Source organism: Rhizomicrobium sp., assembly GCA_037200985.1.
Classification (GTDB): Bacteria; Pseudomonadota; Alphaproteobacteria; order Micropepsales; family Micropepsaceae; genus Rhizomicrobium.
In genome coordinates, this window is sequence record JBBCGJ010000001.1 from 1574150 (window position 1) to 1631820 (window position 57671).

Annotated in this window: 52 protein-coding genes (1 of these 52 cut by a window edge); 16 read left to right on the forward strand and 36 right to left on the reverse strand. The window is 63.5% G+C overall.

Annotated elements, in window-relative coordinates; genetic code table 11:
• Both WDN01_07695 and WDN01_07700 read left to right on the forward strand, forming a co-directional pair.
• Positions 1-296, forward strand: the 3' portion of a protein-coding gene (locus tag WDN01_07695; protein MEJ0025894.1) for a type II toxin-antitoxin system RelE/ParE family toxin. 49 nt of this gene lie to the left of the window's left edge; the window shows 296 of its 345 coding nt (coding positions 50-345); the start codon falls outside the window, past its left edge; its stop codon occupies positions 294-296.
• A 38-nt stretch (positions 297-334) separates the two neighbouring features.
• Positions 335-598: a helix-turn-helix domain-containing protein gene (locus WDN01_07700; protein ID MEJ0025895.1), complete on the forward strand. Its 264-nt coding sequence runs from the start codon at positions 335-337 to the stop codon at positions 596-598.
• Between the two features lie 8 nt (positions 599-606).
• On the opposite strand, the gene WDN01_07705 is transcribed toward WDN01_07700, so the two are convergent.
• Positions 607-1185 carry a DUF4145 domain-containing protein gene (locus WDN01_07705; GenBank protein ID MEJ0025896.1) on the reverse strand — a complete coding sequence of 193 codons (579 nt, stop codon included), beginning with the start codon at positions 1183-1185 and terminating at the stop codon, positions 607-609.
• Between the two features lie 56 nt (positions 1186-1241).
• Complete coding sequence (locus tag WDN01_07710; protein ID MEJ0025897.1) at positions 1242-2873, reverse strand: CTP synthase; 1632 nt, start codon at positions 2871-2873, stop codon at positions 1242-1244.
• A 277-nt stretch (positions 2874-3150) separates the two neighbouring features.
• On the opposite strand from WDN01_07710, the gene WDN01_07715 reads away from it, so the two are divergent.
• A complete protein-coding gene (locus tag WDN01_07715) occupies positions 3151-4776 on the forward strand; it encodes a hypothetical protein (protein ID MEJ0025898.1) in 1626 nt (541 codons plus the stop codon).
• Here the strand turns inward: WDN01_07715 and secG are convergent.
• The 4 genes from secG to WDN01_07735 form a co-directional block, all read right to left on the reverse strand.
• Positions 4773-5111 carry a preprotein translocase subunit SecG gene (gene secG, locus WDN01_07720; protein MEJ0025899.1) on the reverse strand — a complete coding sequence of 113 codons (339 nt, stop codon included), beginning with the start codon at positions 5109-5111 and terminating at the stop codon, positions 4773-4775. The genes WDN01_07715 and secG overlap by 4 nt on opposite strands.
• Positions 5112-5261: 150 nt before the next feature.
• A complete protein-coding gene (locus WDN01_07725; GenBank protein ID MEJ0025900.1) occupies positions 5262-6221 on the reverse strand; it encodes a response regulator in 960 nt (319 codons plus the stop codon).
• Positions 6222-6291: 70 nt separating this feature from the next.
• Positions 6292-7017, reverse strand: coding sequence for a triose-phosphate isomerase (tpiA, locus tag WDN01_07730; protein ID MEJ0025901.1), 726 nt, complete (start codon positions 7015-7017; stop codon positions 6292-6294).
• A 7-nt stretch (positions 7018-7024) separates the two neighbouring features.
• Positions 7025-7534 (reverse strand): hypothetical protein, encoded by a 510-nt coding sequence (locus tag WDN01_07735; protein ID MEJ0025902.1) that lies wholly within the window; start codon positions 7532-7534, stop codon positions 7025-7027.
• Between the two features lie 57 nt (positions 7535-7591).
• On the opposite strand from WDN01_07735, the gene WDN01_07740 reads away from it, so the two are divergent.
• Positions 7592-9454: a SurA N-terminal domain-containing protein gene (locus WDN01_07740; protein MEJ0025903.1), complete on the forward strand. Its 1863-nt coding sequence runs from the start codon at positions 7592-7594 to the stop codon at positions 9452-9454.
• Positions 9455-9461: 7 nt separating this feature from the next.
• Complete coding sequence (trpE, locus tag WDN01_07745; GenBank protein ID MEJ0025904.1) at positions 9462-10988, forward strand: anthranilate synthase component I; 1527 nt, start codon at positions 9462-9464, stop codon at positions 10986-10988.
• Between the two features lie 4 nt (positions 10989-10992).
• Here the strand turns inward: trpE and WDN01_07750 are convergent, their stop codons facing one another.
• The 4 genes from WDN01_07750 to WDN01_07765 form a co-directional block, all read right to left on the reverse strand.
• A complete protein-coding gene (locus WDN01_07750) occupies positions 10993-11982 on the reverse strand; it encodes a divergent polysaccharide deacetylase family protein (protein ID MEJ0025905.1) in 990 nt (329 codons plus the stop codon).
• Positions 11983-12260: 278 nt separating this feature from the next.
• Entirely contained in the window at positions 12261-13346 is a 1086-nt protein-coding gene (locus tag WDN01_07755) for an HlyD family secretion protein (protein ID MEJ0025906.1), read from the reverse strand.
• Entirely contained in the window at positions 13343-13789 is a 447-nt protein-coding gene (locus tag WDN01_07760) for a PaaI family thioesterase (GenBank protein ID MEJ0025907.1), read from the reverse strand. Before WDN01_07760 ends, WDN01_07755 begins: the two co-directional genes overlap by 4 nt.
• Positions 13786-14400: a TetR/AcrR family transcriptional regulator gene (locus WDN01_07765; protein MEJ0025908.1), complete on the reverse strand. Its 615-nt coding sequence runs from the start codon at positions 14398-14400 to the stop codon at positions 13786-13788. The genes WDN01_07760 and WDN01_07765 overlap by 4 nt, the downstream gene beginning before the upstream one ends.
• A gap of 62 nt (positions 14401-14462) precedes the next feature.
• Between WDN01_07765 and WDN01_07770 the strand changes: the two genes are divergently transcribed.
• The gene (locus tag WDN01_07770; protein MEJ0025909.1) at positions 14463-16046 is read left to right on the forward strand and encodes a DHA2 family efflux MFS transporter permease subunit; all 1584 of its coding nucleotides are present in this window, start codon (positions 14463-14465) and stop codon (positions 16044-16046) included.
• Positions 16047-16078: 32 nt separating this feature from the next.
• Here WDN01_07770 and WDN01_07775 read toward each other — a convergent pair whose 3' ends face one another.
• From WDN01_07775 to WDN01_07785, 3 genes are all read right to left on the reverse strand, one after another.
• Complete coding sequence (locus WDN01_07775; protein ID MEJ0025910.1) at positions 16079-16291, reverse strand: GreA/GreB family elongation factor; 213 nt, start codon at positions 16289-16291, stop codon at positions 16079-16081.
• 308 nt (positions 16292-16599) lie between these two features.
• Positions 16600-17079, reverse strand: coding sequence for a CinA family protein (locus tag WDN01_07780; protein MEJ0025911.1), 480 nt, complete (start codon positions 17077-17079; stop codon positions 16600-16602).
• Positions 17080-17277 carry a hypothetical protein gene (locus WDN01_07785; GenBank protein MEJ0025912.1) on the reverse strand — a complete coding sequence of 66 codons (198 nt, stop codon included), beginning with the start codon at positions 17275-17277 and terminating at the stop codon, positions 17080-17082. It lies immediately after the preceding gene.
• Positions 17278-17459: 182 nt separating this feature from the next.
• On the opposite strand from WDN01_07785, the gene WDN01_07790 reads away from it, so the two are divergent.
• Positions 17460-18770 (forward strand): M23 family metallopeptidase, encoded by a 1311-nt coding sequence (locus WDN01_07790; protein ID MEJ0025913.1) that lies wholly within the window; start codon positions 17460-17462, stop codon positions 18768-18770.
• Here WDN01_07790 and WDN01_07795 read toward each other — a convergent pair.
• The 12 genes from WDN01_07795 to WDN01_07850 all read right to left on the reverse strand — a co-directional run bounded on the left by WDN01_07795 (position 18764) and on the right by WDN01_07850 (position 31647).
• Entirely contained in the window at positions 18764-19987 is a 1224-nt protein-coding gene (locus tag WDN01_07795) for a dicarboxylate/amino acid:cation symporter (GenBank protein ID MEJ0025914.1), read from the reverse strand. The two genes, WDN01_07790 and WDN01_07795, sit on opposite strands and share 7 nt — an antisense overlap.
• Before the next feature lie 225 nt (positions 19988-20212).
• Complete coding sequence (locus tag WDN01_07800; protein MEJ0025915.1) at positions 20213-21265, reverse strand: phosphotransferase family protein; 1053 nt, start codon at positions 21263-21265, stop codon at positions 20213-20215.
• Positions 21262-22071: an SDR family oxidoreductase gene (locus WDN01_07805; GenBank protein ID MEJ0025916.1), complete on the reverse strand. Its 810-nt coding sequence runs from the start codon at positions 22069-22071 to the stop codon at positions 21262-21264. Before WDN01_07805 ends, WDN01_07800 begins: the two co-directional genes overlap by 4 nt.
• Before the next feature lie 204 nt (positions 22072-22275).
• The gene (locus WDN01_07810; GenBank protein MEJ0025917.1) at positions 22276-23436 is read right to left on the reverse strand and encodes a cystathionine gamma-synthase; all 1161 of its coding nucleotides are present in this window, start codon (positions 23434-23436) and stop codon (positions 22276-22278) included.
• 11 nt (positions 23437-23447) lie between these two features.
• The gene (locus tag WDN01_07815; GenBank protein ID MEJ0025918.1) at positions 23448-24830 is read right to left on the reverse strand and encodes a pyridoxal-phosphate dependent enzyme; all 1383 of its coding nucleotides are present in this window, start codon (positions 24828-24830) and stop codon (positions 23448-23450) included.
• Between the two features lie 184 nt (positions 24831-25014).
• Entirely contained in the window at positions 25015-25323 is a 309-nt protein-coding gene (locus WDN01_07820) for a UBP-type zinc finger domain-containing protein (protein ID MEJ0025919.1), read from the reverse strand.
• On the reverse strand, positions 25323-26972 hold the full coding sequence (locus WDN01_07825; protein ID MEJ0025920.1) for an FAD-dependent oxidoreductase: 1650 nt from the start codon (positions 26970-26972) through the stop codon (positions 25323-25325). Before WDN01_07825 ends, WDN01_07820 begins: the two co-directional genes overlap by 1 nt.
• Positions 26973-27116: 144 nt before the next feature.
• Positions 27117-28004 carry a 3-hydroxyisobutyrate dehydrogenase gene (gene mmsB / locus WDN01_07830; protein MEJ0025921.1) on the reverse strand — a complete coding sequence of 296 codons (888 nt, stop codon included), beginning with the start codon at positions 28002-28004 and terminating at the stop codon, positions 27117-27119.
• Entirely contained in the window at positions 28001-29041 is a 1041-nt protein-coding gene (locus tag WDN01_07835) for an enoyl-CoA hydratase/isomerase family protein (GenBank protein ID MEJ0025922.1), read from the reverse strand. Before WDN01_07835 ends, mmsB begins: the two co-directional genes overlap by 4 nt.
• Before the next feature lies 1 nt (position 29042).
• Complete coding sequence (locus WDN01_07840) at positions 29043-29882, reverse strand: DUF2971 domain-containing protein (protein MEJ0025923.1); 840 nt, start codon at positions 29880-29882, stop codon at positions 29043-29045.
• A gap of 3 nt (positions 29883-29885) precedes the next feature.
• Complete coding sequence (locus WDN01_07845) at positions 29886-31385, reverse strand: CoA-acylating methylmalonate-semialdehyde dehydrogenase (protein MEJ0025924.1); 1500 nt, start codon at positions 31383-31385, stop codon at positions 29886-29888.
• 4 nt (positions 31386-31389) lie between these two features.
• The gene (locus WDN01_07850; protein ID MEJ0025925.1) at positions 31390-31647 is read right to left on the reverse strand and encodes a hypothetical protein; all 258 of its coding nucleotides are present in this window, start codon (positions 31645-31647) and stop codon (positions 31390-31392) included.
• An 86-nt stretch (positions 31648-31733) separates the two neighbouring features.
• On the opposite strand from WDN01_07850, the gene WDN01_07855 reads away from it, so the two are divergent.
• Complete coding sequence (locus WDN01_07855) at positions 31734-33059, forward strand: tyrosine-type recombinase/integrase (protein ID MEJ0025926.1); 1326 nt, start codon at positions 31734-31736, stop codon at positions 33057-33059.
• 556 nt (positions 33060-33615) lie between these two features.
• Here the strand turns inward: WDN01_07855 and WDN01_07860 are convergent.
• From WDN01_07860 to WDN01_07880, 5 genes are all read right to left on the reverse strand, one after another.
• Positions 33616-36198 (reverse strand): TonB-dependent receptor, encoded by a 2583-nt coding sequence (locus WDN01_07860; protein ID MEJ0025927.1) that lies wholly within the window; start codon positions 36196-36198, stop codon positions 33616-33618.
• Positions 36199-36566: 368 nt separating this feature from the next.
• Positions 36567-38750 carry a prolyl oligopeptidase family serine peptidase gene (locus WDN01_07865; protein MEJ0025928.1) on the reverse strand — a complete coding sequence of 728 codons (2184 nt, stop codon included), beginning with the start codon at positions 38748-38750 and terminating at the stop codon, positions 36567-36569.
• A gap of 93 nt (positions 38751-38843) precedes the next feature.
• Complete coding sequence (locus tag WDN01_07870) at positions 38844-41432, reverse strand: TonB-dependent receptor (protein MEJ0025929.1); 2589 nt, start codon at positions 41430-41432, stop codon at positions 38844-38846.
• A gap of 126 nt (positions 41433-41558) precedes the next feature.
• Positions 41559-42572, reverse strand: a complete 1014-nt coding sequence (locus WDN01_07875) for a FecR domain-containing protein (protein ID MEJ0025930.1) — start codon at positions 42570-42572, stop codon at positions 41559-41561.
• A complete protein-coding gene (locus tag WDN01_07880; GenBank protein MEJ0025931.1) occupies positions 42569-43120 on the reverse strand; it encodes a sigma-70 family RNA polymerase sigma factor in 552 nt (183 codons plus the stop codon). Before WDN01_07880 ends, WDN01_07875 begins: the two co-directional genes overlap by 4 nt.
• Positions 43121-43233: 113 nt before the next feature.
• Here WDN01_07880 and WDN01_07885 point away from each other — a divergent pair.
• Positions 43234-44297, forward strand: a protein-coding gene (locus tag WDN01_07885) for an IS630 family transposase (protein MEJ0025932.1) whose coding sequence is annotated in 2 segments (ribosomal slippage) — positions 43234-43714 and positions 43714-44297 — 1065 coding nt in all. Because the reading frame shifts where the segments join, the coding sequence is not laid out codon by codon here.
• 106 nt (positions 44298-44403) lie between these two features.
• On the opposite strand, the gene WDN01_07890 is transcribed toward WDN01_07885, so the two are convergent.
• The 4 genes from WDN01_07890 to WDN01_07905 form a co-directional block, all read right to left on the reverse strand.
• Positions 44404-44730: a DUF736 domain-containing protein gene (locus WDN01_07890; protein MEJ0025933.1), complete on the reverse strand. Its 327-nt coding sequence runs from the start codon at positions 44728-44730 to the stop codon at positions 44404-44406.
• Between the two features lie 11 nt (positions 44731-44741).
• A complete protein-coding gene (locus WDN01_07895; GenBank protein MEJ0025934.1) occupies positions 44742-45020 on the reverse strand; it encodes a DUF2274 domain-containing protein in 279 nt (92 codons plus the stop codon).
• Positions 45021-45025: 5 nt separating this feature from the next.
• Entirely contained in the window at positions 45026-45517 is a 492-nt protein-coding gene (locus WDN01_07900; GenBank protein ID MEJ0025935.1) for a TrbI/VirB10 family protein, read from the reverse strand.
• 514 nt (positions 45518-46031) lie between these two features.
• Positions 46032-47051, reverse strand: a complete 1020-nt coding sequence (locus WDN01_07905; protein ID MEJ0025936.1) for an IS110 family transposase — start codon at positions 47049-47051, stop codon at positions 46032-46034.
• A 476-nt stretch (positions 47052-47527) separates the two neighbouring features.
• Between WDN01_07905 and WDN01_07910 the strand changes: the two genes are divergently transcribed.
• From WDN01_07910 to WDN01_07920, 3 genes are all read left to right on the forward strand, one after another.
• Complete coding sequence (locus WDN01_07910; GenBank protein ID MEJ0025937.1) at positions 47528-49405, forward strand: ATP-binding protein; 1878 nt, start codon at positions 47528-47530, stop codon at positions 49403-49405.
• Positions 49406-49673: 268 nt separating this feature from the next.
• Positions 49674-50126, forward strand: a complete 453-nt coding sequence (locus WDN01_07915) for a hypothetical protein (protein MEJ0025938.1) — start codon at positions 49674-49676, stop codon at positions 50124-50126.
• A 371-nt stretch (positions 50127-50497) separates the two neighbouring features.
• Positions 50498-51034 carry an Lrp/AsnC family transcriptional regulator gene (locus tag WDN01_07920; protein MEJ0025939.1) on the forward strand — a complete coding sequence of 179 codons (537 nt, stop codon included), beginning with the start codon at positions 50498-50500 and terminating at the stop codon, positions 51032-51034.
• 15 nt (positions 51035-51049) lie between these two features.
• On the opposite strand, the gene WDN01_07925 is transcribed toward WDN01_07920, so the two are convergent.
• Complete coding sequence (locus WDN01_07925) at positions 51050-51556, reverse strand: DUF2285 domain-containing protein (protein MEJ0025940.1); 507 nt, start codon at positions 51554-51556, stop codon at positions 51050-51052.
• A 493-nt stretch (positions 51557-52049) separates the two neighbouring features.
• On the opposite strand from WDN01_07925, the gene WDN01_07930 reads away from it, so the two are divergent.
• Positions 52050-52580: a hypothetical protein gene (locus tag WDN01_07930; protein ID MEJ0025941.1), complete on the forward strand. Its 531-nt coding sequence runs from the start codon at positions 52050-52052 to the stop codon at positions 52578-52580.
• A 101-nt stretch (positions 52581-52681) separates the two neighbouring features.
• Positions 52682-53932, forward strand: coding sequence for a type II toxin-antitoxin system HipA family toxin (locus tag WDN01_07935; protein ID MEJ0025942.1), 1251 nt, complete (start codon positions 52682-52684; stop codon positions 53930-53932).
• A 100-nt stretch (positions 53933-54032) separates the two neighbouring features.
• Here WDN01_07935 and WDN01_07940 read toward each other — a convergent pair whose 3' ends face one another.
• Entirely contained in the window at positions 54033-55295 is a 1263-nt protein-coding gene (locus WDN01_07940) for a hypothetical protein (protein ID MEJ0025943.1), read from the reverse strand.
• A gap of 378 nt (positions 55296-55673) precedes the next feature.
• Between WDN01_07940 and WDN01_07945 the strand changes: the two genes are divergently transcribed.
• Positions 55674-56030 (forward strand): helix-turn-helix domain-containing protein, encoded by a 357-nt coding sequence (locus tag WDN01_07945; protein ID MEJ0025944.1) that lies wholly within the window; start codon positions 55674-55676, stop codon positions 56028-56030.
• Positions 56020-57297 (forward strand): HipA domain-containing protein, encoded by a 1278-nt coding sequence (locus WDN01_07950; protein MEJ0025945.1) that lies wholly within the window; start codon positions 56020-56022, stop codon positions 57295-57297. Before WDN01_07945 ends, WDN01_07950 begins: the two co-directional genes overlap by 11 nt.
• Positions 57298-57671 lie beyond the last annotated feature (374 nt).

Here is a 57671-nt window from a genome sequence, read left to right on the forward strand (position 1 = left end):
CGCGAAAGCTGATGGGCGAGGAAGAGCGGATTGAACTTGTCGACTACTTGGCAATCAATCCAACTGCCGGCGACCTCATTCCCGGCACGGGTGGCGTGCGAAAGCTGCGCTGGGCACTCGAAGGGCGTGGCAAGCGTGGAGGCGCAAGAGTGATCTACTACTTTCACAGCCTAAGACTGCCGCTGCTGCTGTTGGATGCGTATGCCAAGAACGAGAAGAGCGATCTCAGCTCGGCAGAGAAGAACGAACTCAGACAGATGGCGAAACTTATGGCCGAGAGGTACGGAAAACCGTGACGAAGAAAACAGCAGTCGAGAGCAGTATCCTTCGGAGTATGAAGCAGGCGCTTGCCTTCGTGGATGGTACTGCCGATTACAGCAAGTACCGCGTCCATATTCCGCACGAGATAGATGTTAAGCGCATCCGCACCAAGCTCGGCATGACACAGGCGCAGTTCGCGCGGGAGTTCGGCTTCAGCGTGGATACGCTCCGGCATTGGGAGCAAGGAAGGCGCATGCCCGATGGCGCGGCGCGGGCTTATCTCAAGGTGATCGACCATGCGCCGAAGGCGGTGGCGAAGGCGTTGAAGGCGGCGTGATCGCAGCGCTAAAGCCACGGAACGATTTCGCCCCTACGAAGCATTACCGCACCAGGAAGCGAAAAAAGATATCGCAAAACCATTTCGCTGAAATTGCGAAGATCTTCGAGTTCATCGCGCGATATCGGCGCCTCTTCGTGGGCCGCGTCGTTGCCGATGTCTCGTATGCTGTCGGACCACTCGGCGATTTCTTTCGTGAGTTTCCCACTTGCCGCGAGCTTCTTAATCTTTTGTCCAAGCATGCCGGCTAAAGCTGGGTCGATCTTTTTCAAACTCACATCAAGAGCTTTTCGATACATTATGCCGGAGGCTTCTTCATTGCCTTCAACCGGAAAATTTCGCTCAGCCTGCAAATAGACTCGCTCAACGTCCGGTGGCAAATATTCCGGAACGTTTGGCGCGGGGGTCTCCGGCCAAAAGCGCGAAACGGTCCATCTGGCGTCGGTTACATCACGGCCAGATTTCAAGAGGTCATTCCAATTTCCGATGCCAGGAAGCAATGCCGCGCCAGAGGGCAAGCCACATCTGGGGCAAGTCAGGTGCACAACTTTGAAGCCGTTGGTGTCGTTTGATGCGACGATTTGCAAGCCAATGTGGTCCGTCAAACAGTGTGGGCACTTCGTCGCGATTATTGCCATCTTGCTTAAACCAACCGGCTCTTCGCCACCGCCGCGGCCACGAAGCTGGTGAACAGCGGGTGCGGCTCCAGGGGGCGGGATTTCAGTTCGGGGTGGAACTGCACGCCGATGAACCACGGATGGTCCGGGAATTCCATGATCTCGGGCAGGCGCCCGTCGGGGGACCAGCCGCTCACCTGGAAGCCCTGCGCGCCGAGCAGCTTGGCATATTCGGTGTTCACCTCGTAGCGGTGGCGGTGGCGCTCGCTGATCTCGGTGGCGCCGCCATAGACTTCCGAAACCCGGCTGCCCGGCGTCAGCACCGCCGTGTAGGCGCCCAGACGCATTGTGCCGCCCATGTCGCCGTCGGCGCTGCGGCTCACCGTCTCGTTGCCCTTCACCCATTCGGTCATCAGGCCGATCACGGGATGCTTGGGCTTGCCGATCTCCGTGGTGCCGGCGCCGTCCAACCCGGCCAGGTCGCGCGCCGCCTCGATCACCGCCATGTGCAGGCCGTAGCAGATGCCGAAGAACGGCACCTTGCGCTCGCGGGCGAATTTCACCGCGTGGATCTTGCCCTCGGTGCCGCGCTCGCCGAAGCCGCCGGGCACCAGGATGCCGTTGACGCCTTCGAGGAAGGCCGGCGCGTCGGGGCGCTCGAATATCTCGCTGTCGATCCAGTCGAGATGGACCTTCACATTGTTGGCGACGCCGCCATGGACCAGCGCCTCGCTGAGCGATTTGTAGCTGTCCTTGACCTGCATGTATTTGCCGACGATGGCGATGCGCACCTCGCCTTCCGGATTCTTCACCCGGTCGACCACCTGCTGCCAGCGCGCGAGGTCGGGCTCCGGCGCGTCGTCGATGCCGAAGACCTTCAGGAGTTGGGTGTCGAGCCCGGCCCGGTGGTAGGCCATGGGCACGCGGTAGATCGTGTCGAGGTCGAGCGCGGGGATCACCCGCTCGGTCGGCACGTTGCAGAACTGGCCGATCTTGCGGCGCTCGTCGTCCGGGATGGGATGGCTGGCGCGGCACATCAGGATGTCCGGCTGGATGCCGATGGCGCGCAGCTCCTTCACCGAATGCTGGGTCGGCTTGGTCTTGAGCTCGCCCGCCGCCTCGATATAGGGCACCAGCGTCAGGTGCACGAAAGCGGTCTGCTTGTCCGGCAGGTCGTTGTGGAGCTGGCGGATCGCCTCGAAGAACGGCAGGCCCTCGATATCGCCGACCGTGCCGCCGATCTCGACCAGGAGGAAATCGAGGCCCTCGATGCCGTCGAGGACGAACTCCTTGATCATGTCGGTGACGTGCGGGATCACCTGCACGGTGCGGCCGAGATAGCCGCCGCGGCGCTCCTTCTCGATCACCTGCTGGTAGATGCGGCCGGAGGTTATGTTGTCCGACTTCAGGGCCGAGACGCCGGTGAAGCGCTCGTAATGGCCGAGGTCGAGATCGGTCTCCGCCCCGTCATCGGTGACGTAGACCTCGCCGTGCTGGAACGGCGACATGGTCCCAGGATCCACGTTCAGATAGGGGTCGAGTTTCCGCAAACGGACTTTGTACCCGCGAGCCTGAAGAACGGCTCCGAGTGCGGCGGACGCAAGACCTTTTCCCAAGGAAGAGACCACGCCGCCGGTGATGAAGATCAACCGCGCCATGGGAGGCCACCATAAGCAGGTCGCGCCGAATCCCTCAAGCGAAAATATCGGCGATTCGACGCACGCGATTTGTCCTTGGAAACAAGGTGTTGGAGGAACGGCCGCGGCACGCCAATCTCCTGTTCCGCGAAGGGTGATTGCGCCGGGCGACCGGCGATTCGGAGCGCACAGCGGATGACTTTCGGGGCAAACCGTCTTGGGCGTGACGCTGCCGCGGATTAGCCTCGTTTTCGGCCTGGGGGATGCGGCACGGATGCGTTGGATTGCGGCACTTGTCGTGGCTTTGACGTGGTGGCCCGCCGTCGCGGCGGCCGCGGACCCGTCGCTCTATGTCGTGCGCTACGACCATTGGTCCGACGCGGACGAGCGGGGCTGGCGCGATTTCATCGCCGCCATCGGCACCGCCGACTGCCGCACCGTCGATCAGTGCCTGCACGATCCCGCAAATCCGTTCCGCGCCAGCGATCCGCCGGGCACGGTGTTCAACTCGGACTGCTCCGACCTGCCCTATCTGCTGCGCTTCTACTATGCGTGGAAGCGCGGCCTGCCGTTTTCCTATGAGGACGCGGTCGCGCCGATCGGGGCGGCGGCGGACGAGCGCTACAGCCGCAACGGCAACAAGGTGGTGTCGCGCCGCACCGTGCCGAGCGGCACGCTGAGCGCCCTGGCGGTCATCGCCCAGATCGAGGACGCGGTGTCGACCGCGAGCTACCGCATCCATCCCGACATCGACGGACCGGTGGCGCCGGATTTCTATTCGCCGGCGCTCGACGCGGCGTCCATCCGGCCGGGGACAGTGCTTTACGATCCGAACGGCCATGTCGCGATCGTCACCAAGGTCGATGCCAAGGGGCGCGTGTTCTATATGGACGCCCATCCCGACCATTCGATCACGCATGTGTTCTACGATCTGCGCTTTACCCGGGCGGTGCCGGGCGCGGGCGCCGGCTTCAAGAACTGGCGGCCGCAGACGCTGGTCGGCGCGGCGCGGCTGGCGGACGGATCGCTGGCCGGCGGACATGTCGAGATGGCGCGCAATGCGGCCATCGCGGATTTCTCGACCGAGCAGTATTTCGGCAATGGGGCGCGGCCGGCCGATGCCGACTGGGCGGCGGGACGCTTCGTGCTGAACGGCGAGACACTGGATTATTACGACTATGTCCGCGCCAGGCTGGCGGGCGGCAAGCTGGCCTTCGATCCGGTCGCCGAAGTGCATGACATGGTGCTGTCCAACTGCTCCGACCTGCACTATCGCGTGCAGGCGGTGGAGGTATCGCTGGCCGCCGGACTGCAGAATCGCGCCGAGCCGGACCGGCTGCCGCCCAACATCTACGGCACGCAAGGCGACTGGGAGGTCTATTCCACGCCGTCGCGCGATGCGCGACTGAAGACCGCCTTCAAGGAATTGCGCGACACGGTGCAGCGCTTCGTCGAGATGTACGAGATCGGCGACAAGCATCTGTCCTATGCCGGAAGCGACCTGGTCGCGGACCTGACCGCCACCTATCTGCGCGACACCGCCGCCTGCTCGGTAAGCTATGCGCGCGGCGACGGCGCGCGCATCGGCCTTCGCTATGAGGAGGCACGGCGGCGGCTGTTCGCGATGTCGTTCGATCCCTATCAGTGCGTCGAGCGGCGCTGGGGCGCGTCGAGCGCCGAGGAACTGGCGAGCTGCCGCGACGATGCCTCGAAGCAGGCCTGGTACGCGGCGGAGCAGTCCTTACGCAACCAGATCGACCGGACCTATGGCGCGCGGATGGATTTCACGCTGGCGGAGCTGGCCGTGCCGGGCCCCGGCAAGGGTGTCGCGGCGGCGCCGGAGACCGACGTGCTCGCCTATCTGAAGTCCAAGCGCGGGACGATGCGCGGCTATGGCGACGGCTATTGGGCGAGCCGGCCTTAGTGCGGCGTCGGCAGCGCGGGCTTGGCCGGCGCGCCGGGAAGGATCGGCTTGCTGGATACGGGCGGCGGCGCGGCCGGCGCTTCAAGGAACGATTTCTCGTCGCGGCCGTGCAGCGCGAGCAGGTTCAGGCCCAGGCAGGTGACGAAGAAGAGAGCGCCCAGCAGCGTCGTGGCGCGGGTCAGCGTGTCGGCCGCGCCGCGCGGCGAGAACAGGCCGCCGAGGCCCGAGCCGCCGCCGCCCATGCCGAGCGCGCCGCCTTCCGAACGCTGCAGCAGCACGGTGACGATCAGCGCCACGGCGACCAGAAGTTCGACGGCGATCAGAATGGCTTGCACGGCAGTCTCCTCGCGGAATTCCGCGTTCCGGGGGCGCTCAATAGACGAAAGACGGGCCGGAGGGAAGCGGCGCGCGCGCCGGGGCAAATTCCCAGCCAGGCCAGGGACATAGCCGCAGCCCTGCGGGGCTTTGGCGGCCGAAAATCCGCGCTAGCGCGCGGCGGCGCCGGCTTCGGTGCGGTTGCAGGCGCGGATGATCGCCACCGTGGCGTCGACCTCGGTCAGGATGTCGGTCGTCGTCTTTTCGGGGTGGAAGACGTGGTTGAGGCTGAGCGCGGCATGGCCGAGCAGATGCATCGCGGCGTTGCGGTCGACGCCGGCCTGGAGGCCCTCCACGGCGGCGGTGACGGAATCGCACCATTCGAGAGCGGCCTCGAATTCGGTGTCGCGGCAGCGCCGCGCGATGCCCTTGGTCAGGGTCGCGATCTTCTCCATCTCCGCGGCGTAGGAGACGAGGCCGGGAACGTGCTCCTGCATCAGCCGCCACAGGATGGAGATCTGGAAGGCGTCGCGGCGCAGCTTTTCCGAATTCAGCAATTCGCGCGCGATGCGCAACTCGGAATCGAGGCGCAGCGCCGTCTCTTCCGGCGTCAGGCGCTCCTTCGCCTTCATCTTCAGCGAATTGGGCGGATCGAACAGCTCGACCGTCGAGGGGCGCGACGTATCCTTGCGGCGGTCGGGGCCGACATAGTCGCTGGTGACGACGAAGCCCTTGCGGCGCTCGACATGGCTGTCGATGCGCTGTCCGAGCTGCGCGGTCGAGAACGGACGCAGCAGCAGGTCGTCGGCGCCGGAATTGACGACGCGGGTGACGAGGGCGGCGGACTTCTCCCAGGCGGTGACGATGATGACGATGAAGGGATTGAAGCCGGCGGCGCCCTGGCGCAGTTCCTGGATGACGCGGCAGAGCTGCGCGTCCGAGCCCTGGGCCTCGCACAGGGCGAGATCGGGCGGGCGGCGACGCATCGCGTCGATGAAGGTTTCCAGGGTGGCAACGGTCTCGACGTGGCGGAAGCCGAGCGTGTACAGCGCGGCACGCGTCGCGGTGCGGTTCGCGGCGACCGGATCGTAGATCAGGGTTTCCGTCGTGTCGTAGGAAAGCCGGCCCATGCCGCCAAAAACCGTTTCAAACGGGTAACAAATGCCACGCGGCGGGTTAAGGAACAGTGGGAGGACTGGGTTAAGAGCCGTCCCGCGAAGCCGCTACAATTGTCAGAAAATCAGCGGCTTTGAGGCTGGCGCCGCCGACCAGCGCGCCGCCGACATCGCTCAGGGCAAGGATTTCGCGCGCATTCGACGGCTTCACCGACCCGCCGTAGAGGATCCGCAGCGGCTGGCCCAGGCAGGCGCGGATATGGGCGTGCATCTGGGCGATGTCGGGCGTCGTCGGCGTCTTGCCGGTGCCGATGGCCCAGACCGGTTCATAGGCGATGGCGGTGTTCCGCGGCGTCGCGCCGTCGGGCACGCTGCCGGCGAGTTGCGTCTTGCAGACGTCATGGGCGCGGCCGGCGTCGCGCTCGGCCTCCGTCTCGCCGATGCAGATCACGGCGAGGAGCCCGGCCCGCCACGCGGCCTTCGCCTTGGCGGCCACGGCAGCGTCGGTTTCGCCGTGATACTGGCGCCGTTCCGAATGGCCGACGATCACGGCGGAGGCGCCCGCGTCCTTCAGCATCTCGGCGCTGATGTCGCCGGTGAAAGCGCCGGAGGGCTCGGCACGGCAATCCTGGCCGCCGATCGCGATGGCGGTGCCGAGCGCCGCGGCGCGCGCGACTAGCGTCGCGGGCGGGCAGATCAGGACGTCGCAAGAGGGCGGACCGACTTGCAGCGCGCGGGCCAGGGCCTCGATCTCGCCCAGCGCGGCGGCGAGACCGTTCATCTTCCAGTTTCCGGCAATCAACTGACGCATCGGTTCCTCAACGCAGAATCTCCACCAGCAATACCCAGGCGTTTATCACGGTCGCGATCAGGGATGTCACGATCCCCGCCACCATCCAATAGAGCGCCGCCTCGCTGCCGAGATAGATCAGCACGCCCGAGACGACGATCGGCACGCTCGACAGCTGCGCCAGCAGGACCCGCGGGAGGAAATTGCGCAAGTCCCTGCCCCTGCCCTGCGCGCCCCGGACACCCGATTGCAGCAGCACCGGCACGAGCCACATCGCGGCGCCGGTCAGGGCGGTCTCGAGCGCGAAGACCAGGGGCGGCTGGCCGGGCACCAGCGCGAAGCTCGACGCCACCAGCGCGCCGGTCGGCAGGACGAGGGTCTCGACCGCGCGGCCCGGGAGCATGGGATCGTCGAGGATGCGCGACAGATTGATCGAGATCGCGACCATGACGAGGCCCGCCAGGGCGGCGGCGGCGCCCACTTCCGCGGCGAAAAATCCCGTCCAATCGCCCATCCGGCGCGCCTTGCCCTTGCCCACCCCCCTCCCTATCATCCGCCGCTTTTCGCCGCCAACACCCCAACGACCGGATCGTTCATGCTTCAGGAAATGCGGAAATATGCGAAGTCTTGGGTCTCCTCGATCTTCCTGGGGGCGCTGGCGCTCAGCTTCGCGGTGTGGGGCATCGCCGACGTCTTCCGCGGCTCGTCGGACAGCGACGTGTTCACGCTGGGATCGGCGGCCGTGCCGGTCGACGCCTTCCAGCAGGAATACCGCGACGCCCTGCGCAATGCCGGCGTCGCCCTGCCGCCCGACCAGGCCAAGGCGCTGGCGCAGCATGTGCTCGACACCATGACCCTGCGCACCGCGCTCGACGTCCTCACCCAGCGCCTCGGCCTGACCGTCAGCGACGCGCGGCTGCAGCAGCAGATCCAGGCGATCAGCGCGTTCAACGGGCCGCTCGGCAGCTTCGATCACGCCAAATTCGTCGCGGTGCTCGCGCAGCACGGCTATAGCGAGGCGTCCTTCGTGGCGCGCTCGCGCCAGGACGCGGCGCGCGCCCAGCTCATCCGCGCCGTCGAGGGCGGCTTCGCGCTGCCGGCGGACTATGCGCGCGGCATCTTCGCCTATATCGACGAGATGCGGGCGGTGCAGTACATCGCGCTGACCGACGCGCAGGCCGGCACGGTCGCGCCGCCGAGCGACGCGGTGCTGGCGGCCTACGTCAAGGCGCATCCCGAGGTCTTCAGCACGCCGGAATACCGCGCGGTGAGCTATGGCGGCATCACGGTCGACGAGCTGGCGCCGACCATGGTCCCGACGCCCAAGCAGATCCAGGACGAGATCGACGCCAACCGGGCGAAATACATCAAGCCAGAGAAGCGCGAACTGGAGCAGATCAAATTCGCCTCGGAAGCCGACGCCAAGGCGGCGAAGGACGCGCTCGATCACGGCAAGACCTTCGACCAGCTCGCGGCGGAGCGGAAGCTCCAGCCCGGCGACTACAAGCTGGGCGAGGTCGTGCAGGCCGATCTCGACGCGGCGCGGGCGGCGCCGTTCTTCGCGCTGCCGCCGGGCGGAGTGAGCGCGCCGGTCAAGAGCACTTTCGGCTGGGTCTTGATGCGCGTCGGCACTATCACGCCCGGCGTCACGACCGGCCCCGACGAGATCAAGGCGATCGTCCAGAAGGAGCTGGCGCAGGCCGAGATCGTCGACATGGCCAACATCTATACCGACGCGATCGCGGGCGGCGCGGGCATCCAGGAGGCGGCACAGAAGGCCGGCCTTCACTACGTCCATGTCGCGGCCGTCGATGCCCAGGGACTGGCGCCGGACGGCAGCAAGGCAATCGACCCTCCGAACCCCGAATTGCTGGCGGCGATCTTCAAGGCCGAGGTCGGCGAGGACGGCGATCCGTTCTCGACCCAGGACGGGTCGAGCTATGCGATCCGCGTCGACGGCGTCACGCCGCCCAAGCTCAAGCCGCTGGAGGCGGTGCGCGCGCAGGCGACGGCGCGATGGACGGCGGAGCAGAAGCTGGCGCTGCTGAAAGCCAAGGCGGCGGCGCTCGCGGCCCGCGCCAACCAGGAGGGCTCGCTCGAGGCCGTCGCGGCCTCGGTCGGCGCGCCGGTCCAGTCGAGCCCGGCGCTCAACCGCGGCACGAATACGGCCCCGTTCCTCCCCCCGGTCGTCGGCGCAATCTTCAAGGCGGCGCCGGGCGCGACCATCGCCGCGCCGGTGGACGCCGGCACCTTCATCGTGGCGCGCGTTTCGGGCATCGTGCATCCGGTGCCGCCGCCGAACGACCTGCGCTATTTGCAGGGCGCCAGCCAGTTCGGCAGCGAGGTCGCGTCCGACATCACGGTCACGCTCGCCAAGGCGATCGAGAAGAAGGACGGCCTCAGCGTCAACCAGAAGATGATCGACGCCACGGTCGGCAGTTCGGGAACGGGTCAGTGAGCGATCGATGGCGATACATCCCGACTTTCCCGCCTTCGCGGCGGCGCATGACGCCGGACGCCCACAGGCCGTCTACACAAGGCTGATCGCCGACCTGGAGACGCCGGTCTCGGCGTTCCTCAAGCTCGGCGAGGGCCGCGACAACGCCTTCCTGCTGGAGAGCGTCCAGGGCGGCGAGGCGCGCGGGCGCTATTCCATCATAGGGCTGAAACCCGACGTGATCTGGCGCTGCCGCGACGGCGCCTGCGAGATCAACCGCGCGGCGCGCGCGACGCCGGACAGCTTCGTGCCGGACAGGCTCGCCCACGCTCCCATCGCGAGCCTGCGTGCCCTGATCGCGGAATGCCGCATGGACCTGCCCGCCGGCGTGCCGCCGATGGCGGTGGGCCTCTACGGCTATCTCGGCTACGACATGGTGCGGCTGATCGAGAAGCTGCCCAAGGTGCCGCCCGATCCGCTCGGGCTGCCCGATGCGATCCTGCTGCGCCCGACCATCACCGCGATTTTCGACACGGTGCGCGACGAGATCCTGATCACGACGCCGGTGTGGCCGCAAAGAGGCGTCGACGCGCGCGCCGCCTATGCGCGGGCGTGCGAGCGCCTGCAGGACACGATCGGCGACCTGGAACGCCCTGCCCCGGCCTCGCCGCCAGTGCCCGAGGATCTGCCGGCGGTGTCGACGATCGATTCCAATACGACGCATACGGACTATCTGAAGATCGTCGAGAAGGCGAAGGAATATATCCGCGCCGGCGACGTGTTCCAGGTGGTCCCGAGCCAGCGCTTCCGCCGACCCTTCACGCTGCCGCCTTTCTCGCTCTATCGCGCCCTGCGCCGACTCAATCCCTCGCCCTTCCTCTACAATCTGGCGTTCCCCGGATTTTCCATCGTGGGATCGAGCCCGGAGATCCTGGTGCGGCTGCGCGACGGCGTCGTCACCATCCGGCCCATCGCGGGCACGCGGCCGCGCGGCAAGACGCCGGCGGAGGACGCGGCGCTGGCCGAGGAACTGAAGAGCGATCCCAAGGAGCGGGCCGAGCACCTGATGCTGGTCGACCTCGGACGCAACGATGTCGGCAGGGTGGCGAAGACCGGCGAGGTGAAAGTGACCGACAGCTTCTTCATCGAGCGCTACAGCCATGTGATGCACCTGGTGTCGAACGTCGAGGGCAATATCCGCGGCGGGCTCGACGCGGTGGACGCGCTGGCGGCGGGACTGCCGGCGGGCACGCTGTCGGGCGCGCCCAAGATCCGCGCCATGGAGCTGATCGACGAGTTCGAGACGGAGAAGCGCGGCGCGGTCTATGCCGGCGCGGTCGGCTATTTCGCGGCGGACGGCTCGATGGACACCTGCATCGTGCTGCGCACGGCGCTGGTGAAGGACGGGGTGATGTACGTCCAGGCCGGCGGCGGCGTGGTGGCCGACAGCGTGCCGGAGGCCGAGTATCAGGAGACCGTCAACAAGGCGAAGGCGCTGATGATGGCGGCGGAGGAAGCGGTGCGCTTCGCGACGGCAGGCAAGCGCGGGCAGTGAATCGCTAGCGCGGCGCCGAGAGGGACAGGCGGGCGTCGCGTTCGGTCTTCAGGCGGATCGCCTCGGACAGCGGGACGAGGACGAAACCGCGGGCGCCGGCGCGCGCCGTCCAGACCGCAAGCGCGGCCAGCGTCACGTCGTGCGGATGGCCGATGGCGATGGCGATGCCTTGCGCCCGGGCCCTGGCTTCGATCTCCGCAAGCTGGGCGCCGACCGCGCCGGCGGTCTGCTCGTCGTCGAGGAAGACGTCGCGGCCGGTGCTGGCGACGCCGAAGGCGCGCGCCACCGGAACGACCTGCGTCTCGGGCGTCGTGCGCGAGTCGAAGAAAAAGAGATGGCGCGCGGCGAGTTCCTCCGCGACCGGGATGAGCGTGGCGCGGTCCGCGGTGACGCGGCTTCCCATGTGGTTGTTGATGCCGATGGCGTCCGGCACGCGCGCGAGCGCGGCGACGACGCGGCGGCGGATCTCATCCGGCGCCAAGCCCGTGGTGAGCGCGGACGGCCCGGGATCGTGATCGCCTTCGGCCTGCATCGGCATGTGCAGCAGGATCTCATGGCCGCCGCGCTGCGCTTCGGCGGAGAGCCAGGGCGTCGCGTCGGCGTAGGGAAGGAAGGAGAGCGCGACGGCCTTCGGCAGGCGGAGCGCGCGGTCGGTGCGGGCGAGATCGGCGCCCAGATCGTCGATCACGATGGCGATCTTGGGCGGGCCGGCGGGCCTTTCCTCCGGCGCGGCGACGCGCGCGAGCAGCCAGTCGGGATAGTCGTGCGCCGTGACGGGGAAGAGGACCTGCGGCGCGAAGGGGCTGGGCTCGACGGGCGTCGTGAGGACGAGCGCGGCGACGGGCTCGCGCGGCGGGCTGCTGGCCTGCGCGGGGGCGATGCCCTCGGGCGTGACGATGGCGAGAAGCGCGGGGATGCCGGCGACGGCCTTCGCACCGCCGAGCGCGAGCGCCAGACCGAACAGCACGAAGAACGCCACATCGGCGCCGCGCATCAGGGCGCGCGGCGGCCTCGGGCGTTTGCGACGGCGAATCGGTTTGAGCCGATACATGGCTCTGTTGAACGCCGGAGGCGAGGCAAGTCAACGATGAGAACCGCAGGGTGACTCATGGGCTCCAGATATCTTCGATCCGTTGTCATCCGCCGTGAGTTCATAGCAACAGTGTGAGAACGCGGATCCAGATCAAATCCTGCGCCTGTGCTGCACGCGTCAACTGGGTGCCCCGCATTCGCGGGGCATGACAGCATTTTTGGGTTTGGCGAACTCTCCGCTCAAGGCTGGCGAAATTCAACCTTCACTTCCGCCGACAGGCCCGGGCGGAGGCGCGCGAGGTCGGGCTGGCCGGGGTCGAGGCGGATGCGAACAGGCACGCGTTGAACAATACGCGTGAAATTGCCGGTCGCGGGCTCGAAGGGCAGCAGCGAGAACTCCGAGCCGGAGCCGGGCGCGAAGCTTTCGACCTCGCCGTCCAGCGTGTCGCCGCCCAGCGCGTCGATGGTGACATGCGCCCTCTGTCCGACCAGCATGCGCGCGGTCTGCGTCTCCTTGAAATTCGCCACGACGTAGAGCGTGTCCATCGGCACGATGGTGAGAAGCTGCGTGCCGGGCTGGACATATTCGCCGACCTGCACCTGGCGGTCGCCGACCACGCCGTCGACCGGGCTGCGGATGACGGTGTGGGTGAGATTCTGCTGCGCGATGCTGAGCGCGGCGCGGGCGCGGGCGCGCGCGGCGACGAGCTGGGCGCGGGTCTGCTCGACCATGGCGAGCTGCTGCTGGCTGGCGGTGAAGCCGGCGCGGGACTTGTCGGCATCGGCGGCGGCGCTGGCGGCGGTGGCGCGCACCTGCTCGGCCTGCTGGCGCGAGACGTCGCCGCCGGCGACCAGCATGTCGAAGCGCTTGCGGTCGGCCGCGGCGCGGGCGTTCTCCGCATCGGCGGCACGGATCGAGGCAGCGGCCGCGGCGGCGTTGGCGGCGGCGAGATTGCGCTGCGCGGCGAACTGGCCGAGCGCGGCCTCGGCGGTCTGCACATCGGCCTTGGCCGAGGCGAGATTCTGCGCGTATTCCTCGTCGTCGATGCGCACCAGCGGCTGGCCCGCGCGGACCTTCTGGTTGTCGCGCACCAGGATCGCCGCAACGAGGCCATGGACCTTCGGCGCAACCAGCGTGGAATCGGCCTTCAGATAAGCGTCGTCGGTGGCGACGCTGGAGGCCGGCAGCGCGATCCACCAGGCGCCCGCGAGCGCCAGCGCGATCGCCGCGCCCGCCACGATCAGCGCGCGGCGCGGGATGCTTCGCCCTCGCACCGCCACGGGCGGCGCGGCGACGACGGTCTCTTCGAACGCCGCCGCGCTCACTTGTCGAACACCAGGCAGGTGGTCGTGGCCGTGGCGCAGAGCTTGCCGTTCTTGTCGAGCAGGCGGCCTTCGGCGAAGGCGGCGCGGCGGCCGAGCGAGATCACCTTGCCCTCGGCACGGACGGGACCGGAGGCGTCGCTCAGCGCGCGGTGATACGCGACCTTGAGTTCGAGCGTGGTATAGCCCTGCCCCGCCGCAAGACGCGTATGCACGGCGCATCCCATCGCGGAATCGAGCAGCGTGGCGGCGTATCCGCCATGCACCGAGCCGATAGGATTATAGACGTCCTTCGACGGGTGGCCTTCGAAGACGACATAGCCTTCCTCAACCTCGATCGGCTTGAAACCCATGAGATGCGCGATGCCGCGGTAGTCCGAGGCGCCGGTCATCAACGCGCGAATCTGGTCGATGCCGGCGGGACGGTCGAGGACGGGATTGCTCATTTGGGTACCTCGCTTGCAAGCTCGCGGTCGGTGAGGCCGAGCCGCGCCTTGATGCCGGAACGCGTGGAGGCGAGCATCTCATCGGAGAGCGAACGGTCCGAGATCGAGCGCGACAGAGCCACCGCGCCGGCCATGGCGGACAGGATGGACGGCGCGAGCTGTTCGGCATCCGCGACGCCCGCGGCCGTCATGCGCCGGGCGAGCATGTCGACCAGCGATTTCAGGCCGGCCTCGAAGGCGGCGCGGATCCGCTTGGACTGGCGCGGCATGTCGGAGTTGAGCGCGGTGACGGGGCAGCCATTGGCCGGATCGTCGCGATGCCGTTCGCCGACATAGAAATCGATATAGGTCGCCAGCGCATGCTTGGGCGGCAAGCCTTCGAGCAGGCGCTCGACCCGGTGGCGCGAGCGCGCGAAGACGTCGGCCAGCGTCTCGTTGACGAGCGCGTCCTTCGACTTGAAATGCGCATAGAAGCCGCCATGCGTCAGACCGGCGGATTTCATCACGCCCGCCACGGAGAGCCGGTCGGGGCCCTTCTCGCGGAGCTCGACGGCGGCGGCCTTCAGCAGGGCCTTGTGGGTGTCGTCCTTGTGGGTCTGGGTGTAGCGCATCTTGCGTTCCCTCGGTCGCGGATTGTATGATACGCATAATATAATCCGTCAAGGGGTCCCATGTGAGCGCCGCCGGCCTGTTCGCCCGATCGACTCCCGTCGCGGAATACAGCCATGGCCGCAAGCTCCTGATCTTCGGGATCATGGCATTCGGCCAGTTCATGGCGCTGCTCGACATCCAGATCGTGGCCGCGTCGCTGAATTCGATCCAGGACGGGCTGTCGGCCGGGCCGGACGAGATCGCCTGGGTGCAGACCGCCTATCTGATGGCGGAGATCATCATGATCCCGCTGGCCGCCTATCTCAGCCAGGCCCTGTCGACGCGCTGGCTGTTCACCGCCTCGGCGGTGCTGTTCACGCTGGCGAGCCTGCTCTGCGGCATGGCGTGGAGCATCCAGTCGATGACGATCTTCCGCGCCCTGCAGGGCTTCGTCGGCGGCGCCATGGTGCCGACCGTGTTCGCCACCGGGTTCACGATGTTCACCGGCAAGGAGCGCGCGATGATCCCGGCGATCCTGGGCGTGGTTTCGACGCTGGCGCCGACGCTGGGCCCGACGGTGGGCGGCTGGATCACCGATGTCGCGAGCTGGCATTGGCTGTTCTTCGTCAATGTCGTTCCTGGCGCCTTCATCGCCATCGCGCTGCCGCTGCTCGGCAAGGTGGACGAGCCCAACCTCGCCATGCTCAAGCGGATCGACTGGCTGCATGTGATCTCGCTCGCGGTGTTCCTGGGCTGCCTGCAATATGTGCTGGAGGAAGGGCCGCGCCATCAGTGGCTCGAGGACCGGAACATCGTGACGGTAGCCTGGATCTCCTTCGTCGGCGCGCTGGTGTTCTTCGAGCGCAGCTTCTATTCGGCGCTGCCGGTGTTGAAGCTGACGCCGTTCCGCCGGCCGACCTTCGCCATCGCCTGCGTGCTCAGCGTCATCATCGGCATGGGGCTCTACGGCGCGACCTATCTGACACCCATCTTCCTGGGGCGCGTGCGCGGCTTTTCGAGCCTGGAGATCGGGACCACGGTGTTCATCACCGGCGTCTTCATGTCGTTCGGCGCGCCGCTGGCCGCACGGCTGACGACGGTGCTCGACCAGCGCATCGTCATCGCGTTCGGATTCTCGCTGTTCGCGCTGGCATGCTGGCTGTTCTCCGGCATCACGCCGGTCTGGGGATTCTGGGAGATGTTCTGGCCGCAGGCGATCCGCGGCTTTGCGATCCTCCTGTGCATCGTGCCCTCGGTCGGCATGGCGCTGAACGGCGTGCCGCAGGAGGAGCTGCGCTATGCCTCCGGGCTGTTCAACCTGATGCGCAATCTGGGCGGCGCGATCGGCATCGCGATCGCGTCCACGCTGCTGCAGGACTATGGCCGCATCCATGGCGAGCGGCTGGGCGAGGCGATGAACCACGCCAATACCAGCATGCTCGCGCCGATGGTCGGGCGGCTGGCGGGCCGCGGCGCCGACGCGGCGCATGCCAAGCTCGTCCTCTCGGGCGAGATCACGCAATACGTCACGGGCCAGGCGCTGACCCAGGCGTTCCAGGACGTGTTCTATCTGCTGGCGGTGGCGTTCGTGCTGGGTCTGGCGATCGTGCCGTTCGCGAAAGTGCCGAAGCTGACCAACGACGCGCCGCCGGCGGAGGCGCATTAGAGAAGCGACCCTGCCTCAAGGGGAGGGTAAATTCAGCGGACCGAAACGATGTCCAGTTCCAGCGGTGGCTTGCGGTTTGCGACTTCGACCGTCTCGCCGGCGCGGGCGCCCATCAGGGCCTGGGCAATCGGCGAGACATAGGAGATACGACCCTGGGCGGGATCGGCTTCGTCCTCGCCGACGATCTGGAACGTCTCCGGCGGGCCGCCATGACGGCGAAAGACGACCTCGGAGCCGAAGCCCACTTCGCTGTCATCCGCCTGGTGGTCGACAAGCTGGGCGCTGGCGCGGCGCGCCGTCCAGTAGCGCAGATCGCGCAGGATGCGCGCCTTGTCGTCGTCGGCCGGGCCGGCGCCGAGCTTCGTTGAGCTCGAACAGCTTCTGCTCCATCAGGCGCAGGCCGCGCGGCGTGACGAGATTGGCGCCGCTCCCGACACGAAGCTCGGGCGGAGCGTCAGGCGGGGCGTCGTCGCGTTCGCGGACAAAGGCGCGGCTCATGGTGCTTTCCTTGGAATGGGAAAACAGGAAACCGGCGTCACGCGATATTGTTCCTCTATGCCAAGGCGTTAAGCAGAAGCTCCAGGGCCCGCCGGGAGAAGGCGCGCATGTTGGCGGCGCGGTCGCTGTCCCCTGTCTCGACAGTGATTGCCTGGGACAGGGGTCCGGCGAGCGCGATGCAACTGTGGCCGGCGGCATCGCCATAGGGATTGCCGGTCGGACCGGCGGCACCGGTCTCCGACAATCCCCAGCTTGCGTCGAAACGCTCCCGGGCGGTGCGCGCCAGAAGCTGCGCATAGGACTCGCTCGCCGAGCGCATGCCGGCGACGGCCTCGCGCGGCAAGTCCATCAGCAGCACGCGGGCCTTGGCCGTGTAGACGACGGCGCCGCCGAGGAAATAGGCCGAAGCGCCGGGAACCGCGAGCAGCGCGGCGGAGATCAATCCGCCGGTCGAGGATTCGGCGACCGCGACCGTTTCCCGGCGCGCCTTGAGACGCTCGGCGATGCGGGCGGCAAGGGGCAGGAGTTCCTGCATCTAAGCCAAGACCACGCCGGCGAGCGCGGCGAGAAAAAGCGGCACGGCGAGCGCCAGGCCGATCTCGAAGACGACGCGGTCCGGACCGGCGTTCGCCCAGGCGCGCGGGCGGGCGCGAGGCGCGACGGCCTTGTCGCCGGCCGCGTACCATTCCCAGCGATCCGCATCCGCCAAAGACACACCGAGAAACTTTTCCATCGCCGCCGGACCTCGTCGTTAACGACGAAAATATAGGCCGGTGCGGCGTCCTGCTCCACCGGAATCGGGAACTGCGGCGATGTCGCAAGCGTTCGTTCCGTCTTGGCACAAAGCCACGATCCGGTCACGATTGACCGCGATAGACCGCGCCTCTTCGAGAACCTGGTGGGAACGCTCCGCGCATGAGTCGATATGACGGCAGCCGCGCGCCGCACAGGCGGCCCGTGCGCGCGGAGACCGTGGTCGTCCGCCGGCCGCCGCCGCTCATCCCGCATATCTCGCTCGAGGACACGCTGGCCGCGGTGGGCATCCGCCCCAACCGCGCCAGGGGCGCCACGCATTCGCACGGCCTGCTGTGGCGCTGGTTCGCATACGAGTCGTCGGCGCTGGCGATAGCAAACGCGGTCGCGAGCGCCCTGCTGCTGATCGTCGCGATGACGATGACGGCGCCGGGCATGCGCCTTGCGGTCGCGCTCGGCATCGGACCGCTGGTCTATGACGTGCTGAACGACGGCTTGCCCTATCTGGCGATCGGGTTGTTCGTCGCGGCGCTCTTGAAAGCGGCGCATGCCCGGCTCGACGTCCGGGCGCATGTCGCGACGCGGGTTCTCGGCTATGCGCTGGCGCTGCTGCTGGCGCTGGCCGCGCTGTGGATCGAGACCATGCTCGGCTATGCGAGCGTCGTGCCGTGGATGTTCAAGCCGGTGCTGGCGCTGGCCGGCGGCGAGGCCACGGCGCGGGTGGCGGCGGTCAACGCGGATCTCGTCTCCTATTTCGAGCCGGCGCTGATCGGCGGCGCGGGCCTTCTTCTGCTCGCCAAGCATTTCAAGAGCGGCGCGACGCGGCGCGCGCCGCTCTATCGCAAGCGCGTGGCGCTGGGCGGCATTGCGCTGGCCGGCGCGGTGATCGCCATTTCGGCGCATGCGGGATGGCGGCACTATACCGGCGCCGACGCGCGCGACGGCTTCGGCTTCGCCATCGGCGGCGAGACGCTGTCGGGCGAGGACCGGATCTATGGCCCGCTGTTCGCGCCGGGCGTGGCCTGCCATGTGTCGAGCCTTTACGGCTGGCGCGACGATCCCCTGACGCCGGGGCGGAGCGAAAAGCACCAGGGCGTCGACGTCGCGGTCCGGGAGGGAACGGCGGTGCATGCCATGACCGACGGCCGCGTGATGTTCGCGGAGTTCGACGGCGGGCTCGGCAATTTTGTGGCGCTGAAGCCGGCGGGCAGCGGCGCGCCGACGGTGATCAACGGGCACATGTCGCGCCTGGCGGTGCGGGCGGGCGACGACGTGCATCGCGGCGACGTGATCGGCTATGCCGGCAGCACGGGACGCTCGACCGGGCCGCATGTGCATGTGCAGATTTGCCCGAGCGGACATATGGTGCGCGGCGGCTTCGTCTGCGGCGGCGCGACGAACCCTTACGAGAACTGGCCGACGCTGGCGGCGCTGGCGCGGATGTCCTGCCGTGACGGGCCGGAAATCTACTGAGCCGGTTTGGCGCGGCCTTCCCAGGCATCGACCACGACGCAGGCGACCGCGTTGCCGACGATGTTGGTGCCGCTGCGGCCCATGTCGAGCAGGTGGTCGACCGCGAGCACGAGCAGAAGGCCGGCTTCCGGAATGTGGAAGTAAGGCAGCGCCGCCAGGATGACGACCAGGGAGGCGCGCGGCACGCCGGCCATGCCTTTCGAGGTCACCATCATGATCAGGAGCAGCGTCACCTGCTGGCCCAGCGTGAGGTCGATGCCATAGGCCTGGGCGATGAACAGCGTCGCGAAGGTGCAGTACATCGTCGAGCCGTCGAGGTTGAAGGAATAGCCGAGCGGCAGGACGAAGCTGACGATGCGGCGCGGCAGGCCGATCTCTTGAAGCTGCTCCAGGAGGCGCGGATAGGCGGCTTCCGAACTCGCGGTCGAGAAGGCGAGCAGTACCGGGTCGCGGACCGCGTGGAACAGGGCCGCGGTGCCGCCGCGGCGGATCGCGGCGGCGACGGCGAAGAGGAGTATCCAGAGCAGTAGCAGCGCGAGATAGAAGCTGCCGACGAAGCGCGCATAGGTGAGGAGCACGCCGGCGCCCTGGGTCGCCACCGTCGAGGCCAGCGCCGCGAACACGACGAACGGCGCCAATGTCATCACATAGGATGTGATCTTCAGCATCACGGCGGCGACCTGTTCGGCCAGGGCGAGGATCGCCGGCGCGCGATCCTGGCTCGCGGCCATCGCGGTGCCGAGGAAGCAGGCGAAGACGACGATCTGCAAAATCTCGTTGTTCGCCAGCGCCTCCACGATGGAGCGTGGAATCAGATGGGTGAGGAAATCGGTCAGCGACAGCGACGCGGCGCTGGCGGGCGCGCCGGCCGCGCCATGCGGCAACGACAACCCGATTCCGGGCTGGAACAGATGGACCATGATCAGGCCCAGGACGAGCGAAGCCAGCGAGGCCAGCATGAACCAGGCGATGGCGCGGGCGCCGACCCGGCTGATCGCGGCGGCGTCCTCCATATGCGCGATGCCGACGATGAGGGTGGAGAGTACCAGGGGCGCGATGATCATCCGGATCAGGCGCAGGAAGGCGAAGGTGACGAGGCCGAGGGCGTCGGTGAGCTGGGCGATCCGGCCGGCGTCGAGCCAGGCATGGCCGGCAATGCCGACCACGATGCCGAGCACCATGGCGATGAGAAGCAGAAGCGCAAACGTACGGCTCAAAGAAATCCCCTGCCCGCTGTGCGGCGGAGTGGACGGAATTCGGGTGGGGAGCGCAAGGGGGGGGTGAAATTTGCACAACGCGCTCCACAGGAGCGAGGTGCCAACTTCAAATATAGATGTCATTCGCCGCGAATGCGGCGAACCCAGTTGACGCTTGCGACGAAGCCGCAGGGTTTCACCTGGGTCCGCCGCATTCGCGGCGGATGACAATCCTTTTGGGATGACTTAATCGTCGCGATGCAGCAGTTCGAGCGCCTGCTCCGCCAGGCGCGGGGTGCCGTTGATCGCGGGGCGGTCGGACGGCGCGACGCCGTTCAAGACGCGGCGATAGACGCCCTGGCTGATCGAGGCTAGGCGGAAGACGCCGAACGCCAGGTAGAAATTCCAGTGCGGGATGGAGGCGCGGCCGGTACGGCGGCAATAGGCGTCGCGATATTCGGCTTCGGTCGGAATGCCGCTCGTGGCGAAATCGACGCCGATCAGCGTGCCCCAGCTTTCCGATTCCGAATGCCAGAGGAAACAATTGTAGCCGATGTCGGCCAACGGATGGCCGATGGTGCAGAGCTCCCAATCGAGCACGGCGATCAGGCGCGGCTCGGTCGGATGGAACATGGTGTTCTCCAGCCGGTAGTCGCCATGGGCGATGGACACCGACCGGTCCGGCGGGATCAGGTTCGGCAGTTCCGCGATGAGCATTTCCATCGCGGGAATGGTTTCGGTCTCGGCGCCGCGATACTGCTTGATCCAGCGCGCCACCTGGCGCTCGAAATAGCCGCCGGGGCGGCCGAAATCGCCGAGGCCGACGGCCTGATAGTCGACCTTATGCAGCTTGGCGAGGGTGGCGTTCAGCTCGTCATAGACCGCGGCGCGTTCGGCGCGTGCGAGGCCGGGCAGCTTGGCATCGCGGAAGACGCGGCCCTCGAGATAGTCCATCACATAGAAGCCGGTGCCGATCACGCTATCGTCCGTACACAGAAGACGCATGCGCGGGACGGGAACGCCGGTGCCGTCCAGCGCCTTCATCACGCGGTATTCGCGGTCGACCTGGTGCGCGCTGGCGAGGAGCTGGCCCGGCGGCTTCTTGCGGAGGACGTAGTGCAGCGGGCCGGCGGGGCCCTGCGTGGTCAGCTTGAAGGTCGGGTTGGAGGCGCCGCCCTTGATCTGCTGCACGGACATGCCCTGGCCGAAGCCTTCGACATGACGTTCGAGATGGGCTTTCAGCGCCGCCTCGTCGAAGCGCAACGCGGGCGCGACCGCGCCGAGAAGCGCGTCGCTCATGATTTGGAGAGCTTGTTCAGCGTCTCGAACAGCGTGCCCGCGGCCATGCCGTCGCGGGTGCCTTCGGGATCGAGAGTCGCCGCCTTGTCGAGCTCGAAAATCTCCGGCGGCACGTACCAGTGCAGCTTGTCGGAGTGGTAGGCCTCCCAGACGACCTTGGCGACTTCGATGGGCGAGATGGCGCGGAACATGCCTTCCTTCGGCGCGTTCGCCGCGACGCCGGGCGGCAGGATCGGCGTATCGATCAGGCCGGGCAGCACGTCGGCGGCGCGCACGCCGAGCATCTTGAACTCGACGGCGAGCGCTTCGGTGAGGCCCTTCACGGCGTGCTTGGTGGCGGAGTAGACGGCGATGCCGGGTATGCCATAGGTCGCCGAGGACGAGGAGGTGGTAAAGCAGAGCGAGCCGGGCGTCGCCTTGAGATATTTGATGCCTTCATGGATGCCGATGAGGACGGAGACGAAATTGACGTTCACCACCGCCATCACATCCTCGAAGGACTGGTCGGCGAAGAAGCCGCCGCGGCCGATGCCGGCATTGTTGTAGAGGATGTCGAGCTTTCCGTCCGTCTGCGCGGTGAAATCGGCGAGCGCCGCGGCGAATTTCTCGCGCTGGGTCACGTCGAGCAGACCGGTCTTGCCGTTGTCGAAGCCGATCTCCTGCTCCAGCGTCTTCAGGCCGTTTTCGTTGATGTCATAGCCGCCGACGTACCAGCCTTTCGCTGCGAACAGCTTGGCGGTCTCGCGCCCCATGCCGGAGGCGGCGCCGGTGATGAAGATCGATTTGCGGCCGTTCGCGTGCGACATGGGAGGCCTCCGGGTTGCGGCGGCACGTTAGACGCGGACGGAGCGGCGTCAACGGTGACGCGAGGATAGCTTTCCTCCCCCGTGTTTACGGGGGAGGTGCCGAGCAAAGCGAGGCGGAGGGGGCCTGCGCGGAAAGATATCGCCCAGTCGGGCCCCCTCCACCGCTTCGCGGTCCCCCTCCCCCGCAACAGCGGGGGAGGAAAGTTATTGCAGCGCTTGCGCGAGGTCGGCGATCAAATCGTCGGCGTCTTCGATGCCGACGGACAGGCGCACCAGTTCGTCGGAGATGCCGATGCGGGCGCGCTGTTCCGCCGGGATCGAGGCGTGGGTCATGATCGCGGGATGCTCGATCAGGCTTTCGACGCCGCCGAGGCTTTCGGCCAGGGTGAAAAGCCGGGTGCGTTCGAGGACGCGCTTGGTCGCGGCGAGGCCGCCCTTGACGAAGAAGCTCACGATGCCGCCGAAGGCGCGCATCTGCGCTTTCGCGAGCGCGTGCTGCGGATGGGATTCCAGGCCGGGATAGATCACGCGCGAGACCTTCGGGTGCGTCTCCAGCCAGGCGGCGATCTTCAGCGCATTGGCGCAGTGGCGCTCCATGCGCAAGGCGAGCGTCTTGAGACCGCGCAGCGCGAGGAAGCTGTCGAACGGGCCGGCGATGCTGCCGATGGCGTTGTGCAGGAAGCGCAGACGGGCGGTGAGGTCGGCGTCCCTGGTCACGACGCAGCCGCCGACGATGTCGGAATGGCCGTTCAGATATTTGGTCGTGGAGTGCATCACGATGTCGAAGCCGTGCTCCAGCGGGCGCTGGACATAGGGGCTGGCAAAGGTGTTGTCGGCGGCGGCGAGCAGATAGCGCTTCTTCGCCAGCGCCGCGATGGCCGAGAGGTCGGCGAGGCGCAGCAGCGGATTGGTCGGGGTCTCGACCCAGATCATCCTTGTGTTGGGCTTGATCGCGGCCTCGATGGCGGCGAGATCGGAGAGATCGACGAAGCTGGCCTCCAGGCCGGCGGAGCGCTTGCGCACCCTGTCGAACAGCCGGAATGAGCCGCCATAGAGATCGTCGCTTGCGATGACATGGGCGCCGCTGTCGAGCAGTTCCAGCACCGTGGAGATCGCGGCCAAGCCGGAAGCGAAAGCGAAGCCGTCGGCGCCGCTTTCGAGGTCGGCGATGCAGCGCTCGAACGCCATGCGGGTGGGGTTCTGGCTGCGCGAATATTCGTAGCCCTTGTGGACGCCGGGACTTTCCTGCGCGTAGGTCGAGGTCGCGTAGATCGGCACCATCACCGCGCCGGTCGAGGGATCGTGATGCTGCCCCGCATGGATCGTCCGTGTCGAGAACGCCAGGCGGTTCTTCTGTTCGCTCATTTTGCCTTCACTCAGGCGCGCAGCCGGATGTGGTTGATGAGGTCGATGCGGGTGATCAGGCCGACGAACTTACCACCGTCGCAGACCAGCGCCACCTCGTCATGGGCGAAGATCGGTTCCAGGGCCGAAAGGGGCGCATTCACCGGCAGCGTCTTCGGGGCGGAGGTCATCGCATCCTTCACCGCGCCGGCAAAACGGGCCTTGCGCAGGTCCTCGGGCCCTTCGACCGCGGCCAGGATGTCGCTCTCGTCGACGATGCCGACAAGGCTGCCGTCGACCAGGACGGGGAGCTGCGAGACGTCGGCGGCGCGCATGCGGTTATAGGCGGTGAGCAGCGTGTCGTCCGGCCCGACGGTGACGGTGGCGCCGCTGTCGAAACGGCGCGAGATGAGGTCGGAGAGGTCGCCCTTGAGCGGCTTGGTCGAGAGCCCCTGCTCGATCACCCAATAATCGTTGTAGACCTTGGAGAGATATTTGTTGCCGCTGTCGCAGACCAGCGTGACGACGCGCTTGGGCTCCGTCTGCTCGCGGCAATAGCGCAGCGCCGCGACCAGCAGCGTGCCGGAGGACGAGCCGGCGAGGACACCTTCCTTTTCAAGAAGCGCGCGGGCGGCCTCGATGCTCTCCTTGTCGGGGATCGAATAGGCGGTCTTGACGAATTTCAGCTCGGCATTGGGCGGCACGAAATCCTCGCCGATGCCTTCGATGGTCCAGGAGCCGGCCTCGACCGTCTTTCCCGTCTTGATCAGCGGCGCGAGGATGGAGCCGAGCGGATCGGCCAGCACCATCCGCGTCTTCGGCGAGACCTTCGCGAAGAAGCGGCCAAGCCCCGTCAGCGTGCCGCCGGAGCCGACGCCGACGACGACGGCATCGATGTCGCGGTCCATCTGCTCCCATATCTCCGGGCCGGTGGTCGTCTCGTGCGCGAGCGGGTTGGCGGGGTTGGCGAACTGGTTGATGAAATGGGCCTGGTGCTCGGCGGCGATGCGTTCGGCCATGTCCTGGTAGTATTCGGGGTGGCCCTTGCCGACGTCGGAGCGCGTCATGCGGACGTCGGCGCCCAGCGCGCGCAGGTGCAGGATTTTCTCGCGCGCCATCTTGTCGGGGACGACGAGGATGATCTTGTAGCCCTTGGCGGTGGCGACCTGGGCGAGGCCGAGGCCGGTGTTGCCGGCGGTGGCCTCGACGATGGTGCCGCCGGGTTTGAGCACGCCGCTCTTCTCCGCCGCTTCGATCATGGAAAGGCCGATCCGGTCCTTGATCGAGCCGCCGGGGTTCTGGCTTTCCAGCTTGGCGAAGAGGCGACAGGGGCCGGTGTCGAAATGCGTCAGCTCCAGCAGCGGCGTGTTGCCGATGAGGTCGAGGGCGGAACGGACAGGTCGCGGTGCGGGCATGAATCGGGTGCCGGAGGGGATGCGTCGGGAGGATAACGCCGAATGGGTTCGAAAAGGGGCCGTTGTGCAAATGACAAGAAACGGGCGGCAAGCAGCAAAAGAGCGACTTTAGCTGTCGTATGCGGGGTGGGGCGCGCAGTTAAAACTCATCTGTCACCCGGGCCGAACGCGGCGAAGCGCTGCGTCACACGTATCGCGGAATCGGTCCGCGCTGCGGCGTGGCATTGTCGGAGAGGTCGAACATCACTTCGTCGACATAGCACCAGCCCCAGCGCTCGGGCGGGTCGTAGCCTTCGACGATCGGATGCTTGGTCCTGTGGAAATGCTTGGTCGCGTGGCGGTTGGGCGAGGAATCGCAGCAGCCGACATGGCCGCAGGTGCGGCAGAGCCGCAGATGCACCCAGGGCGAGCCGGATTTGAGGCATTCCTCGCAGCCGTGCGCGCTGGGCGTGACCTTGCGGATCGTGCCGAGATGCGTGCAGCCGTCGTCCATCAGACCTTTTCCGTCGCGACCGCATCGGCGAGATGGGCATGGATGGCGGAGACCACCTGGGCGCCCTCGCCCACCGCGGCGGCGACGCGCTTGATCGAGCCGGCCCGCACATCGCCGATGGCGAAGATGCCGGGATTGGTCGTTTCGAACGGCCGGTCGGCGCGGGTGTGCACGAAGCCCTTGGCGTCGAGATCGACGCCGCAGCCGTCCAGCCAGTCGGTGTTCGGATTGGCGCCGATGAAGAGGAAGACATGGCCGATCGGCTTGTCGGTGACCGCGCCGGTCAGCCGGTTCGTCCATTCGACGCCTTGCAGGATGCCCTTGTCGCCCTTGAGCGCCGTGACCTCGGTCTTGGTCAGGATCTCGATATTGGGCTGCGCGGCGATGCGGTCGATCAGATAGCGCGACATGGTGGCTTCCAGGCTCGGCCCGCGTATCAGCATATGAACCTTCTTCACGCGGCTCGCGAGATAGACCGCGCCCTGCCCGGCCGAATTGCCGCCGCCGACCAGCACGACCTCCTGGCCGCTGCACAGCCGCGCTTCCAGCGGCGAGGCCCAGTAGTGAACGTGGCTGCCTTCGTAGTCCGAAAGATTGGAGACGGCGAGGCGCTTGTAGCGCGCGCCGCTCGCGATGATGATCGTGCGGGCGCGCACCTGCTCCTTGTTCGCCAGTTCCAGATGGAAGACGCCGCCCTGCCGGCTGAGGTTGGCGACCTCGTCGGGGATCGCCATCTCGGCACCGAATTTCTGCGCCTGGTTGAAGGCGCGCGCCATCAGCGCCAGTCCGCTGATGCCGGTGGGAAAGCCCAGATAGTTCTCGATCCGCGCCGAGGCGCCGGCCTGGCCGCCGAAGGCGCGGCAATCGAGCAGGATGACGCAGAGCCCTTCGGACGCCGCATAGACCGCAGCGCTGAGACCGGCGGGGCCGGAGCCGACGATGGCCACGTCGTAGAGCCGCGTCGGATCGAGCGTGCCGATCATGCCGAGGCAGCGGGCGATCTCGTCCTCGCTCGGGTTGCGCAGCATCTGGCCGTTCGGGCACAGCACGATCGGCAATTCGCTCGCGTCCACCTGGAAGCGGTCGAGCATGGCCTGCGCCTCGTTGTCGGCGCCGGGACAGAGGATGGTGTAGGGATGGCCGTTGCGGCCGAGGAACGCGGCCAGGCGCATCACGTCGACATTGCCTTCGCGGCCCACGATTATCGGTCCGCCGGCGCCGGTCTCCAGGAGCCCGACGCGCCGCAGGATGAGCGCGCGCATGATGCGCTCGCCCAGTTCCGCCTCCTCCACCAGAAGATCGCGCAGGCGCTGCGGGCGGATGACGATCGCATCCACCGGCGTGAGCGCAGTGGCGTCGACCAGCGACGGCTTGGAGGAGAGCTGCGCCAGCTCGCCCATGAAGCTGCCGGGGCCGTGGGTGACGATGAGCTGCTCGCGGTCCAGCGCGTCGCGCTGCTTGACCGCGACCTCGCCGGCGAGAACGAGGAAGAATCCCGGCGAGACCTCGCCGGTGCGGGCCATGGCCTCGCCCGCGGCAAAGCTGCGTTCCTCGCCGAAGCGGCGCAAGCGCGTCAGCTCCTGATGCGTCAGATGCGGGAACATCTGGTCGGAGCGTGTGGCGATCACGGATTGAGTAGGTGCGGACATGGCGCCATCTGACGCGACATGGCGGCTTGTCGCAAGCGTGCCGTGAACGCCAATGCCGGAACGCCGCAATTTTCGACAAAGGTCCGCGTTCATGAGCCTGTCATGCGGAACCGGCAGGCGCGGAGAGCCAAGAAAAAGTCGCCTCTAGCCGCCGCGGAGCATCTTGATGATGCCGGAGAAATCGACGCCGGCATGGCCCTGTGCCGCGAACAGCGCATAGAGCTGGGCGGCTTCCGCGCCGAGCGGTGTGGCGGCGCCGGCGCCGGACGCGGCGGCCTGGGCGAGCTTCAGGTCCTTCAGCATCAGCGCGGTGGCGAAACCGCCGGTGTAGTCGCGATTGGACGGCGCGGTGGGCACCGGGCCGGGCACCGGGCAATAGGTCGTCAGCGACCAGGACTGGCCGGACGCCGCCGACATGATGTCGTAGAGCTTCTGGTGATCGAGGCCGAGCTTCTCGCCCAGCGCGAAGGCTTCGCAAGTGCCGATCATCGTGATCGCGAGCAGCATGTTGTTGCAGATCTTGGCCGCCTGCCCCGCGCCCGCGCCGCCGGCATGGACGATGCGCTTGCCCATCTTCTCGAGGACCGGCCGGGCGCGATCGAACGCCGCGTCGGAGCCGCCGCACATGAAGGCGAGGGTGCCGGCCTCGGCGCCGGAGACGCCGCCCGAGACCGGCGCGTCGAGGAAGTCGAAGCCGGCGGCCGAAGCGGCCGCGTGGACCGCACGGGCGGAATCGATGTCGATGGTCGAGCAGTCGATCAGCAACGCGCCCCTGGGCGCGGCGGTCAGAATGCTTTCCGCTTCGAGATAGACCGAACGGACATGCTGGCCGGCCGGCAGCATGGTGATGACGATGTCGGCGTCCTTCACCGCGTCGAGCGCGGTCGGCGCGGCGGCGGCGCCCGCGTCGGTGACGGGCTTGAGCGCGGCGGGACTGAGGTCGAAGGCGCGGACCTTGTCCTGCGCCTTCAGCAGATTGCGCGCCATCGGCCCGCCCATATTGCCGACGCCGATGAATGCGATGGTGGTCATAGGGGCAGTTCCTTTTCTCCCAGCGGCGCGAAATAGGCGTCGATATCGGCGTCGCTCACTTCGGCGAGCGTCGCCGGCCGCCAGTTCGGGGCGCCGTCCTTGTCGATGATCGTGGCGCGGACGCCCTCGTAGAAGTCGCGGCCGGCGATGACGCGGTTCACCATGCGGAATTCCATCCGCATGCCGTCGTCGAAGGACGACAGGTCCCGGCCCTTCCGGATCTGGCGGAAGGCGAGCTTGGTCGCGGTCGGCGATTTGGCGCGGATGGTCTTCGCCGTGTCGTCCGCCCAGTCGGTGTGGTCGGCATCGAGCGCGGCCAGGATATCCTCGACGGAGGCGGCGCCGAACATCGCATCGATCTTGGCGCGATGAGCGGTCAGATAGGCGTCGGGTACGCCGTCGGTCGCGTCGCGCAGCGCGATGTCGATCTCGCGGCCTTCGGCGAGGCTCACGAGCAGCGCGTCGCGGCGGGCGGCGGGCACGAAATGCGTCGCGACGCCGGCATAGAGCGCATCCGCCGTCTTCAGCCGCGCGCCGGTCAGTCCCAGATACATCCCGATCTCGCCCGGCAGGCGCGGCAGGAACCAGCTCCCGCCGACATCGGGGAAGAGGCCGATGCCGGTCTCCGGCATGGCGAATTGCATCGTCTCGTCGGCGACGCGGTGGCTGCCATGTACGGAAATGCCGACGCCGCCGCCCATCACAAAGCCGCGCAGCAGGGCGACATAGGGCTTGGGGAAGTGCTTGATGAAGGCGTTGAGCAGGTATTCGTCGCGATAGAATTCCAGCGCATAGGGCGTGCCGGCCTTGCCGCTGTCGTAGAGCGAGCGGATGTCCCCGCCGGCGCAGAAGGCGCGCTCGCCGGCGCCCTGGATGACGACGGTCTTCACCGCGTCGTCGGCCGCCCAGTTCCTCAGCTGCGCCAGCATCGCGACCGCCATGCCGTGGGTCAGCGCGTTCAGCGCCTTGGGCCGGTTGAGCGTGATCAACCCGACCGCGCCGCGGGTTTCGAAGAGGATTTCCGGTTCGTCGGTCATATCAAGGCCTCAGAGGAACTTCAGATCGGCGGACCGCGACGTGTTCAAATCCGCTCCGACCAAGAAACTCTTCCAACCCTAAGATGGCTTCGGGAGTTGCATATGGATCAGTTACTAACTCGACGATCATTTCTGGAGTAAACGCAAAATCTAGGTGCGGAACGATACCACGCGAAGAAACAGAGAACTTTACCGTTTCGCCCTGATCGATAGTGTTCCCGAATACGAAGAGTCGCCATTCGTTTTCCGATAAAAAGTGCTCACTTTTTTGTCGCGGAATTTCAAGCAGCAAATCTCCGCACACAGCATCAGAGAACTGCTCAACGTCACCCTCCCATGGCCGCCAGTAATTATGGGTGAAGTAGTCCACGATCTCGAAAATTCTCTCGGATCGAATCGATCGTTGGTACAAGCACGGGAGCAACCAGAGCGCCCTTTCGTCCGCTGACTTCCTAAGATGCTTGCTTGAGAAGCCTATCGCTGCCCCGCCGTCCTTCACATACGCACGCCAGAGATCGAGAGTGTCACCCTTTTCGCAGAACGACGCGAGAAATACATTTGTATCAGAAAAATCTTTTAGCCAGTCCTCTCGAACTCTCGCCCAGTGCGGCCCCCATTTCTCATTTCCACTCGCAGCGGTCGTTTCTAGCACATGCTGAATCAGCGATATTCCCTCTAACATTTCATGCTTGTCGTTAAGGTAGCCGGAGTGACGCATACGGAGTGTTTTATTACTAAGAATTGAAAATACCCCCGGCCAACTTGAGTAGTGATAGAGAACTTCAGGCGACGGTACTGTCGCTTCCTCCTCCGTGAGATAGTCGATGGGATAGTTCGGCATTGCTCATTTCATTGTCGGGATGACGAAGCTGGCATTCTCGCGCACGCCGCCTTTGGGCCAGCGCGCCGTCACCGTCTTCACGCGCGTATAGAACCGCACGCCTTCCGGGCCGTGCTGGTTGACGTCGCCGAAGGCCGAGCGCTTCCAGCCGCCGAAGGTGTGGTAGGCGAGCGGCACCGGGATCGGCACGTTGATGCCGACCATGCCCACCTTCACCTTGCTGGCGAATTCGCGCGCGGCGTCGCCGTCGCGGGTGAAGATCGCGACGCCGTTGCCATATTGGTGGTTCGAGGGCAGCGACAGCGCCTCGTCGAAATCCTTGGCGCGGGCGATCTGGAGCACGGGGCCGAAGATCTCGTCCTGATAGGTCTTCATTTCGGGCGTCACATGATCGAACAGCGAGCCGCCGAGATAATAGCCGTTCTCATAGCCCTGGAGCTTGAAGTCGCGGCCGTCGACCAGGAGCTCGGCGCCTTCTTTGACACCCATGTCGATATAGGCCTTCACCTTCTCTCTGTGGGCTGCGGTCACAAGGGGGCCGTAGTCGGCGTCGGGATCGGTCGGGATGCCGACGCGCAGGCTTTCGACCCGCGGCTTCAGCTTGGCGATCAGCGCATCGGCCGTCTTCTCGCCGACGGGCACCGCCACCGAGATCGCCATGCAGCGCTCGCCGGCCGAGCCGTAGCCCGCGCCGATCAGCTCGTTGGTCACCTGGTCGAGATCGGCGTCGGGCATGATGATGGCGTGGTTCTTGGCGCCGCCCATCGCCTGGACGCGCTTTCCGTGCGCCGTGCCGTGGCTGTAGACGTAATGCGCGATGGCCGAGGAGCCGACGAAGCTCACCGCCTGGATGTCCGGGTCTTCGAGGATCGCGTCGACCGCCTCCTTGTCGCCGTTGACGACCTGGAGCACGCCGGAAGGCGCGCCCGCCTCCATCATCAGCTCGGCGAGGCGCAGCGGCACGCCGGGGTCCTTCTCGGAGGGCTTGAGGATGAAGGTGTTGCCGCAGGCGATGGCGACGCCGAACATCCACATCGGGATCATCGCGGGGAAGTTGAACGGCGTGATGCCGGCGACCACGCCGAGCGGCTGGCGCATGGAATAGATGTCGATGGAGGGTCCGGCGCCTTCGGTGTATTCGCCCTTCGTCAGATGCGGGATGCCGCAGGCGAATTCGATGACTTCGAGACCGCGCTGGATGTCGCCCTTGGAATCGGCAACCACCTTGCCGTGCTCGGACGACAGCAGGCGCGCCAGCTCGTCCATGTTCTTCTCGACCAGCGCCTTGAAATTGAACATGACGCGGGCGCGGCGTTGCGGGTTCACGGCGGACCATTCGCGGAACGCCTTGGAGGCGATTTCGACGGCGTGGCGCATTTCGCCGCGCGACGCGAGGGAGACTTTCGCCTGCACCTCGCCGGTCGAGGGATCGTAGATGTCGCCGAAGCGGCCCGAAGCGCCCGCGACATGTCCGCCGGCGATGAAATGTCCGTACTGTTTCATGGCGTCAAACTCCCGTTCGGCGGTGCTCTACCATGGCATTTTGCAAACCGCACGCACCGGTCCGGGCGCGCGGCATGAATTCAATTCGGATGCGGAAGGCGGGAAAATCAGATAGGTGTTCCGGAGCCGTGAAGCCACCGGTTGAAAAGGTGAGAACGGTAAAGTGTTTCCGCCGGAAACCGAAAGAATGGTCCAGCAATTTCAACCGGATAGATGCGAATGCTTCTCCTGATCGATAATTATGAACAGCGTTCGCGGTCATTCGCCGCAATTCGCTAACGTCCGAAAAACTCAATAAAACCAGGCATTTCTTCAATCCGATTGGTCGTCTCTGGTCGTCGAAATTCGTTGGCATCGGCAGAAAAACCGGGTATCGAACCGGGTATCGATACCCCGTTTGTTCTGACGCCAATGCTACTTACAAACGCTAAAGTGCATAACGCAAAACCGGGTAGCAGCCCGGTGAAACTGCGCGACTCTAACGGCCTCTTTCTGGAGGTCCGCCCGTCCGGCGCGAAGCTCTGGCGTTATCGGTACGAGATCGGCGGCAAGGAGAATGTCTTTGCCATCGGCGAATTCTTTTCCGACAGCAAAAGACCCGGTCACGTTTCGCTCGAAGCTGCCCGGAAAGCTCGGGATGAAGCACGGGAGCTTGTCCGGAAGGGAATGCATCCTGCCCATTCCCGGCAGACCCGGCTTCGGGATCAGATTGACCAGAACAAAAATACCTTCAAAGTCGTGGCCATCGAATGGATGGACCGAAAGTCGTCGAGCTGGAGCGAAGGGTACGCCAAACAGATTCGTCATGTTTTTGACACCGACGTGTTTCCTTACATCGGCGCTCTCCCCGTCTCGGGCATCAGCGCCGCTCAGATCCTGGAAGTTATGCAGCGCGTTGAAGCAAGAGGCGCCAATACCTTTGCCCACCTCATCCGCCAGTGGTGTTCAGCTGTCTTTCGGTACGCCGTTGCGACGCTAAGGGCAGAGCACGACCCTGCATCGCCGCTGCGCGGCGCGATCGTTCGTAAGAGGCCGAAACACAGTCGAGCGCTATCGAAGCAAGAATTGCTAGCGCTCTTCACTCGACTCCACAGCTATCGTGGCGATCCTGGGACCAAGTTCGGGATGCGTCTCATGTTGCTGACGTTCGTGCGGACCATAGAATTGCGCGCCGCCAAATGGGTGGAGTTCGACTTCGAGGCGGCAGAGTGGCGAATACCGGCCATCCGAATGAAGATGAAGGAAGAGCATATCGTGCCGCTTTCTCGCCAGGCCTTGAGCTTGCTCCGAGAATTGAAGCTTCAGACCGGATCAAACCAATATCTTTTTCCGAACCGCAGACGATCGAATGCCTACATCACGGCAACCACCATTAATCGGGCGCTTGAGCGGATGGGATTTCTTGGGGAAGGCACAATTGGCTTTTCCGGGCACGGCTTCCGTTCCACGGCTTCAACGATGCTAAACGAAGCCGGTCTTCGCCCGGACATCATCGAACGCCAGATGGATCATCAGGAGCGTAATCAAGTGCGTGCGAGCTACAATCATGCGAGCTACCTCAGGGAGCGCCGGTCGATGATGCAAGCTTGGGCCGACATGATCGACGACATGCTGGCTCCCAGACACGTCGTGGGCGTGATCTCGCAAAGAAGAATCCAGCAAACCTCGCCTTGAATCAGTCTCAGAACATCCTGCTTCCAGTCTCCCAGGAACAGAGTGTTCGCCATGATTTTATTAGCGGGAACCGATCGCAACGCAATTTCGGCTGAACTGCGATTCGAGGCCGCCTCGCTGTTCCTCAAGAATGTGCCCGAAATAAAGTAGACACAGCGGAAATCAGCAGTAGCCGGCGATAATTTGGACCACTCTCAGTGTCACGACATGATGACTCCCGGCGCATTGACGCCAGCATATGCGGCCGCTGGCGACACCCTTGCAATATCTTGTTCCCGACTCTCGCTCGACCAAGCCGATGGGAGCATCGGCCCGCTAGACCATGAGGAGACGAAGCTTAATTGGCGCGCGGATGGCCGGCTGGCGTTCTCGCAGGTCTCGGAGCTGGCATGCGGGGCCACCTGTCAACCAAATTAATAGTCCGGTCAATGCAATCAGCGATGTCAACCGGCTTCGCGAACCCATGACTCTCTCGAGTAGAGCGATTGAGAACAACTGACGTGGGCACTTGCACCTAGCAGATCGCAGACATCCAGCTTAGAAGCCGACATCGACCTCACCATCTCTTGGTTATTGATATGCTGAACGTCCGCCCCAGTGGGTTTGCGTTAACCGGATCATAATTTATGCCGGCCGCGTTGAAGACGTAGGGCGGCGCACTATCAAAAACATTTGCAACGCTGATGTTGAGGCGCGTTCCATCGAGGAACGCCGCCTTAGGAATATCCTGGAATGCATACGAGGCACTAAGGTCAATTGTGGTCCATGATCCGACGGGACAGCTATTTTGGCAGCTCGGATCGGTCGGATTTCGTTCTGAGCCCGTATAGTTCAAACGAGCATTCGCCGACCACGAGTCCTTGAACCATCCCACGTTGATCTTTCCCCGCAACCGAGGCGGGGAATAAACGATACCGGCGCCAGGAGCCGCAGTCGCGCTTGGTGTGATCATTTCTTGATACGCAAGGAAGTACGTCGCATCTCCGGCAATTCTGAATTGGCCGATGGTTGAATCGATTTGGTAATGGGTATCGAGGTTCAAACCACTAAGTTGAACGACAGCCGCGTTCACGAACCCGAGGTTTGCGATCGCTTTAATTGTCGATGGCGCGCAGGACGACGCATAGCAAGAGTTTCCGCCGCTGGCTGCATCAACCGCCAATTGGGAATTGATTTGGGCCGCGGTCGGATTGGTGTTCACAAAATTCCCCAATTGCCCGTCAAGCACATCGGAAAATGCGAAATCGCTTTCCAGAAACTTTACGACATTCCGGTAATCGATATTGAAGTACGATGCGTCAAACGCAAAACCCGGAACCTTACTCGGAGTAATGGTGGCGCCAGCCGCAAATGTCGTAGCGGTCTCGGGACGCAAATTGGGGTTTGCCTGGCTGTAATATTCAAGCGCGTTTCCCAAACCAGGATCGGCCGGATTGGCCGGCGCAACAAATCCGTAAACTGCAGGGAAGCCGTCGAGCTGGAATAGCGTCGGAGCCTTGAATGACGTCGAATAGCTGCCGTGAAAAGAAACTTCGGCGACAGGCGTCCATTTTACCGTCACTTTCGGATCGGTTGTGGAGCCGAAATCAGAATAATGATCATAGCGAAGCGCTGCATCTATACTGAGCTGCTGGACCAATGGTATTGCATTGTTCTCGCCGACCAGTGGGATGAATAACTCCCCGTAGGCAGAATATATCTGACGGCTGACATTCGAATGATCGCTCAAGTTATCGTTCAGCGAAAATGACTCGGACCGCTCACTCGCTCCTACGGCGAGCTTCACGTCTCCGCCTGGTAGCGAAATGACGGTGCCGTCCGCGTCCAGTTCGAACGAGTTTTCGGCGTAATGGTACTTGATATCTACAACCAAAGAGAACGATGGGATGGAGTCTGCGTAAGAATCCTGTTCTGTTCCAAATTCGCCGAACAGTGAAAGCTTCCAATCGGAAATTGGAGTATAGTCGAGTTCAGCGCTACCCGCGTATTGGGTATTGCGCCCAGATACTGTTTGAACAAAACCGAGATTGTTGCTCGCCGAATAAGGCCGATCAGAAAATATTCCAGAGGCGGAAAATTGCAGTTGGTCGGCCAGCTCTTGATTTACCGCAGCGTAAACGCTCGATGTCTGCTGTCGAGGGAGCAGATAGTTTGGCGAAAGGGAGCCGCTGGTAAACGGCCGAGCCGATGCGAGAAGAGGCTTTTGATCCTCAAAATCATAGTTGGCAACGATATTGCCCGTGCCCCAATCGAAACCTCCCAGAGCATACCCGCCCAGGTCTGGCTGCTTGCCATCGGCAATGTTGTAGATATGCGCCCCAGTTTCAATTCCATCAAAGTCCTTCTTTGTAATGATGTTCACTACACCTGCCACGGCGTCGGAGCCGTAAACGGCCGACGCCCCGTCTTCAAGAATTTCGACGTGATCAATAGCGCTAACGGGTATGCCCGAGATGTCGGTAGAAGACCCTTCCGCAGTCGACGGTAAGCGACGACCATTCAGCAGAACAAGCGTGTCGTCCGAGCCCAAGCTCAGCAGATTTACACCTGAAGCATATCCGTAGTTGTTGAGCGCTCCGTTTCCAAATCCGAAGACGCTATTCGACTCCGTAGAAGCACCAGCCTTTGAATTCGATGGAAGTTGCTCCAAGACCTCCGAGAGAGTCGTGTAGCCCTGATCGATCATGTCATTTGATGTGATGGTGGTGGTGGGGGTTAACGTCTCCACGTTGTGGATGTGGCTTCCCGTCACTGTCACTGTTTCTACAGCGGCATTGGGATTACCCGCCCCTTCATTTGAGGCGGCTCCGACTTTTTTTGAGCGGACCATCATTACGCCGGCCGAATTTGTCTCGACTTGCAGATCGGTTCCAGCGAGCAAGACTGTGAGGGCCCGCGCTGCTGTATAACGGCCATGTAGACCTTTCGTCGCCCGGCCGTTGGTTGCATCCTCCGAGAAAACGATTTGCTGGGAGGAGGCCCTGGAGAAGTCCGTCAGCGCCTGGCCCAACGACTCGGCGGGAATATCGAACTGGTATGTCTGATCGGCAGCTTGTGCAGCGCCGCCCAATCCCAGCATGGCCAATCCCACCAGCGCGGACGAAAGCAACAACGCGCTACGGCGCGAACCAATCAACATGCGAGCCCCCTCAGCATGGGAGCCTTTCCGGAATGGAATAGCTGCTCCCGAGAGGATAAACGCAACGCCGAAACATTTCCGCAGCGAATGAGTCAAAAAAATGTAAAAGAAGCCAGTACTGTTGACCTAAGAGCGCTTCTGCAAGGTGATGGTATCGTCGCTATCGGTCGTCGCTTGAACCGGAAAATAGCCCGTAATCGCGCTGACAAACGATCCAGCATCGGCACAATGCGTCGCCATCCTTGGCGTTCCGACGCGTTAAGGGTCACATTCACACTTCGGTTACGGCACTTACCACGTTCGACGTATGAGGATGATCAGCTCCGCCCGTGAATATACAGTGCGCCTCCTCTTATCGAAGAGCTCATTCAATGAATTGGATTAGACTTGTTCGCGTTAGGCGCGGCCATCCACCTATCAATCCAACTGATCGTCCTGACAATACTGTCCACGATGTTCGCCGGCTTCGCGAACCAATGCCCTTCATCGTAAACGACTAGCTGAGAGGGTACTCTGAAGTGCTCATATTGCGCATACAACTGTTCCCCAACGGTGGCCGCCAAACTTTGCGCGCCAAATAGCAGAAGCGTCGGAGTGCGAACGTTTTGAGGATGAAACCCGGGGGACTCATCGATCAAGCGCTTGAACTCGGCCGCCGAGGCTGGATCCTCAAAGCCATAAAGATCCCTGGAGAGAATCTGCCCAACGCTACCCGATGGATAGTAAGGAGCGTAAAGATAGTTCGATAGGTCTGCCAAATGCCCCTCGTGAACGATCGCCGCCTTGAACATCGTTGATTGTGTAAGTGCGTACTCTGTTAGATAACCGCCATACGAGGTACCAGCTACAGCAAGCCGGTTTGGATCGGCAATTCCCTTACGAACAATCATATTGATGCCGTCAAGGGCGTCATTTAGCGGGAGTCGCGCATAGCTATGGTCGGCACGGATACCCGCCTCCAATCGATCACCATAACCGTCTCGTCCCCGAGTGTTAGGAATGAGAACGGCATACCCCGCAGCGGCCATTGCAAGTGTCATGGTCGAGCCCTCAAATCTCATAAAGCCCCGCTCTACCATACTTGGACCACCCTCGAGCCAAAGCACTGTGGCCAGATTAGCATTTGACGGCGCATTCACGGGCTCGACCAACAGCCCGTGAATTACAAACTCACCATCACGGCTCTTCCAGCTGATCTCTTGGCTGCGAACCTTCGCCGCAAGGTCCGTCAAATCTCGTCCAACAAACGTAAGCCGTCGAGCTATTCCCTGTGGGACGCTGTCGTGATCCAAATCCGTGACATACACATCGGACGGCTGCGCAAAGTAACTGCGCGCGAAGGCCATGACGCGACCGTTTGAACTAAATGACCTTGTCAAGTCGTCTGAAAGAGGACCGCTTTCATCAATCGGCGAAGGCAATACCACTGTCGACTTTGAGAAAACGTCAATTCGAGACAACCGAGTCGTCATATCACTTCTACTTGACCAAATGATCGATCGGGAATCGGCGGACCAGCGGACAGCGCTACCGCGCGGCGCGTCGTGCAGATAGAAGACTGTCTGCTTGCGCACGTCGTAGATCGCTGGCCGTTTCTCAATGAACCAATCGGGCTTCCCCTCTTCGGAGGAGAAGGCAATCATACTCCCGTCGGGCGACCAAATCGGTTCGCTATTGATTCCCGCTAGCTCAGCAAATGGCTTTAATGTTTTGCTGCGAGTGTCCAGAATCGCAAGCGAGACACTATCACCCTGGCGCCTTGGATCGCGGTTTAGACACACGACCAGACTACGGCTGTCGGGTGACCAATCCATGCCAGCCGTGACATCATTTAGATAGGGCGCAACTGGTTGGGGACCAGTCTTTTCTGCTGGCAACAGATGAGTGATGGCGTTCGTACGGACATCGTAAATTTCGAGCGTGTACCGGTCAGCCCTCCGGAGATCCCACTCTTCCCCTGTCAATCCTCCACTCCAGCTGGATTGGTCAACGTTGTTTCTTGTGATGAACGCTATTCGACGCGAGTCTGGCGACCATTTGAATGTAAACGGCTGCCGCGCCGTTGAGTTTTCAAGTTTGCCCGTAATCGTACGCCGTCTAAACTCGATCAGCTTTCCGTTTGAGAAACGAAATAGAACTAAATTCGAACCTAGTTGCGCTGCCAGCAGCGCGCCGTCGGGACTCCAACGAGGCTGAGCAATACCATTGGGCAAGGACACCGCCTCTGAGCCGCCACGAACACTCTTAAGAAAAAGTGCCGTTCGAATATCATTCTTGGAGAGGTCAGGCTCCTGCACACTGTAGATCACCCATTGCCCATTAGGAGACAGTTGAACCTCGCCAACCCCGCCATTCAAGTAGCCTGAGCCGGCGATCCGCGTGCCGGCAATCAAGCGTGCAATATTTGCAATTTCGTCGGTACGAGAAGGCGAGGCCATTGAACAATGGGAAACCAGCACGAAACAGAGAGCTAGACCTGTTGCGCCAAAGCGTCGAACCGCGCTGAAAAGTACTTTCGCACACTCGGGCTTGCACAGAAGTGGAATACGCATGGCACGCCTCCCCAACAATCACGGCAGTTACGATTTACCGATGCCTCGGCACGCGAAATCAGACTGCCGCTGGCCGGCAGTCTGATCCAATCCTCAGAATTTTTTCGACAACGTGAACGAAAATGCTCGGCCTAACGGATCAGCATTGATCGGATCGAAGTTCTGTCCAGTGCCGTTGCCATAGACATACGGAGGGCTCTCATTGAATAAATTGATGACATCAAGACTAAGTCTCACTCCAGAGGACAGCGAGTGCGCATCGTCCGCCGCGAGATTGTAGGAAATGCCAGCATCGAAGGTTACGTACTCGGATACCGCGCATCCTTGGATGCCCGCGCAGCTAGTGTCAGATGGATTATGATAACCCCCCACATAATTTATCCTTCCATGGGCGGCCCATTCGTCTAGATCCCATCCAAAGTCCATCTTTGCCCTTAGGCGAACGGGACGATATGGCGTATCCAAACTCGTATATGGCGTGGCCTGCGGCGTAATTCGGGTTTCATAACTGAGGAAATATGAAATCGCACCACTAGCGTAGAAATGACCGGTGTCGACATTTAGATCATACCTCACCGCAGCATCGAGGCCTTTTGGGTGGGACGTTGCAGCGTTTTGAAAACCCAGCTGCGCAATCGCGGTCAGTTCAGATGGGGTCCATGGGCCGGTTGTGTAGTTATAGACTTGGCGTCCAGGAGCATTAAGCGCCGCATTAATTTGCGCTTGCGTGGGATGAAGATTCACCAGAGGCCCCAGTTGGGCCGCATCCTCAATCACATTGTATAAGAAACCCTCTTGGTCAATCAGTACAATCTTGTCCTTATATGAAATGTCGAAATACGACAGATCGAGCTTAAGCCCCGGCACGTCCTCTGGCTTGTAAGTCGTACCGAATTCAAATGAATTGGCCCGCTCGGGACGAAGGTAAGGGCCCGCGGTATCGAGGCCAAGCGTTAAGCTCTCACCAGTCGGCGAATTCGGATTTGGGGTTGGTAGAATGTAGGCATAGTTACGTGCGTTGGGATTCAACAAGTAAAGCGGAGGCGCACGAAAGGACGATCCATAACTTCCATGGAGCGATAAACCGTCATTGACCTCGAGGACCGCAGAGTATTTGGGATTGAACGTTCCGCCAAAATCGCTGTAGTGGTCGTACCTTCCTGCAACGTCGATGTTGAAAGACTTTAGGCCGAGAATAGTCGATCCGTTTCCGAGTATGGGGAGAAACAGCTCGCCGTAAGCAGACTGTGTCTCGCGCGCATAACTTGTTATGACACTAAGAGCCGCGAGATTGCTTGCCCCGGTTAGAACACCGCCGACAGCTAGCTTGACGTCACCACTCGCAAGCGCAAACAGGTCTCCATCAGCGCGGAATTCACCGGACCATTGCTCGTTCCTAAAGACGTCATGATAAAGGATACCTCCGAATAAATCCGAATCGTTATCTCGTCCGCGCGCGAACTGCCCCGAAAGAGAGATATGCCAGTCGGCCGGCAGAGCGTAGTCGAGTGATGCGTCCGCCACGAGGTTCGATCCGCTGTCGCCGTACCGGTAGCTGTAGGCCGCGTAGGCCTGGTTCGTGAATATGTGTTTGTCCGAGAAGACCACATCTGCTGAAAGAGTCAGATCCGAGGTTATTGATTGTCGAACCGCGCCGAAGATTGACGATGAATCGCTACTTGGAAGCAGGTTTTCTGGAGCCACCGCGGTCGCCGTAAAGGATCGGCTGGTCGCGTATAGAGGATTGTCCTTCTCGTGATCGTAGTTGAGAACTAAGTCGCCGCTACCCCAATCATATCCACCGAGCAGATAGCCGCCAAAATTCGGAGCCTTCCCATCGGCAACAGACGTTATCCTCGCTCCGGCTTCAAAACCGTCGTAGTCTGTGCGCGTGATTATATTGACGACACCCGCGACGGCGTCGGCGCCATAGGTGGCGGACGCCCCATCAGGAAGGATTTCCGCGCGGTCGATGGCACTTACAGGGATGCCGGAAATATCGGTCGTGAATCCGTACGATGAACCAGGCAAAGGATGGCCGTTCAGAAGGACCAGTGTCGCGCCCTGGCCTAGGCCCCGAAGATTGACGCCCGACGCAAATCCGGCGTTATAGGATGCACCCTCCCCAAAGCCTGATGTGGGATTCGAAGCGGGCGTGACGCCAATTTTTGACGCCATCGGCAGTGCATTTAGCGCGTCGTCCAGGCGCGTGTATCCCTGTGTCTGCAGGTCCTGGTTTGTAAGCGTGATAAGCGGGCTAAGCGGCTCGACGTTACGAAGATGCGTTCCCGTCACTGTCACTGTTTCTACAGCGGTATTGGGATTACCCGCCCCTTCATTTGAGGCGGCTCCGGAGTTTTTTGAGCGGACCATCATTACGCCGGCCGAATTTGTCTCGACTTGCAGATCGGTTCCAGCGAGCAAGACTGCGAGGGCCTGCGCTGCTGTGTAACGGCCATGTAGACCTTTCGTCGCCCGGCCGTTGGTCGCGTCCTCCGAGAAAACGATCTGCTGCGAAGAGGCTCGTGAGAAATCGGTGAGTGCCTGGCCCAACGACTCGGCGGGAATATCGAACTGGTATGTCTGATCGGCAGCTTGTGCAGAGCCGCCCAATCCCAGCATAGCCAATCCCACCAGCGCGGACGAAAGCAACAACGCGCTACGGCGCGAGCCAATCAACATGCGAGCCCCCTCAGCATGGGAGCCCATCCGGAATGGCGTGGCTGCTCCCGCCAAGATAAACGCAACGCCGAAACACTTCCGCAGCGAACGAGTCAAAAAAATGTAAAACTGTTCGTCCGCCGCCTCTCACGATCGCTTCTGCAACGTGATGGTGTCGTTTGCGTCGGTTGTCGCCTGGACAGGAAAATAACCCGTAATCGCGCTGACAAACGATCCGACATCGCCGGCATTGAAAACACCACTGATCCGGATCGACGCTGCCGCAGGATCAACAGCGATGGGATGATCTGTGTATCGGTTCACCCGCTCCACCGCCTCCCCTAGCGTCTCGCCACGAAATACCAGGTGCCCGGCTTCCCACGCTGTCGCGTCGGTCAAGTCCGCGGTTGACACCGCCGGTTTGATATCCGGTGCGGCGACGAGTTGCTGACCGGCAACAAGTGATACCGTTCGAACCGGGACCGGCGGCGCGGCGAGCGCCGGCGCCGCCGTATCCTTTATAAGCACGTGACCCTGAATGAGCGTCACGAGCACGGTCGATCCCAAGCGCTCGACATTGAACGACGTTCCCACCGCCACAACCGTCTTCGTCCCCGCCGTAACAGTGAAGGGACGCGTTACGTCGTGCGCAACGTCGAAGCGCGCCCTGCCCTTGTTCAGGACGATTGTTCGCGCCGCTTTGGAGTATCGGACATCAACCTCGCTGTCGGAATCGAGGGAGATGCGCGAGCCATCGGGCAGTGCCACCAAACGGCGTTCGCCAATCTCTGTCGCATAGGAGTCCGGCTGCTGGCTGTAAACGTATAAGGCGCCGCCGCCCAACAGTGCGATCACCATCAGCGCGGCAGCAACACGCGTGACAGCGCGTGCAGTCAGCCAGCGTTTGAATCCCGCATTGCGCAAATGCGTAAGCGCGGAACGGCGCATGTCCAGAATGTTCGGCGTGGCGCCGAAGTCGTCGAGTGCCGTCATCGTACTTTCGACCGCCTTGAAAGCCCGGCAGTTTGTCGGATCGGCGACCCATTCCAGAAACTCCGCCGATATCTCGACCGCCGGATCCTCCTGAAGCCGCTTCCACCAAGCGGCTGCTATCTCCAGCCTCTCCTGGTCCTGCGAAGGCAAATTTCCGAAGATGCTCATGATCGGAATGCCCGAGCGGACAGATGTGCCACCGCGCGCAGCACGTGTTTTTCGACGGCGCTGATGGAAATGCCATGCAGATTGGCGATATCGCGATGATGGACATTCTCCATGCGCGACAGCAAGAAGATTTCGCGGGTGCGTTCGCTCAGCTCTGCCAACGCGTCCTCGATATCCCTAAGCGCTTCCTTGCCCGCTAAAACGCGCTCTGGCGTGCGATCCTCAACAAGAATTGTGGGCGTCGCGACACTATCTGACTGATCTGATAGCGTGCGATGCGCGTTCATGTGCCGCGAGGTCCGGTGGCGATGCCAATCGTTCAGCGCACTTGCCGCGATCTTGAAGACGTAGGCTTCGATGGTCTCGCCGCCGTTCTGGTCGGGACGGCGCGTGAGGCGGACGAAGACTTCCTGCGTCAGATCCTCGGCATCGCCCCTGTCGCGAACTCGCCGCAGAAAATATGCCGTTAGGGGCGCACGAAAGCGCCGATCAAGCCCCGGCCAAGCCTGATCCTTCTGCTTGTCGCTGTCGTGTTGTCGATCCGACATGGTGGCGAATATCCCTGTCTAATACCAACGGCCTTAGTTTCTGACTCGTGAGGATTCAACGCGGCCGCTGTCTGTGATTCGCTTTGCGAGGTGATTCGCGAAGGGGATCGGCGATGGCGATCAAGATTTTGCGTTCGGAACACAGTGCTTCGGATTTGCGGCGGGAGGCGGCCAAGACGCGGCACGCCGATCAGGCTCGCCGGTTGCTGGCGCTGGCACTGGTGCTGGAAGGCACGTCTCGCACGGACGCGGCAACGGCGTGCGGCATGGATCGCCAGACGCTGCGCGACTGGGTGCATCGCTATAATGCGTCAGGCATCGATGGTCTTGTCGACCGCAAGGCTCCAGGCCCAACGCCCCGGCTGACGGAGCAGCAGGAGGCTGAACTTGTCCAGATTGTGGAGCAAGGTCCCGATCTTGCGAACGACGGTATGGTGCGCTGGCGCCGCGTCGATCTTCGCGACGTGATCGCCGCGCGCTTTGGCGTTGCGCTTCACGAGCGCACCGTGGGCAAGGTGCTGGATCGTCTCAACTTCAGCCATATGTCGGTTCGCCCGCGCCATCCCAAAGCAGACGCCGATGCCCAAGAGGCGTTCAAAAAAACTTCGCGCAGCTTGTCGATCGCGCCTTGCCGGATGCCGCCAAAACCAAGCCGGTCGAGATCTGGTTCCAGGATGAAGCCCGGATCGGCCAGAAGGGAAGCTTGACCAGAATGTGGGCGCGGCGCGGGACACGCCCCACCGCGCCGCGCGATCAGCGCTACAAGTGGGCCTACCTCTTCGGCGCGGTCTGTCCCGAGCGCGCCTGTGCCGCCGGTCTGGTTCTTCCTTGCGCCAATACCAGGGCGATGACGGCGCACCTCAAGGAGATCAGCCGGGCCGTCAGGCCAGGCGCCCATGCTGTCCTGGTCATGGACGGCGCTGGCTATCACGAGAAAGCCATCACCCACCTGCCGTCCAACATCTCGCTGCTGACGTTGCCGGCATACGCCCCCGAACTCAACCCGGTCGAGAATGTCTGGCAGTTCCTGCGCCAGAACCATCTCGCAAACCGCGTCTTCAAAGACTACGACGCCATCCTCGATGCTTGTTGCGACGCTTGGCGAAGCTTCCTCAGAAACCCAGACAATATCGCCTCGATAACCCAAAGATCATGGGCCAAATGTGTCAACCACTGAGGCCGTTGGTATAATCATAGACAAAGGTCCACCGACACTGAAACAAACATTTCAAGTGAGGATTGCTGCGCGCATTGCGTTTATATCCGGTGTGGGGCTGTTTGACCTATCGAGTATCGTCCCGCCGCCGGCTCCAGACGAGCCGCGCCTCCCTGCCCTCGTCCGCGGCAAATAGGGCTGCTGTGATGGCCTCTGGCCAGGAGGGATCGTCCAATCGGACGCTGAGATAGTCCTTGGGATTATCACCCCCGGACCGTCGTTGCCAGGCCGCACCAATCTCTGACTTCCCGGCAAACACACGAAATGCCGGCGCCTGCTCATTCTCCCGGTTGTCATTGGGGACCAGGCGAACCTTGGTCTCGATGGTGAGCGTATGAATCGTCCCGCTCCAGCCGCCATCCTTGCTGGGTGTGAACGTGCCGATCTGTGCCATGCCGGCTCCTTTCAGGTTTTCGAGGTCTCATCGCCGCTGTTGCGGCGTGCTGATCGTGATGGCGGTGAGGCACCGTCCTCCTTCATCGCCTTGGAAAAGTTTCGGTCGCTTTCGAGGAAGCCCTGCAACATGTAGGGGATGAGTTCAGCGATGGTCTCGTCCTCGCCATAGCTCTCGCGATAGAGATCCGCATAGGCGCGCAGCGCGTTGTTTAGCGCCGGCTGCACCGTGATGGTGATCTTCACCGGATTGCGATCGGGTAGTCTTTGCAGCTTAAGTTCGGCAGCCATGGTCTTTATCCCGCGTAGGGCCGTGGAAACACTATATCTTTCGTGACGATGACCCGGAGCGGCCAGCCCGGCCGCACGGTGATCGTCGGCTGGATGTTCAAGTTCTTCTCGGTGAGCTGCTGTCCGGCCTGGTTGACGCTATCCTGTGTCGATTGCCGGATCGCCGTAACAAGATCGCTCTGACCGCTCAAGGTGAGTTGCGTGCTGACACCCAAGAGTGTCGAGAGCGCCACGCCCTTGAGCAACGCCCAAGTATGATAATCTACATCGTCTTCCAGGCCCGCGTAGCCGGAGGTGTCGCTGGCGGGCACGTTGTCGATCTGCACCGACGAGCCGTCGGGCATGATGATGCGCTGCCAGACGACCAGCGCACGGCGCTGCCCGAATGCGACCACGGAATCGTAGGAGCCGACCAGGCGCGCACCTTGCGGACGGAATAGAACTTGCGGGTTGCGGCGCTGCGCGGCAGGCCAAGCGCGACATTGGAAGATTGCCAAGGCCGCACCCAAGGCACACAACCCTGTTCCAGTTCGCGGACGATGCGGTCGGTGACTTCTTCATAGAGGGAAGTCTTAGCGCCAGCGTCAGGACGGCTCGCGCCGCTGGCTGGCTGCTGGTGGGTCTGGCTCATAAGGTGCCTCCTGCTCGGACCTCGCGCCCGCAATTCCCCGGAAGCGGGGTGGGCGGCGTCTTCGACCGGAGAGGCCCGCCGTCAGAGGGGTGGCGCATCCGAAGGAGCGGAGCGCATGTGTGGACGGCCCCGGTTTGGCAAGGAGATTTTGGGCTGTGACGGGAGCGGTGGATGCGGTCATGTGTACGGCCTTTTGGTGCGGTACGCGGACCGCTGGCCCTGATGAAATCCGCGGACGCGCCATTCCATCAGCGAAGCGGGCTCGAAGGCTCCTTGCGCTTTGCGAATTGAGCGGTCCCCGGCTCGACCGGTTCGTCGTCATGGCTCAAGCATTTCCCTGCCTTCCCGGAGCGGTTTGCGCCCCGGGAATTGCGTGTGCCCTATGCGGTGAGGGGCCTGCGGTAGGTTCCGCCTTTGACCAGGATCGCCCAGACGATACGGGCCATTTTGTTGGCGAGGGCGACGGCGGCGACGAGTGCCGGCCTGCGGCCGAGCAGCGAGAGCAGCCAGGGCGAGGCCTTTTCGGGATCGGTCCGTGCGCGCCGGATCATGGCAAAGGCACCCATCACGAAGAGGGTCCTCAAGGTCCGGTCGCCGGCCTTGGTGATGCGGCCGAGCCTGGTCTTTCCGCCGGAGGAGTCCTGTTTGGGCGTCAACCCGACCCAGGCGGCGAAATCGCGGCCCGAGGCGAAGCGCGAGACATCGCCTGCCAACGCCGTGACCGTGCTGGCGGTGATCGGTCCGACGCCCGGGATCGTGCGCAAGCGTTTGCAGGCTTCGTTCGTCTCGGTGTCGGCGGCGATCTTGCGGTCGAGGCCGACGAGGCGCGCCTCGACGGCTCGGATGGCAGCGGCCATCATGGCGTAGACATCGCGCGCAAGCTCCGGAATGCGGGCGTCGCCGGCCTGGGCGATCTTGAGGATCTCGTTGGCGCCGCGTTGCCCTTGCGCGGACACGATGCCGAACTCGGCCAGACCGGCTCGAAGGGCATTGAGCATGGCGGTACGCTGGCCCACCAGCTGGGTGCGGACCCGATGGACCAATGCCAAAGCCTGGGCCTGCGGCGTCTTGATCGGCACGAACCGCATGGTCGGCCGCGTCACCGCCTCGCAGATCGCCTCGGCATCGGCGGCGTCGTTCTTCTGCCGCTTCACATAAGGCTTCACATAGTGCGCCGGCATCAGCCGCACCTCGTGGCCCAGCGCCGTGAGCTGCCGTGCCCAATGGTGGGCCGTGCCGCACGCTTCGATCCCTATCAGGCAGGGCGGGAGCCGCTCGAAGAACGCGAGAACCCGGCTGCGCGCCAGGCGCTGACGAACGACCACGGCGCCGGCGCCATCAACGCCGTGTACCTGAAACACCGACTTCGCAATATCCAATCCGATCGTGCTAACTTGCATGGGGCGGCTCCTTCCCGTGTGGGTCCTGAAACGGCCACACCTTGGCACATCGATGTCGTAAGGAGGGGCCGTCCACCCCATCAGCGGAGCACCCGTAGCGCAGCGCAGGGTTGCGCCACCCCGCGGTGGGCCTAGCAGGGAGCGCCGCCCGCCCCGCGGAGGGGAATTGCACTTGAACAAAGCCGGCGCGCGGCAGCGCGGCGTCCGTAGCAATTGCGCCAGGGGGCGACGCGCGAAGCGCCGAGACGGCGACTTTGCCGGCTCGGTTCACGAGCACCCGGCCGCGCGGCGTTAGCCGCGCGGGGCGTCCGAATCCCGCTTGGCCATCACGGGCACCTACACATGGCTGGAACGCAGAGTACGTCAGGCACCCAGCCGGGCGGATGTAACACCCCGGCACTTTCGGCTCCTATAGTCTGAGGGCCGCGTGCCTTCGTCCGACGCCAATAGCGGTGTCACAAACCTTGGAGACGAAAATGGAAGCCAACGACAGCGAAAATCTGAATGTAAACGACGCGACCGACGGTCCCGATGATGTCGGAGAAAAATTCAGCCCCAATTGGGCTGGTGATGCTCCGCGCGGGGGCCGTGCGGTTCTGACGCGCATCTTGAAGGAGTCGGCCACCGTCCCTCTCTTCTTCGCGCAAACCCTCGTCCAATCCCTGCGCGATGTTGGCTACAACACGACGACTTCGGCGTTGTGCGAACACGTCGACAACGCAATCGAAGCCGGCGCGACCGAGATTCGCATCTTTTTCCGGCAGTTCGGCCGCAAGGGCGCCTACGAGACCGACACCCTCGTCTATGACAACGGCAAAGGCATGCCGGCGAATGTGCTGAAGGTTGCGACGTCCTTTGGCGGTTCAATGAGTTACGGCAACCGCAAGGGCATTGGCCGGTTTGGCATGGGCATGAAAACCGCGGCCCTCAGCATGAGTCCCGTGATCGAACTCTACTCGTGGCAGGAGCTGCGAGCGTTTTACAACATGACGCTCGATACGAACGAGATCGGCCGGGACAAGAGCAATCTCGTCAGTTTGCCGGAACCAACCTTCAACTCCGCCCTTCCAGCACCGGTAGCCGAGATGTTCTCGCGCGCAATGGGTTTTCCGAAGGATGCTTCGGAGCAACATTTGGTCGCGCCCGCCGAGACCGACGTCTATGAGCGGTTGGGACCCCATGGCACGATCGTTTTCATGCCCGATTGCGACCGTCTCACCTACGCGACCGATCGCAAGCTGGTAGAAGACTGCGTGAAGGAAATGGCGCGCGTCTATCGCCGGCAGATTTCCAAGGGCCTGCGCCTCTACATCAATAACCGCCTTACGCAAGCGGTTGATCCCACATATTCCATGCCGTCCGCGCGCCATACCGCAGTGGAAGGCCTCGGTGCCAAGACAAGCCGGTTGATTGTGGCGCGCACGGTGCAAATCCCACTGAGCGACACCACCACAGAGACGGCGCCGATACACGTCAAGCTATACGCGCTGCCGATCGAGGATTGGTCGAAACTGTCCAGAAAGGTGCAAAGCAGCGCCCTTCATCTGTTCGATGGTCAGGTCGTGTCAATCCTGCGCAACGATCGCGAGGTTCACGCCGGTTATCTACAGGGCGTGGTGGCCAAACACGGCGAAACACACTGGCTGCGCATCGAGATCGACTTTTCAGGAGAACTGGATGAAGCCTTTGGTGTGGCCTCCAACAAACAGGGCGTCCGCCTCAAATCCTACGTTGCCGACCTGATCGCCGCCGCCATTGACGGCGATATCAAGACAGTCCGCCAGGAGATCAGGCGCGTGCAGGCGAAGAATGCAACGGAAAAGGCCGGCGCAAAGCAGAGCACAAGTGAGGCCCGCGCAACCGAGGCCGATGCCTTTCAGCCACAACGGTTTGACACGCCGCTGACGCCGGAAGAACAGCAACAGATGGAGGCCAACTTGCGCGGCTTGGCCGTCGGGCTCAAGCGCGACGGCGAGACCGATGAGGAAGCCTATCAGCGCGTGGTCTCATCGCGGTATCTCATCACCTTCCGCGATGATCCGTACTGGCCGTTCTATCATGTCGAACACAAGTTCGGTCGCGTGATCCTCACGATCAATACGGCGCATGCGTTCTTCACGCATCTCTACAAGCCGTTGATCGATCTGGAGATCAAGGAGGCCGTTGAAGGCGAGGCCCCGACGGATCAATCGGTTCCCCCAAGCAAAGGACCGATTTTGGCGCTGGAATTGCTGCTGCTCTCCATGGCGCGGGCACAGAGTATGATGTCACTCGACAATGCGGAGGTCGCGAACACCTTTGAGACGTTCCGGCGCAGCTGGTCGGACACCTACCGCATCCAGTTGACGGCCTAGTTCGTTCGGTGTGGCGGCGCTCCCAGACGCGCCGCCACACCTGTAGCGGTTCCGGCCTGTCCGCTCCTTAACAATGAGGGGCACCCCTCTGGCGCGACTGTTGTGGCTGCGCTATCTTACAACCGTTGCGTGGCAGACCCACCCAGGGTCCGGAACGCTTCATCTGACCAAAGCGCGTCTGATGAAGAACCCGGAACACCGAAGTGATGGCCCTCCATGCGGCGATCCCCAGACAACAGAGTCTGGATAAACCCTGGAGACACGAAAAATGACGGATTCCGTCTATCCCTGGCCTTATTATGCCGACCTGCAGCAGCGCAGCAGGAAGCTCTCCCGCATAAGCGATTATTGGTGGGGGATGGAAAGCGCCCTTGCCTATCTCCTCGCCGCCATCGCGGCCGGCACCGTGCCGGCGAATCCCGAAGATCTTGTCGTGACGCTGAACCGCACGATCGCGTCGGGGGCTCGCCTGCATCGCAGTCGCGCCGCCGCGTTGGCCGAGCTTGCCCCGTTGGCAGAGCCGGCGCCGTCTGGCGATGGAGCCGCCGAAGCAAGAGTCGAACTCGCGAGGATCGTGCGCCTGGTCAGTTCGCGGGATGAACAGCTCCTCGTCGACGTCGGTCTCGGCCATACGGACCGCGAGATTGCCGACCGTCGCGGTTCGACGTCCGGTGCGGTTCGCGTTCGCCTGTCGCGCTTGCGCCTCAGACTGGCTGCCTAGGCCTGCGGAGAGGACCGCGCCATCCTCCGGCTGTCGCCACCGGCGTCGCCCCCACGAGCCGACAGCGAGAAAATGGGGCATTGCTGGTTCCGTGAACCCGCCAAAGACTCGCAAGGCTGTCGAATTTTGAGCGGCTGCTGTGAGGATTTATCCGCGGGAAGCGTTTTGGTGGCATGGGTCGGCGGCTCCAAGCTGGTGTCCCTGTTCCGGTTCGCACAGCTGGAACCCCCTAACTTATCGCCGCCGCCAGTCTCCGTGCCGGCGGCGGCGATTTTCGTGCGGCGGCCTGAAGGCGCCGCGAACGGCAAAACCCGATGGCTCGACACCGGTCCGGATCAGAACAGGCCAAGGCCGCACGCCGGTCTGCGATCATGCGCACGCATGTGCTCGACAGTGTCGATTTGCGGATCCTGAGTGCGCTCCAGATCAAGGGCCGGGCGACCAATGTCGAGATTGCCGAGTACGCCGCCATCACGGCACCGCCGGCACTCCGGCGGACCAGGACGCTGGAAGAGCAACGTGTCATACACGGCTATTACGCGGTACTCGACGCCAAGAAACTAGGCTATGACACATGCGCCTTCATTCAGGTCCGGCTGGAATCCCAGGCCGCACCGCTCGTTCGCGAATTCGAAGCGCTGATGCGCGATGTGCCCAATGTGCGCGAGTGCCACGCGCTGTCGGGGCAGCGGGACTTCCTGCTCAAATGCGTGTTCCGCAACCTCGCCGATGCTCAGCATTTCGTCACGGAGACCTTGCTGAAAACCGGCAACGTCGCGTCGGTCGTCACCTCCTTCTGCATCCATGTGACCAAGAATGAGCCCGATGTGCCGCTGGCGCTGGTCGAGGCGCCGCCGCCGCCAAGCGCGGCACGCAAGCTCAAACTGCTGCCCCTGCCGCGCACCTGACGTCGGGCAAGCGCCCTAGGACAACAGCGTGCGATAGCCGCCAGCCACGAGCCAGTCGCCGCGCACGACCGCGCGGTGCATCTGGGCGCGCATGGCGCGGCGATTCTCTTTCCACTGATCGCGCATGCGGGTTTCGCCAAACAGGACGAGCGCCGTGTCCCGCAGCGGCACCCGGCTTTGCGCACCGTCCCGCGCCAGCAGGATGAACAGCAGGCGATGCGCACCGGCTTCGGGCCGGTGCATCCGCCGCGGCAACCGGCCGTGGGCAACCAGGTGGTCGAGCGCCAGCACGAGTTCGGCGCGACGCGTGACGCCGGCGCCGGCGGGTGCCGCCAGGGGACTGAGGCAGACACGATCTTCCAGCGACGCGCCGCTCAGGCTGATCTGAAGACGCCGGCCGCTGTCCAGAAAGAGCACATCCTGATGTGCCCCACCTGCGGGCACGACGTGCATGGCGCAGTGCAGGTCGTGGCGATCGAACGCTTTGGCATGGCCAGCAGGCCACGGCGGGGTGCCCGCCACGGCGATTGCAAACCGGGATACCCGAGGATTCCAAAGGACGGGAGCGATGTCAGCAGACAGCGAGGGATCGACGAAAAGAGCACAAGTCCCAAGCGCCCGCCGATGCGCCGGGCGCAGGATGGTTGCAGGTGGACCGATAGGCCATGTTGCGCCGTAGGAATTCCCATGCCCAGCCGTCGCGCGCGACCTGCGCGAGGAAGTGATAGGCCGACGGCGCGCGCGCCAGAAGCGCAGCGAAGGCACTGTGATAGGACGGCATACGGTAACTCCTTTTGACAAAGCGTCAGCACGCAGCACGCATGTCGGCGCGACATCGCTGGGATGCGCCGCTTCCAGTGAGGGGTTTCGCCAAAAGTGTTGGCGAAAATTCGACGACTTAAACGTAACCCATGCGTGCATCCTCATCCTCCAACGCGCATGGCTGGAAGAAAGAATTTGCACGCCCCATGGACGCCGCCATGCGCTAGTGCATGCAGCAACGACGAGACCGACGATGGCCAAGATCTGGGTGATCAGCGACACGCATTTCGGACACGCGAACGTGGTGCACAAATTCAAGCGTGCCGACGGCACGCCGCTGCGCGACTTCAAGAACGTGCACGAGCACGACGAAACGATGATCCGCAAATGGAACGAATGCGTGCGGCCGGAGGACCATGTCTACCACCTGGGCGATTTCGCGATGGCGCGCGTGCACCTCGCGACCGCGCACAGGTTGAACGGTCACAAGCGGCTGGTGCGCGGCAACCACGACATCTTCAAGACGCGCGACTACCTGGACGCGGGCTTCGAGGAAATCTATGGCGTGCGCGTATTCCGCCCACAAGACCAGCAAGGCAAGAGCGGCTTCATTCTCAGCCATGTCCCCCTGCATCCGGGCTCGGTGCAGCGCTGGGCGCGCAACGTCCACGGCCACACCCATGCCAATGTCGTGCTCGACGAGCATGGCCACCCCGACCCGCGCTATGTCTGCGTGAGCGTCGAGCACACCGGCTATGCACCCGTTCTTCTGAACACGCTCTGACGCGGTGGCGCTGCGATGCACGCCCGCGGGACATGGCTGGCGTTGCGCACTCAAGGCGTACGGACGTTGCTGGTTGAGCGGCCGACCACGCGAGCGCATCCATGAAGACCTCGCTGTCGGTTTGTTGGGGCGGCCGTGTCGCCGGCCGCCTCAGGCTCAGCGATCACGGCGACATGGCGTTTGCCTACGAGGCCAATTGGCTTGCGGATCCGCACGCAGGTCCGATCTCGCGCTCGCTGCCAAAACGCGACACGCCGTTTGGGCGCCGTGAAGCGCGGCCGTTTTTCGCCGGCCTGTTGCCGGAAGACCCTGCGCGCGACGCAATCGCGCGGGTGCTCGGGCTTTCGCCCGGCAACGACGTTGCTTTGTTGAATGCACTGGGTGGCGATGTCGCGGGCGCTTTGACGTTCTGGCCCGAGGGCGAAATCCCGCCGCCCTGCGATGGCGGGCCCGCCAACGAACCATTGAGCGATGATGCGCTCGTCGCGCTTCTCGACACCCTGCCGACTCATCCCTTTCTGGCAGGCTGCGGATTGCGCCTGGCGCTCGCCGGTGCACAGACAAAATTGCCGGTCGTTCTGGTGGGCGACCGGATCGCCCTCCCCCGGCCAAGCCAGCCGACCACGCACATCCTCAAGGCGCCGATCGACCGCTTTCCCGCAACCACCGAGAATGAAGCGTTCGTCATGCGCTTGGCGGCGGCCTGTGGTCTCGATGTGGCCGAAGCCCAGCCATGGAAGGTCAAGGGCCGTCCCTTTCTTCTTGTCACACGCTACGACCGCGGATGGCAGGAGCGTGGCGGCGTGGCCCGCCTGCACCAGGAAGATTTCTGCCAGGCACTTGGCATTCCACCGGAGCGCAAATACGCCGCCGACGGCGGACCGACCTTCAAGACCGGCTTCGCGCTGCTGCGCGACGCGGCGGACGACCCGACAAAAGAGACGCGAAAGCTTCTCGATGCGGCTGTGTTCAATCTGATTGTCGGCAACGCCGACGCGCATGGCAAGAATTTCGCCCTGCTCCCTGCATCCGGCGCCACGCGCCTCGCACCGCTGTACGACCTGTTATGCACGATCGCCTATCCGCAGCTGTCGGCAAAGCCCGCGATGAAGATGGCGGGTGCCGGCGCGCCCCAGGATTTCAACCCACAGACCTGGGAGAAGTTCGCACGCGACAGTGAAATGGACCCGTCGTTCCTGCGTCAACGGGTCCGCGAGCTTACCGACTTGGTGCGGCAGCACGCCTCCGAGACGGCCGACAGAATTGCCAGCGAGAATTTCGAGAGGGAGGCACTGGCCAACTTTGCGGGCGTCGTCACCGCGCGCGCCAAAAGCGTCGCGGCCTCAGCCTGACGCCGCTTCACGTCCTGATCTGTCCCTCGGCGTTCGCCGGAACGTGACGGATACTACAGACAGACGTGTCTGCGCCGATTTCACAGGCTGGCCCTCGGCATCAATATTCTTCTTCGGGCGGCGGATCGCCCAAGGGATCGTGGAGCTCATCGATATGGGGGAACAGCGCCTCGACGTGGAGATCCTGATCGATCCCATCCGCCTCGGCCGCAGCCTCAAGCTGCGACAGGCGTGCTCTGGCCCAATCGATCATCCGGGCTAAATCGTCGTATTTGCCGATGTCGGGGCGGCCGATGTCGACGAGCCAGGCGCGAAGACGGTTGGTCTCGCCATGCAGGTCCAGGAGTTCGCGCAGATAGTCGATGCGACGCCCTTCCCGCTCCTCGCGCTCTTCTGCCATCGCACGGCGGCGGTCCAGTTCGCGTTGCTGGCGCCGCCATTCCTCGCGCTCTTCGCGTTTCGCCTTGCGCGCCGCGAGCAGGGTGTCGATCCCCACGGCGATGTTCTCCAACAGGGATTCGACCGTCTGGGTCCGTCCGTCGCCCCACGACCGCCGGATGCCGTCGCTGTAGCCTTCGACCTGGAGGACGAACCCACCGGTGTAGATCCAGTCGAACTCCGGATAGCTCGGCCGATAGAGTTCGTCCCATGACGTGGAAGGCTGCCACGGTTGCTGAAGCTTGCGTTGTCGCTTTTTTTCCGCTGCCTCTTCGGCAGGCGTCGGAATGTGCTTTTCCCGCCGGGTCCGCTCCTTCAGCGTGAACACGGCGGAATCTTCGCCTCTCTCGACCTTCATGGCCTGCCCTGTCGGCTGTAGCGGCAGGTTCCTGCCGTCCAGCCGTCGCGCCAAGCCGTCGAGAAACGCCACCGCGCGCTCGACCTGGGCCGCGGCGATATCGACACCGCACAATCCTTCTCCGAATGCCGTGGCCACCTCGCCCGCATTGCCGGACGATTTCCGCAGCTTCTGTGCCGTGCGCGCGATCGCCGGGTGCACGTCGGCGACCGGTTCAACCGGCGGCCGGACGGCGGGCAGCCGCGGTCGGCGACCTTTCTTCCTGTGCTCGGCGCGCGCCTCTTCGATCACGAGCTTTGCCGCTTCCGGCAGCTGGGACAGCGCGCCCCGGATCACGATCCGGTTGAGTTGCGCGTTGTCGATGTCGACGAAGATCGCGCGCTTGGCCTTCTTGCCGGCGGCCAACTTCGCCCAGTAGCCGCGCACGGGTCTGGGTACGCGGTGACGTTCGCAGACCTTGGCCAGCCCTACGTCGGAAATGCCAAAGTCGGCCGCGACGTCCCGCATCGGCTTCGACCAGACGAGATCGTAGAGTTCACGGCGCGAGAGCAGCACCGGCTCCGGCATCGCCAAATTCCCCGTAGACAACCGCGTTGGACCTGCGGCGGCGATGGTGGCGGATCAAGGCGGTTTTCCGCGCTGGCGTGGATTCGTGACCTTCGCCGGCCGCTCGAAGACCGGCTGCTCATGACGCGTCGCAGGCCGCGTTTCCATGATCGATAGGCTAAATTCTATCGATCACCGGATCGCGCGGTCCTGCGTTTGGCATGGGTTGCCGTCGCAAAGGGCTGGCAATGCAGGGTTTCGGCCACTACGGGGCCGTTTGGAGTATTTATGTCGCCCGTGATCCACACAAATGCCATTTATGATGTCTGCAAGCAACATTATTGACAAGTGGCCAAAGTGGCGCTACGGTGTCTATAGTCAACATAATGGCGCTTAAAGATGGCTATAACCACCCGTAAATCGAAGAGCACCCTGCTCTCTTCGCTCCCGCATGCCGTGGAAACCACGCTGAAGAAATTGGGCCTCAATCTTAAAACCGCCCGGCTGCGGCGCAATCTGACGATCGAAGACGTCGCCGAGAAGATTGGGGCGAGCCGCTACGTCGTTGCCGACGCCGAGCGGGGCAACCCGCCGACGGGCGTCGCCGTCTATGCCGCGCTGCTTTGGACCTACGGCCTTCTCGACCAGCTAAGCGCGGTGGCCGAGCCAAGCCGCGACGACGAAGGTACGGCACTCTCCCTGAATCATGAACGGGCACGGGCCCGCCGGCCGCGAAAGCTCGACAATGACTTCTAAAATTCCGCCAACAGAATGTTACGTCTACATCACGCTTCCGGAAACGACCGAAGCGGTGACCGCGGGGCGCTTCGAGCTGGCGACGGGGCGCAACGGCGATCCGCTCGGCCGCTTCGTCTACGCCAAGTCCTATCTTGAACGGCAGGACGCCGTGCCGATCGATCCCGTCGAACTGAAGCTCGCGCCGCGCGTGTATGAGACCGTTGCGATGAAAGGCGTCTTTGGGGCGTTGCGCGACGCCGGTCCCGACTGGTGGGGGCGGCGCGTCATCGAGCGTCATGCCGGGAAGGTCCAGCTCGGCGAATTGGACTACCTTCTCTATTCTCCCGACGACCGCGCCGGCGCCTTGGGCTTCGGGCTCGGCGTCAAACCGCCCGCTCCCAAGCGCGATTTCAACCACCGCATCGATCTCGCCAAGCTGCAGGCGATCGCCGATGCCATCGTCCAGGACGAAGAGCTGCCGGCAGATGTCGCAAAAGCGCAGGTCGAGGAGCTGCTGCTCGCCGGCACGTCGATGGGCGGCGCCCGCCCCAAAGTTGTCGTCGAAGACGACGGCGCGCTGTGGATCGCAAAATTCAACCGCCCCGATGACAAGTGGAATAACGCCCGTGTCGAACACGCGATGCTGGTGCTTGCACAGGCCTGCGGCCTGAACGTCGCAGAGAGCAAAATCGTGACCGTTGGTAACCGCGACGTTCTTCTCGTCAAGCGGTTCGACCGGGAAAAGGCAAAAACAGGATATAGGCGGGCGCGTATGGTGAGCGGGCTCACGCTTCTGCGCACCGAGGACTCGCACCAATCCCGCGACAGGTGGTCCTATATTTTGCTCGCAGAAGAACTGCGCCGGGTCAGCGCCGAAGCCAAGCGTGACGCAAACGAACTGTTTCGCCGCATGTGCTTCAATGCCCTGATCTCGAACACGGACGACCATCCGCGAAACCACGCCGTGATCGCAAAGGGCCGCGACTGGCGGCTGTCGCCGGCATACGACCTGACGCCGACGCCGCTCGTGAGCCTCGAACAGCGCGATCTTGCACTTATCTGCGGCGACCAGGGCCGTGTGGCACGCGTCGGCAATCTGCTGTCGCAGGCGGCCCGATTTCTGCTGGCCGACGAGGACGCAACCGAGATCCTGTCGAAAATGCGCCACATCGTTGAAACAACTTGGTATGACACGGCCCGGCGCGCTGGCGTATCCGAGGCGGATTGCGAACGAATTTCTGGAGCCTTCGCCTATCCCGGCCTGGATATTGATCTCAATCGATAAAGAGAGTTTCCGGCGATGCCTTTCTGCCCTCTCGTATTCGCCGCGGCTTACCTCGGCCACGAAAGGATATTGACGGCCAGCCACAACCGCCGAATCGTTTGAGCGTCCAAAGAATGCTCACGCGCGGTGGTGAACAATGGCGACAGAACGAATCCCCTTTTTGCAGCGTTTAACTTGCACAATACCTGAGGCCTGCGAGGTCAGCGGATTGGGCCGAACGAAGTTGTACGAGCTGATCGGGAATGGCCGCCTCGACACTCGGACCATTGGTCGGCGGCGGCTGGTCGTCGTGCGCTCGCTAACCGGTCTGCTCGAAGCAATCCCTCGGACTAGTAGCGATGCTGAGGAGCGCGACACAACGCGATGACCAGGAC

Coding starts and splice junctions, on each gene's coding strand:
- WDN01_07760 (MEJ0025907.1), bottom strand. CDS start 13,789: ATGAGCAATCCCGTCCTCGACCGTCCCGCCGGCATCGACCAGATTCGC.
- WDN01_07850 (MEJ0025925.1), bottom strand. CDS start 31,647: ATGACCGCGAACGCTGTTCATAATTATCGATCAGGAGAAGCATTCGCA.
- WDN01_07915 (MEJ0025938.1), top strand. CDS start 49,674: ATGACGGATTCCGTCTATCCCTGGCCTTATTATGCCGACCTGCAGCAG.
- WDN01_07945 (MEJ0025944.1), top strand. CDS start 55,674: ATGGCTATAACCACCCGTAAATCGAAGAGCACCCTGCTCTCTTCGCTC.
- WDN01_07895 (MEJ0025934.1), bottom strand. CDS start 45,020: ATGGCTGCCGAACTTAAGCTGCAAAGACTACCCGATCGCAATCCGGTG.
- mmsB (MEJ0025921.1), bottom strand. CDS start 28,004: ATGACCACCATCGCATTCATCGGCGTCGGCAATATGGGCGGGCCGATG.
- WDN01_07890 (MEJ0025933.1), bottom strand. CDS start 44,730: ATGGCACAGATCGGCACGTTCACACCCAGCAAGGATGGCGGCTGGAGC.
- WDN01_07935 (MEJ0025942.1), top strand. CDS start 52,682: ATGAAGACCTCGCTGTCGGTTTGTTGGGGCGGCCGTGTCGCCGGCCGC.
- WDN01_07840 (MEJ0025923.1), bottom strand. CDS start 29,882: ATGCCGAACTATCCCATCGACTATCTCACGGAGGAGGAAGCGACAGTA.
- WDN01_07880 (MEJ0025931.1), bottom strand. CDS start 43,120: ATGTCGGATCGACAACACGACAGCGACAAGCAGAAGGATCAGGCTTGG.
- WDN01_07700 (MEJ0025895.1), top strand. CDS start 335: ATGAAGCAGGCGCTTGCCTTCGTGGATGGTACTGCCGATTACAGCAAG.
- tpiA (MEJ0025901.1), bottom strand. CDS start 7,017: ATGCGTCAGTTGATTGCCGGAAACTGGAAGATGAACGGTCTCGCCGCC.
- WDN01_07815 (MEJ0025918.1), bottom strand. CDS start 24,830: ATGCCCGCACCGCGACCTGTCCGTTCCGCCCTCGACCTCATCGGCAAC.
- WDN01_07780 (MEJ0025911.1), bottom strand. CDS start 17,079: ATGCAGGAACTCCTGCCCCTTGCCGCCCGCATCGCCGAGCGTCTCAAG.
- WDN01_07750 (MEJ0025905.1), bottom strand. CDS start 11,982: ATGCGCGGCGCCGATGTGGCGTTCTTCGTGCTGTTCGGTCTGGCGCTC.
- WDN01_07835 (MEJ0025922.1), bottom strand. CDS start 29,041: ATGACCGACGAACCGGAAATCCTCTTCGAAACCCGCGGCGCGGTCGGG.
- WDN01_07785 (MEJ0025912.1), bottom strand. CDS start 17,277: ATGGAAAAGTTTCTCGGTGTGTCTTTGGCGGATGCGGATCGCTGGGAA.
- WDN01_07845 (MEJ0025924.1), bottom strand. CDS start 31,385: ATGAAACAGTACGGACATTTCATCGCCGGCGGACATGTCGCGGGCGCT.
- WDN01_07725 (MEJ0025900.1), bottom strand. CDS start 6,221: ATGGGCCGGCTTTCCTACGACACGACGGAAACCCTGATCTACGATCCG.
- WDN01_07860 (MEJ0025927.1), bottom strand. CDS start 36,198: ATGTTGATTGGTTCGCGCCGTAGCGCGTTGTTGCTTTCGTCCGCGCTG.
- WDN01_07800 (MEJ0025915.1), bottom strand. CDS start 21,265: ATGAGCGACGCGCTTCTCGGCGCGGTCGCGCCCGCGTTGCGCTTCGAC.
- WDN01_07910 (MEJ0025937.1), top strand. CDS start 47,528: ATGGAAGCCAACGACAGCGAAAATCTGAATGTAAACGACGCGACCGAC.
- WDN01_07765 (MEJ0025908.1), bottom strand. CDS start 14,400: ATGCGCTACACCCAGACCCACAAGGACGACACCCACAAGGCCCTGCTG.
- trpE (MEJ0025904.1), top strand. CDS start 9,462: ATGGCGATACATCCCGACTTTCCCGCCTTCGCGGCGGCGCATGACGCC.
- WDN01_07820 (MEJ0025919.1), bottom strand. CDS start 25,323: ATGGACGACGGCTGCACGCATCTCGGCACGATCCGCAAGGTCACGCCC.
- WDN01_07930 (MEJ0025941.1), top strand. CDS start 52,050: ATGGCCAAGATCTGGGTGATCAGCGACACGCATTTCGGACACGCGAAC.
- WDN01_07805 (MEJ0025916.1), bottom strand. CDS start 22,071: ATGTCGCACGCGAACGGCCGCAAATCGATCTTCATCACCGGCGCCGCC.
- WDN01_07870 (MEJ0025929.1), bottom strand. CDS start 41,432: ATGTTGATTGGCTCGCGCCGTAGCGCGTTGTTGCTTTCGTCCGCGCTG.
- WDN01_07740 (MEJ0025903.1), top strand. CDS start 7,592: ATGCTTCAGGAAATGCGGAAATATGCGAAGTCTTGGGTCTCCTCGATC.
- WDN01_07810 (MEJ0025917.1), bottom strand. CDS start 23,436: ATGAGCGAACAGAAGAACCGCCTGGCGTTCTCGACACGGACGATCCAT.
- WDN01_07825 (MEJ0025920.1), bottom strand. CDS start 26,972: ATGTCCGCACCTACTCAATCCGTGATCGCCACACGCTCCGACCAGATG.
- WDN01_07865 (MEJ0025928.1), bottom strand. CDS start 38,750: ATGCGTATTCCACTTCTGTGCAAGCCCGAGTGTGCGAAAGTACTTTTC.
- WDN01_07710 (MEJ0025897.1), bottom strand. CDS start 2,873: ATGGCGCGGTTGATCTTCATCACCGGCGGCGTGGTCTCTTCCTTGGGA.
- WDN01_07905 (MEJ0025936.1), bottom strand. CDS start 47,051: ATGCAAGTTAGCACGATCGGATTGGATATTGCGAAGTCGGTGTTTCAG.
- WDN01_07875 (MEJ0025930.1), bottom strand. CDS start 42,572: ATGAGCATCTTCGGAAATTTGCCTTCGCAGGACCAGGAGAGGCTGGAG.
- WDN01_07950 (MEJ0025945.1), top strand. CDS start 56,020: ATGACTTCTAAAATTCCGCCAACAGAATGTTACGTCTACATCACGCTT.
- WDN01_07940 (MEJ0025943.1), bottom strand. CDS start 55,295: ATGCCGGAGCCGGTGCTGCTCTCGCGCCGTGAACTCTACGATCTCGTC.
- WDN01_07790 (MEJ0025913.1), top strand. CDS start 17,460: ATGAGTCGATATGACGGCAGCCGCGCGCCGCACAGGCGGCCCGTGCGC.
- WDN01_07920 (MEJ0025939.1), top strand. CDS start 50,498: ATGCGCACGCATGTGCTCGACAGTGTCGATTTGCGGATCCTGAGTGCG.